Below are 56759 nucleotides of genomic sequence, written 5' to 3'. Positions count from 1 at the left end.
TGCTGCCGACAGCCGCGCCGCGCGCCGAGACGTCCTGAGAGAACGCGAACACGGTCGCCCCGTCGATCTCGCCGTAACCGGTGATGACTCCGCACCCGGCCCCCCCGCATTTCACGAGAGCGTCCAGCTCGGCAAAGGTGTTTTCATCAAACAGCTTTACCAGCCTTTCACGGGCAGAAGAAGCCTTCCCGGCCTCAAGACGAGCGGCTGAAAGCCTTTCGAGTTTCGTTTGTTCACTCATCTTTTTTCCTCCATTTCCATTCCTGTATTTTTTAAGTAATTAAACTGCCTCACGCCGCCCTGCCGCGCCTGCCGGCCCGGCAAGACGGGAAATCGCGTAATCAAGGTTTATTATACACCTTCGTCTAATAAATAACAAGCTGTTTTCCGGCAGAAATTCATGTTTTTTGAGTGCGCTTTGCGTCCTCCCGCCCTGCCAAAAATGTCCTAGCAGCCGCAATGCCTTGGCAGGTCCTCCTGCCGCAGCTTGACGCCCGCTTGTAGTCCCAGCGCTTGCAGCTGCCTCTGGCAGCCCTCCCCCACCGCCTCGCCGATTACGCCGTAGGCGCAGCCGCGCTCATAGCCGTAGAAGAGGGCGGCGCGCAGCAGCCCGTCGAGCAGGAAGCCGTCCCCCTCCAGGGTCTCGGCCCGGGTGATGGTGAGGGTGTCCCCCTCGACGGCGAAGCGGCAGCTTCCGAGCTCCTTCCCGCCCTCCTTGGCGGTATAGGTGTCCGGCGCGGTCAGTTTGATGGTCAGCATGGTTTCAACATCCTTTCATAAAAGGCGGGCGAAGGTTTCCCCCCGCCCGCCGGTCCATTTATCATCACACAGGCGCCTCAGGCGGTGATCTCCACCTGAACGCCCTCGAAGCCGGCCACGCAGCTTTCATAGTATCCGTCGCCCGTCGTCCTGGGGCCGCTGAGCAGCTGGAAGCCGTCCGCGCGCAGCCGTTCGGTCAGCGCCCGGACCTCCTCCTCGCTCCCCACCTGGAAGGCGATATGGGAAAGCCCTGTTTGCAGCGGGTCCTTCTCCCCCTCTTTCAGCGCGGGCCGGGTCATGATCTCCAGCCGGGCGCCCCCGTCGAAGGAGAGAAAGTAGGAGCGGAACCCCGTCTTGACGTTGTAGTACCCGCCGTTTGCCCGCGCCTCGAAATAGCGGACGAAGAACTCCTTCGCCCCCTCCAGGTCGTTTACATACATGGCCGCATGTTCAATCTGCATAGCTTCTCCCCCGGCGTTATTGCCTTCGCCCCGCTGCGGGCCCCGGCTGCGGTTTTTCCCGCCGGGGCTTTTCGGCCTGCAGCGCGGCACTGCGGATCGCCCCGACCTCCTGCGCGGTCAGCTCGCGCCATCTGCCCTGCCCGAGCATGCCGAGGCGCAGCGGGCCGATGGCGGTGCGCTTGAGCCGCGCGACGGTGAGGTTCACCGCCTCGCACATCCGCCTGATCTGGCGGTTGCGCCCCTCGTAGATGGTGATCTGCAGCACGGTGCGCCCCGGTTCCTCCTCGAGCACCGAAACCTGCGCGGGGGCGGTCTTGCCGTCCTCGAGCTGCACCCCCACCGAGAGGGCGACCAGCGCATCCTCGCTCACCTTCTCGCGCACCGTGACCCGGTAGGTCTTGGCCACATGGTGGCTGGGATGCATGATCAGGTTGGCGAAATCCCCGTCGTTGGTCAGCAGCAGCAGCCCCTCGCTGTTCTTGTCCAGCCGCCCGATGGGGTAGACCTTGGCCGGCGCGTTCTTCACAAGCTCGGCCACGCACTTGCGCCCCATCTCGTCCGAGAGGGTGGTCACAAAGCCCCGCGGCTTATACAGCGCCAGGTAGACCTTGCGCACCTTGCCGCTGGTGGCGACCTTTTTCCCGTCGATGGCGATCAAATCCTTGCCGGGGTCGATCTTCTGTCCCAGGGATGCCGGACGGCCGTTTACCGTCACCCGCCCGGCGCTGATCGCCTCCTCGGCCTTGCGCCTTGAGAGGATGCCATTGTCCGACAGGACCTTTTGTATCCGTATCTGCTCCACATTGTCCTCCAATTTTTACGTCTTCCATTGTCTATTTGCGAAATAAATCCTGAAACCAGCCGATCACGCCCCGGCGCTCGCGGTAGGGGTGCAGCGCCGCGACCTCGTCCTCATAGACCAGGGGCAGGCTCAATAGGGTTTCTTCCCCGAGGCAGAGCTCGGCCCGGCCCGCCTGCTGCCCGGCGCGTACCGGCGCGTATTCGAAGGGCGGCACGCTGATTTTGACCTCCAGCCGCTCGTACTCCCCGTCCCGCAGCGGCAGGGTGGTATCCCCCACCACGGCGGCGAGGGCGAGCCCCTCCCCGCCGGCCACCGGCATCTCGATTTTGGGGAAGAGGGCGCTGACGTCCCGCCCGCTCAGCTCGGCAAAGCACATCTCGTACAGGTTCTCATGGTCCCGCCAGTCGTCCGGATCGTCCATGGTCACGCAGACGAGCTCCACCCCGTCCTTCTGCGCGGCCGAGACCAGCACCCGGCCCGCGTTGTCGGTAAACCCGGTCTTGACGCCGATACAGTTCTCGTACATCTCGAGCAGCTTATTGTGGTTCTTGAGCCACCGCTCGAAGGGCGGGTTGCCGAACTTGGTCTGCGCCCGGTATTGGCAGCAGATCTCCCGGAAGGTCTCATCCCCCATCGCGTACCGCGTCAGCTCGGCGAGGTCGCGCGCGGTGGTGTAGTGCCCGTCGGCGTCCAGCCCCGAGGGGGTGACGAAGGCGGTGTCCGCAAGGCCCAGCTGCTTTGCCCGCTCGTTCATCAGCTTGGCGAAATTGGGGATGCTCCCCGCGAGGCGCACCGCCGTGACGTTGGCCGCATCGTTGCCCGAGGGCAGGATCATCCCGTAGCACAGCGCCCGCAGCGAGACCTGGTCCCCCTCGAGCAGCCCCATCGAGGAGCCCTCGACGTGCACCGCGCCGGAGTCAACCGTGAAATAGGTGTCGATGTCCGGCTCCTCGAGCGCCAGAAGGGTGGTCATGATCTTGGTGGTGCTCGCCTGGGGAAGGCGTTCCTCCCCGTTCTGATCGTAGAGCAGCCGCCCGGTCTTCATCTCCATCACCACCGCCGCCTTGGCGGAGGTGAGCGCCTCCTCCCCTTCCCCGGCCGCGGCGGCCGGGGCGCAGAGGAGGCAGAACATCAATAAGCCAGATAAAACGCGTTTTAACACAAAACCCACCTGCCCGCAAATGATTCTCTCTGGTAATCATATGCAGGCAAGGAGGGTTCTAGTATGCTCAGATTCCGGCGCCGTCCTGATTTTTGGGCGCGGCCTTCTCGGCCGCCTTCTTCTCCTTCGCGTGCTCGCACAGCTCGCTGACCTTGTCGAAGATCTGCGGGATGAGGTTCACGATCCTATCGGCGGTGTTGTCCGCCTGGTCGACCTGGAGCAGCTTGACCGTGCCGCTCTGGATGGTGAGGAAGGCGATCGGCTCGATGGTGACCCCGCCGCCGGTGCCGCCGCCGAAGTGCTCGCCCGGGTTCTTCGAGGGGATGTCGCTGCCCCCCGTGCCGTAGCCGAAGGAGACCTTGGAGATCGGGATGATCGTGGTGCCGTCCGGCAGCTGGATGGTGTCGCCGATGATGGTGTTGACGTCCACCAGGTTCTTTAAATTTTGCAGCGTCGCGTCCACCAGGCCCGCCGACGGATGCTGATTGGGATTTGCCACTAAAATACACCGCCTTTAAATTTCAACATCTATTTATCCCCGGCCGCGGCCGGTGCTTGCTCTTCCCTTGGCTGTGCGTCGGCCGCGCCGTTTTTGCGGCGCAGGTACCGAAACAGCGCCGGGATGCTTTCTATCAGCAGCACGCCCGCCGCCATCAGCGCCCGCACCGGACGCAGCGAGAGCTTCCCCTCGAAGGCAATCGTCTCCTCCTGCTGCCAAAAGGCGGGATAGACGTTGAGGTAGAGCTCTCTCACACGAACGAAGTTTTGCAGCAGCGCCGCCGCCGTGTGCAGGTATGCGTTGTAGTTTCCGCTCTTGATCCCGGTGTCGGCGGCGTTCTCCCCGACCACCGCGATCTCGAGCTTCAGCTGCCGCACGCGTACCCCGCGCAGCAGGGTTTTCAGCGCCTTCCCGGCGCCGGCGAGCAGCTCTTTCCCGAGCTCGATCGCGTTTTTAACCGCCTCGAAGTCCCACTTCTTTTCTTCGGGCTCCTTCTCCTTTTGCTCCTGCGGGGCCTCCTGCTTCTTCTGTTTTTTCTTCCTGCGGCGCTTTGGAGGCTTGTCCTCTTTTGGCTCTTCGCCCCTTTCCGAAGGGAAGCGAAAGCGCAAAAAGAGGTAGCGCACCGTCGTTTGCAGCTCCCCGTCGAAGAGGGTCACATGCAGCGTGACGGGCAGGAGCAAAAGCAGGAGCAGTATGGCGAGGACTGATAACATGATTGCCACTGGCGGCCCTCCTTATTCCTCTTCCCCTTCTCCCAAAGGGAGGGGCTCCTCGGCGGGGAGGGTTTCCTCAAAGCCGAGCTGCCCGTCCAGCTGGCGTTCCTCCCCGCCCTCGTCTTCGCCGGCGCTCTCCAGCGAGGGGAGCTCGTCGAGGGAACCCAGCGAGAAGCAACGCAGGAAGTTGGAGGTCGTTTTATAGGAGATCGGCCGCCCGGGCAGCTCGAGCCGCCCAGCCTCCTCGATGAGGCCCTTTTCAACCAGGGAATTGACCGTCGAGGAGCTGTCCACCCCACGCACCTGCTCGACAAAGGCCTTGGTCACCGGCTGGTTGTAGGCGACGATCGCCAGCACCTCCAGCGCCGCCTGGGAGAGCGGGGTATTGCGCCGCAGGGTGAGCGCCCGCCGGATCAGCGGGGCATACTGCGAACGGGTGCAGAGCTGCACGCTCTCCTGCAGCCTCACCAGCTCGAAGGGGATCTCCTGCTCGCGGTAGAGGTCGTTGATGTTCGCAATCAGCCCGAGCGTCTCCTTCTCGTCCAGCTCCACCGCCTGGGAAAGGCGGGAAAGCTCGATCGGCTCGCCGCTGGCAAAGACGATCGCCTGTATTTCATTTTGCTTTTCTCGTAGCTGCATAGTCACCCTTCCTGCTTCGTGGTTTCGGGAACCGGGCCGCTTCTTAACATCACCAGCTCCTTGCCGTCCGGTGTGGCGCGCACCCGCTTGTCCTTGATCAGCTCGAGCACCGCCATGAAGGTGGCCACCATCTCGGGCCGGTCGCTCTGCTCGAAGAGCCCGAGGAAGTTTACCCGCGCGCGGCGGTAGAGCTTACTCAGCACAAAGGCGATCCGCGAGGCCACCGAGACCACCCGCCGGGAAACGATCCCCGAGAAGGCGGTCTTGGGCGGCGGCAGATGCCGCCTGCCCCGTCCGAGCGCCCCGAAGTAAGCGCCCAGCAGCTCCCCCGGCCGGTGGATAAGGGTATAGGTCATGTCCGCCTCGTGCTCCTCGGGCGGGCGCACAAAGCGGTCCACCCCGCGGTTTTTCTCCCCGAGCAGGGCGGCCGCCCGCTGGCAGGCCTGGTACTCGAGCAGCGCGCCGGTCAGCTCTTTTCGCGGGTCCTCGCCCTCCTCCTCGTGGCGGGGCAGCAGCATGACCGTCTTGATATAAACGAGGTGGGAGGCCATCTCGAGAAATTCACTCGCAATGTCCAGCTGGTTTTCCCGCCACTCGTCGATCGCCGCCATGTACTGCTCGAGCAAGGCGGAAATCTCGATGTCGTAGATGTCCAGCTTGTGCTTTTGAATCAGCTGCAGGATCAGGTCCAGCGGGCCCTCATACTCCTGCACCCTAAACTTGAGCTCCTCCATCAGCGCAGCAGCACCCCCGCCAGAACGTCGATAAAGGAGGTCAGGAAGTTGAGCCCCTTGAAGACATAGCCCGCCACAAAGCTGATCGGCCGGTCCAGAACCCCGGTGAAGAGCAGCAGGATGACCGCAAAATAGATGTACCGCTCGTATTCGATGAGCTTATAATAAATCTTGTCGGGCAGGAACACCCCGATGATCCGCGAGCCGTCCAGGGGATTGACCGGCAGGAGGTTGAAGACCGCCAGAGAAATGTTGGTGGTCACCATGATCCCGAGAATCTGGGTGAGGATCACCGCCAGGTCCGCCGTCCAGAGGTGGAACACCCCGCAGATGATGTAAAAAATCTTATAGATGATCAGGATGACAAAGGCCAGCACCACGTTGGCCGCCGGGCCCGCCGCGGCGGTCAGGGCCATGCCGCGCTTGCGGTTCCCCCGGAAATTGAAGGGGTTGACCGGCACCGGCTTCGCCCAGCCGATCCCGAAGAGCACCAGGGATAGGGTGCCGATCAGGTCGAGGTGGGTAAAGGGGTTTAAATTGAGGCGTCCCTGATTCTTGGCCGTGTCGTCACCCAGGCGGTGCGCCATCCACCCGTGCGCGCACTCGTGCACCGGGATACAGGTGAAAAGCACCAGGATACGCGCCAAGATGCTGAACATGTACCCGGAGGTCAGGAAGCTCAGAATATTCAAAGTCAAAAATCCTCCTCTGGAGTAATCAGATCGTCCCTAGCATTATACCGCCTGGCGCTCCAAAACACAAGCGAAGGGGGCTGCGCATCAAACTGTTTTGGGAAACTTTACATTTTCCTCATTTTTGAAGGCCAAAGGACGAAGTCCTTTGTGGGTTGAAGGACAAAGTCCTTCAACCTATACAGTGCAGCCGCGCCTGCTCGCAGTCCCGCGCGATCTGACCTTTCAGCTCCTCCAGGGAATCATAGCGCTCCTCGGGCCGCAGAAAGGCGCACAGCTCAACGCGCACCCGCTGCCCGTAGAGGTCCCGGTTAAAGTCGAGGATATAGGTCTCCGCCCCCGGGGCGAAGTGCTCGCCCACCGTGGGCTTGACCCCGATGTTGGCCACCGCGGGCAGCCGCTTGCCGTCGACGACGGCAAAGGCGGCGTACACCCCGAAGCGGGGCAGGGCGGCATTGTAGAAGAAGGGCTGGTTGATGGTCGGGAAGCCCAGCGTCCTCCCGATCTGGCGCCCGGTGCGCACCACCGTGTCGATGAAGTAGCACCCGCCGAGCAGCCGGGCCGCCTTTTCGACCTCGCCCGCGGCCAGCGCCTGGCGGATCAGGGTGGTGCTCACCCGCTCGCCGCCGAGGGTCACCGGCTTCACGATTTCCAAGTGTGCGCCATATTCCCCGCAGAGCTCCTCGAGCTCCCGCACTCCCGCGGCACCGCCCTTCGCGAAGCGGTAGTCCGCCCCGCAGCAGACTACTTTAGCCTGCAAACGGCCGCACAGCAGCCCGGCGAATTCCCGGGGCTCCATCGAGGCGATCGCCTCGAAGGGCGGCAGCACCACCAGCCGCGCGCCCGCCTCGCCCAGCAGCAGCGCGCGCTGCTCATCCGGGTAGATCCGCCCGCCCGCCTTCTTTTGCGGCGCGTGGCGGGCGGTGGAAAAAGAAAAGGCGACCGGCAACAGCCCGTCCGCCCCCTTTGCATATGCCGCGGCGGCGCCCACCACCGCGCGGTGCCCGAGATGGACGCCGTCGAAAAAGCCCAGCGCGACCGCCGTCGGCCGGGGAGGATGGATTTCCTGCAGCGATTGTATCAGCTTCACGCCTTTGATGGCTCCTTTATTTCGTATTCCCGTCCGCCTTCTGGGCGGGCCCCGGGGCGGGGCAGAAGAGCTTGATGGAGCGAAGCTCCTGTCTTTCCCGGTCCGCTGCCGCATGCGCCAAGAACTCGCCCGACGGCCCGAAGACCGCCACCGCGCCCGCGGCCTGCCCCCCGCGCACCCGGCGCAGGTCGAGCTTGACCCCGTTTTTGATCATCCGCGCCTGCGCCTCGCTCAGCTCGATCCGCGGCAGGCCCTCGAAGGCCCGCTCGATGGGCAGCAGCGCGCGCTCGGCCCGGCCCTCGCCCGCCAGCAGCTGCAGCTGCTCCAGCGTCACGCACTGGGAAAGGGTGAACCCGGCGGACATGGTGCGCCGCAGCGCCGTGAGGCAGGCAAGCGAGCCCGCCTGCGCCGCGATGTCGCAGCAGAGGGTGCGCACATAGGTCCCCTTCGAGCACTCCGCCTCGAAGGTAAATATCTGCGCATCCTCGTCAAAGTCCAGCAGCTCCAGCTCATAGACAGTCACCCGGCGGCTCGGGCGCTCCACCTCGATCCCCTTGCGGGCCAGGTCGTAGAGCCGCCGCCCGCCCACCTGCACCGCCGAATACATCGGCGGCACCTGCTCAAAGCTGCCGCGAAAACGCTCCATCGCCGCCTCGAGCTGCGCGCGGGTGACGTGGGAAGTCTCTTCCCGCAGCACCCGCCCGGTGATGTCCTGGGTGTCGGTTTCGATCCCCAGGCGCGCCGTGGCCCGGTAGCGCTTGCGCTGCACCGGCAGCAGGTCGCAGCACCTTGTCGCCCGGCCGAGGAAGACCGGCAGCACGCCGGTCGCCATCGGGTCGAGGGTGCCCCCGTGCCCCACCTTGCGGATATGAAGGATCCCGCGTATCCGGGCGATCACGTCGAACGAGGTGTGGTCCCCCGGCTTGTCCACACAGAGTATACCGTCCATCCTGCCTCCCGCCTAAGCCGGCAAAAAGCCGGCGAGCGCCTGGCGCATCGCCGCCTTGGCCGAATTGAGATCCCCGCTGATGAAGCAGCCGGCCGCGCGGGCGTGGCCGCCGCCGCCGAGCAGGGCGCAGACCTCGGCCGCGTCGATCTGCTCGCTGGTGCGCAGCGAAACCTTATACCCGTCCTCCCGCTCGCTGAGCGTGACCCCGGCCATCACGCCCTCAATCTGGCGCGGCATGGCCGAGACGCCCTCGAGCTCATCCTCCGAGGCGCCCGAACGCGTGAGGATGTCCTTGGAGATGCAGATCATGGCGCAGCGCCCGCTAAAGTCATATTCCAGCGACTCCATCACCATGCGCTCCACCGCGATCCGGCTCTTCGATTTGGTCTCGAACATGATCCGGTTGATCTCCCCCGCCTGTGCGCCCAGCCCGATCAGCCGGGCCGCGACCTCGTGGGTCTCGGCGGTGACGTTGGTGTACCGGAAGCATCCCGTGTCGGTGGTGATCCCGGTAAAGAGGCAGTCGGCGATCAGGGGGGTGACCGCCGCCCCCATCTCCCGGAAGATAAAGTACATCAGCTGCGCGGTGGCCGCCTTGCCATAGTCCAGGCACCGGCAGCGCGCGTAGTCGGTGTTGGTCTGGTGGTGGTCGATGCACAGATCGGCCTTTCCGGCATAGTGCCCGGTGCCCGGCCCGAAGAGCTTTTCATCGGCCACGTCCACCGAGACGACGAAGCGCTCCTCAAAGCCTTCGGGCTGATACCCCTTTAAAAAATACTCGTACTTCTTCGGGAAGGGGTCGGAGCACTCCACCCGCGCGCGCTTTCCCAGCGCCTGCAGCGCGTAGAGCAGCGCGAAGCTGCTGCCCAACGTGTCCCCGTCCGGGGACTTGTGCGCGACGATCACCACGTCCTGCGCCCGCTCCAGCTGCCGCGCCGTCTCCTTTACCGAAATGTCCATGCTGTCCCCTCTCCCTTTTGCCTCATTTGGATTCCTGTTCTTCTGTGTCCTGCCGCGCATAGCGCTCGTGCAGCTGCCCGAGCTTCTGCGCGATCCCGGCGCTGTACTCGATCGAGTCGTCCGCCACGAAGGTAAATTCGGGACTGCGGCGCATCTCGACCCGGTGGCCGATCTCCCGGCGGATGTACCCGGCCGCGCTGCGCAGACCCTCGACCGCCTTTTTTGCCCCCTCGATCCCCTCGAGCGAGCTGACGTACACCTTGCAGTGGGACAGGTCGTTGGTCAAATCCACCCTGACGATGGTGATCAGCCCGCCGATGCGCGGGTCCTTGAGGGTATGCAGAATGTCGGTCAGCTCCCGCCGCACATCCTCGGTGAGGCGGTCCAGCTTAAAGGCCATGAAAAGCCCTCCTTCCTGCGGAGGTAAACTCCGTCAGGTTTAATCTTCTCTGTATTCCTCGAGAATATACGCCTCGAAGACGTCACCCTCCTTGATGTCGTTGAACTTCTGCAGCGTAATGCCGCACTCGTAGGACTGGGCGACCTCTTTGACATCGTCCTTAAAGCGCTTGAGGGAGGCCAGCTCGTCGTCCGCAATGATGATGTTGTCCCGCACCACCCGGATTTTGGCGTTTCGCTCGATCTTGCCCTCGAGCACATAGCAGCCCGAAACGGTGCCGACGCTGGAGATCTTGTAGACCTGGCGCACCTCGGCGCGCCCGAGGTCGACCTCGCGGATCTTGGGGGCGAGCAGCCCCTTCATGGCGTTCTTGACGTCCTCGATCGCGTCGTAGATGATCCGGTAGAGCCGGATTTCCACCCCTTCGCGCTCGGCGTCGTCCCGCGCCACGCTGTCCGGGCGCACGTTGAACCCGACGATGATCGCGCCGCTCGCCTGGGCGAGCATGACGTCCGACTTGGAGACGCCGCCCACCGCGCCGTGGATGACCCGCACGCGCACCTCGTCGCTGGAGAGCTTCTCGAGCGACTGGCGCACCGCCTCGACCGAGCCCTGCACATCCGCCTTGACGATGACGGGCAGCTCCTTGACCTCGCCCTCGGCGATCTGGGAGAAGAGGTTGTCGAGCGTGACCTTGTGGTAGCTCTTGAAGACCTCCTCCTTCTCCTCGTACTTTCTCTTTTCGACCAGCTCGCGGGCGAGCTTCTCGTCCGCGACGGCGTTGAAGACGTCGCCCGCGCTGGGCACCTCGCCGAGGCCGGTGATCTCGACCGGCATGGAGGGCCCCGCCTCGTCAACTTTGCGCCCCTGGTCGTCGGTCATCACCCGCACGCGGCCCATGGCCGTGCCCGCGATGACGGTGTCCCCGGTGCGCAGGGTGCCGTTTTGCACCAGGATGGTGGCCACCGGGCCGCGCCCGGTGTCGAGGCGCGCCTCGATGACGGTGCCCTTGGCCGGACGGCCCGGGTTCGCCTTGAGCTCCTTCATGTCCGCGACCAGCAGCACCATCTCCAGCAGGGTGTCGATCCCCTCCTTGGTGACGGCCGAAACCGGCACGCAGATCACGTCGCCCCCCCACTCCTCGGGGATGAGCTCGTATTCGGTCAGCTCCTGCTTGACCCGCTCGGGGTTGGCGGCGGGCTTATCCATCTTGTTGATCGCCACGATGATCGAAATCCCGGCGGCCTTGGCATGGTTGATCGCCTCGACCGTCTGGGGCATGATCCCGTCGTCGGCCGCGACCACCAGGATCGCCACATCGGTGACCTGGGCGCCTCTGGCGCGCATGGCGGTGAAGGCCTCATGGCCCGGGGTGTCCAGGAAGGTGATCGGCCGCTCGCCCACCTTGACCTGGTAAGCGCCGATGTGCTGGGTGATCCCGCCCGCCTCTGAGGCGGTGACGTGCTCATTGCGGATCGCGTCGAGGATCGAGGTCTTGCCGTGATCGACGTGCCCCATGACCACCACGATCGGGCAGCGCTCCTGCAGGTCCTTCTCGTCGTCCTCCTCGTCGCTGAAGAGCCGCTCCTCGATGGTGACGACCACTTCTCTTTCGACCTTGGCGCCGAGCTCCATGGCGACCAGGGCGGCGGTGTCGTAGTCGATGATCTCGCCGGCGCCGGCCATCACGCCGTTTTGCATCAGCTTCTTGATGACCTCGGTCACCTGGATCTTCATCTTGAGCGCGAGGTCCCCGACCGAAATCTCCTCGGGGATGGTGATCTCCAGCTTCTGGCGGCGCTGACGCTCGACTTCGAGCTTGCGCATCTTCTCCGCCTCGATCTCCTTGCGGGACATCTGCTGGCGGCGGCGCTGCGCGCTGCGCTGGTTGAGCTTCTGCTTGCGCACCCCGTTGTCCTTCTTCTGCAGGTTGGTCGGGGCGATCTGCTCGTAACGCTCGTTGTATTTGTCGAGGTTGACCTGCGCCGAGCGCATGTCGACCGTTTTGGTGTCGCTCTTCTTCTCGATCTTGCGCGCGGCGGGATCGAGCGGCGCGGCGGGCGCGGCCGGGGCCTTCGGCGCGAAGGGCATCTGCGAGCGCTCACGCTGTGCGCCGCCGTTTCTCTGCTGCTGCGGGCGCTGTCCGCCCTGCTGTCCCTGACGCTGGCCGGGGCGCTGCTGCGCGGCGGGACGGGGCTGCGCATGCGCGGCAGGAGCAGCCGCCTTCCCGGCCGGGGCCTGCGGTGCGGCGGGAGCCGCGGGCGCGGGCGTAGCCGGCGCAGGAGCCGCAGGCTCGGGGGCCTTGGCCATCGCGAAGTAGGCGTCGAAATTCTCCGCCATATTCTTCTGGGTGTAGTGCTCGAAGATCAGATCAAGCTGCTGCTCGCTCAGCGCGGTCATGTGCTTGATCGTCTCCCCCTTAAAATGCTCCGAAAGCAAGGTGAGCACATCCTTGCTGGGTACCTCGAGATCCTTTGCGACCTCGTGTACTCTATATTTTTCCATCATAGTATCAAATCCTCCTCATCCTATCGGGCCGGTCAGCTTGCCTGCGAACCCCGCGTCTGTCACGGCGGCCACGCCCACTCGTTTGCCGATCAGGTACCACAGCTCATCCATTGTGACGGGCAGCTTTTGGCAGGGCACGTTTTTTTGCTCAGCCAGGAAGCGGATATCCTGCTCGGTTTTGGGTGAAAGATCCTCTGTAAAAAGGATCAGCTGCGCATTCTTTTTGTGCAACGACTCCTTTACCATGTCAAATCCGATTACGAGTTTTCCCGCACGCTTGCACATCGACAGCGTGCCCGCCAGCTTATTGCCCTCCATCGAGCAGTTCCTCTTCGAGCCTTTGATAAATCTCCTTTGGGATCTGGCAGGCCAGCGCGCGTTCGAAGCGTCTGGCCTTCAGCGCCTTGCGCAGGCACTCGATGTCCGGACAGACATAGGCTCCCCTGCCCGAGCATTTGGAGGTGTGATCCACCTTGATCTCCCCCTCTGGGGTGCGCACCACCCGGATCAGCTCCTTCTTGGGCTTATGCTCCATACAGCCGGAGCACATGCGCATGGGAATTTTCCTCTGTTGTGCCATCTTGGGGTCCCACCTCCGTTTCTATTAAAATCCCCTTAGTTTTCCTTGGAATCCGCCTTGGGGTCGTCCTCGCCGTAAAATCCGCTCTCGGGGCGGATGTCGATCTTCCAGCCGGTCAAGCGTGCTGCCAGCCGGGCGTTCTGGCCCTTGTTGCCGATGGCCAGCGAGAGCTGGTGGTCGGGCACCGTGGCCTTGCAGCTCTTGGCCCCCTCGGGGTCCACCTCGACCGAGATCACGTCCGCCGGGGAGAGGGCCGCGGTGATGAACTGCTGGGGATCGTCGGAGTACTTGACCACGTCGATCTTCTCTCCCCCGAGCTCCTCCACAATGGCCGAGACCCGGCTGCCCTTGGGGCCGATACAGGCGCCGACCGCGTCCACGTCCTCGTCACGGCTCCAAACGGCCATTTTGGTACGGCTGCCCGCCTCGCGGGCGATGGCCTTGATCTCGACGGTGCCGTCCTTGATCTCGGGGGTCTGCATCTCAAAGAGGCGCTTGACCAGCCCCGGATGGGTGCGGGAGATCATGATCCGCGGGCCCTTCTCGGCCGCGACCACATCCACCACATAGACCATCACCCGTTCGCCCTCGCGCAGCACCTCGCCGGCGATCTGCTCGCTTTTGGGGAGGATGGTCTCGCTCTTCTCGATCTCCAGCGTGACGTTCCCCTTGACGGGGTCCACCTTGAGCACCGGGGCCGAGATGATCTCGAATTTCTTATCCTCATATTTTTGCAGCAGCTGCCCGCGCTCCGCCTCGCGGATGCCCTGGCGGATGACGTGCTTGGCCGCCTGCGCCGCGATCCGGCCGAAATCCTTGGTCTCCAGCGGGATTTCGATCTGGCCGCCCTCCTGCACCGAGGAGTCGTATTGGTAGGCGTCCTGCAGCAGGATTTCGGTGTCGGGGTCCTCGACCTCCTTGACCGCGTTCTTGCGCACCGCGACGTAGAAGCGCCCGCTGTCCGGGTCGATCTCGACCACGTTCTCGTCGGTGCCGCCCACGTCCCGCTTGATTGCAATGGCGATAGCCCCCTTGATCTTCTCGATGAGCGCGTCGCGGGAAATCCCCTTCTCCTTCTCCAGAAGGCTCAATGCCTCAAAAAATTCGGTGTTCATTCTTCCCTTGCCCCTCCTGCTTCATAATCCTCATACAGCCTGACAAATGCCGCCTCTTTCTTTTCAAACGACATCTGAATATCCTTTTCCAGCTCGATGGTGACCTGCCCGTTTTCATAGCCGCACAGCGTCCCCACAAAGTCGCGCACCCCGTCCACCGGGCGGATCAGCCGTACCGCGACCGGATGGCCGAGATAGCGCTCGAAATGCCGGGGTTTTATCAGTTCCCGCTCGATCCCCGGCGAGGAGACCTCGAGGTAATAGCTCCCCGCGATCGGGTCGCGCTCGTCGATCAGCTTATCCACCGTGCGCGAGAAGGCCTCGCAGTCGTCGATGGTGACCCCGCCCTCCTTGTCGATAAAGATGCGCAGGTACCAGGAGCTGCCCTCCTTCTCATAGCGCACGTCCCACAGCTCGACCCCGAGCCCTTCGGCGACAGGCTGCGCGATCTCAGTCACGATCTGCACGGTCCCCTGTTTCTTTTCGCTGGCCATCCTTCGTCTCCTTTTTATGGCGCCCCGAGCAGCGGCGCCCGGGTTTTGCCCTTACATAAACGAAAGAGTGGGAATTCCCACTCTTTCATCCTTCGTACTATTCACCTTAATTAATATAACACATTCCAAGGCGCTTTGCAAGAGGGTTTTGCCCATATTTTCCCTATCGCGCCTTTATTCCTCCATCTGGCGGCCGAGGAACTGGCTGGCGGTGGCAATCAGCTTGATTTCGGTCTCGCCCGCCATGGTGCCGGTGTCCCCCATCAGGATCATGATGCTCCCGCACACATCCCCCGCCGAGATGATTGGGCTGCAGACCAGGCAGAAGCGGTCCACCCCTTCGACCGGCTGCAGCTTCTGCTTCTCCTCGTCGGTATAGGCATAGTTCTTGCGGTGCTCCATCAGTTCCTCGAGCGCGGCGGTGGCGCGCCGCTCGAGGAGCTCCTTCTTGGGCAGCCCGGCCACGGCGATCACATGGTCCCGGTCGCACACCACCACCGGGAAGCCGGAGACCTTGTAGAGCACCTCGGCATACTGGGTGGCAAAGCCGCTGAGCTCCCCGATCGGGGAATACTTTTTAAAAATGACCTCGCCGTCGTTGTCGGTATATATCTCAAGCGGGTCGCCCTCCCGGATCCGCATGGTCCTGCGGATCTCCTTCGGAATGACCACCCGCCCCAAGTCGTCGATTCTTCTCACAATACCCGTAGCTTTCATCGTCGTTTGTTTCCTCCCTGTATCGTAAATATAACAAAAATCGTAAGGTTACTACCTCTATTATTTACTCGGCAGGGAATTTTATGCCGCGCTCCCGGCAGATTTCTTAAATTTTGACGAAGCGCTCAAAATAAAAAATGCGGGGCTCTGGGAAAAGCATTCCCGGGGCCCCGCAGGGACATTCGTCAGGCATTTTCGGTTTTGATCTCGCCGGCCTTCACGAGGCAGAGCTTTGCCACGGCGGGCCCTATGATCTCGTAGATGAAGGTCGCGCAGAGCACCACCGCGCGGATCACCTGCGCATGCTCGGGCACCACCTGCTGCGCCACCAGCGTCAGGCCGATGGCCACGCCCGCCTGGGGGATCAGGGTCGGGCCGAGGTACTTCTTGATGGCGCTGTCCGCCTTCATCAAAACGCCGCCGAGCGTCGCGCCCAGCCACTTGCCCGCGACCCGCAGCACCACATAGACGACCCCCACCAGCCCGATGGTCGGAATGACGGTCAGATTGAGCTCCGCCCCCGAGACCACGAAGAACATCACGAAGATCGGCTGGGTTATACTGTCCGCCAGCTTCATGATGTCGTCCGGGGACTTATAGACGTTGACAAAGACCGCGCTCATCGCCATGGTGGTCAGCAGCGCCGACACGCCCAGGAGGTTGGCCAGCGCCGTCGCCAGAAAGACAAAGGCCGCGATAATGCACAGCCGGTTTCCGCTCTTTTTGAAAAAGCGCAGCGGCACGGTGAAAAGGATCGCCAAAATCGCGCCCAGCGCCAGCGCCGTGAGAATTTCCAAAAAGGGCTTGAGGATCGAAACGAGGAGCGAGCCGCCGACCCCGGCGGTCATCCCCTTGGCCAGGGTCACCGCAAAGCCGAAGGCGATCAGCGCCACCGCATCGTCGAGCGCGACCACGCTGAGCAGGGTCTCGGTGAGGGGGCCCTTCGCCCTGTACTGCTTGATGACCATGATGGTCGCCGCCGGGGCGGTGGCCGCCGCGATGGCGCCCAGCACGATCGAAAAGGGGACCGACTGGCCCGCGGCGATCAGCCCGACGGTCACCAGCACCACGGCGCCCAGCGCCTCGGTGATGGCGATCACCACCGGGGTGAAGCCGACCCGCTTAAAGTAGCTGGTCTTAAACTGGCTGCCGACCGAAAAGGCGATAAAGCCCAGCGCGACGTCCGAGACGAGGTCCAGCTTCGACACCACGTCCGCCGGCAGGATGCGCAGCACATAGGGGCCGAGGATCAGCCCCGCGAGCAGGTAGCCCGTGACATTGGGCAGCTTACAGAATTTGACCAGCCTGCCGAAGAGCAGGCCGGCCAGCAGAATGATCCCGAGATAAAACAGTATGTCCATCTCCATTACCGACCGATCCCCTTTATGAAGTCCACCGGGACTGTGAATACAATGGCCGAGTCGGGCTTGCTCAGATCGCCCACCACCCGCTCGATAATCTTGACGGCGGCCTCGACCTGTTCGTCCTTGACCACGGTGAGGATCGTGTTGTTCTCCTCCCGGTCCGGGTCGAGGATCGCCCGCAGGCTGCCTAAGAACATATCGTCCTCATGCCCGGACTGGTAGAGCTCCCTCGCCATGCCGCGGCTCTGGATGATGGTCGCGCCGCCGATCCCGGCGTCCGCGAAGCCCTCGAGGATTTCGTCGAGGTACTCAACCTTGTTGAGCACCAGCACCAATAATTTCATCGTTTCGTCCTCCCTTTCTCAAAACCAGTGCCCGGACGCTGGTTTTCATGCGTTTGAAAGGCTTCCCATTCAAGCCCGCCCTCCCCGGACACTTCCTTCTCAAAAATCCGTACCTTTTCATTTTATCACCATCGCGGGGGGCTGTAAACCGTTATTTTCCTGTACGGGAGCGGTTGAGAAACCGGCGCTGGCATCGTATAATGGAAGCAGGCCCCGCCCGGCCGCGGGGAAATATACAGAATCGTTAACGCGTCTTAACAGTTTCTTCGTACCTTTTTCGTATCCTTGTCTTATTGATTATCCCGGCGCGCCGCCCGCCGAAAAGGCGGCCGCCGCTTCACTTTGAGCGGCGCGGGAGCTGACAATGAACCGTTTTTATAAGCTCATGCCCCTGCTGCTCGGCGCGGCGCTCCTGCTTAGCGCCTGCGCGAGCCACCGGCAGGACGATTACCGCCTCCCCGAGCAGTCCGAGCCAAGCGTCGGCAGCGGGGCAGCGCCCACCCTCGCAGAGCGCTTCTCGCCGCTGCCCACCCCCGAGGCCTATGCCGGCATGGGCCAAGTTCGCAGCGCCCCCCCGCCCGAAGAGAAGCCAGCGGACGAAGAACCCGCCTCTTCGGCGGCGGCGCCCGTCCAGAGCGAGCCCGCGCCGTCCACCGGCGCGCCGTCGGCAGGGGCGGCCGCCCCGTCCGAGCCCGACGTCCCCTCCCAGGCCGAGCCCCCCAAGGAGGAGCCCGGCACCGGGAACAGCGTGAGCGGCGAGCCGCAGGTGCGGCTCAAGGATTCCTCCTCCGACGCTTCCTCCGAAGAAGCCGGCTCCAGCCTCGAGAGCGCCTCCTACAACCTCAATTCCGCCCACTTTTTGAGCGGTGACGAGCAGGAGGTGATCGACATCATCAACAACGAGCGCCTCAAGGCGGGCCTGAACGAGCTGATGGTGGACGAAAGCCTCTCGAAGGCTGCGCGCATCCGCTCCTATGAGCTGGTCAAAAACGACATGTTCGACCACGTGCGCCCGGACGGGCGCGCCTGGAACACGGTGCTCACCGAGGACGTGCCGACCGACTTCCGGATCAGGGGGGAGAACCTGGCGACCGCCTATTATACCGGCTACGACAAGGTCGTGCACCAGACCCCGCAGCAGTGGTACGACCAGTGGGAGGCAAGCCCCGGGCATTATGAAAACATGATGCGCGATTCCTACGACTTCATCGGGGTGGGGATCTACTACACCTATCACGACGGGGATTACACCGCCGTGGCCACCACCCTCTTCGGCGCCTACTAAACCAAACGAAACGGCCGGCTGAGCAGCACCTGCTTCAGCCGGCCGTTATCCGTTTACCGGTTCATCGACCGCTTTCATAGCAGTCTTCCCCGTAAAAAATAAAATCATCGATGTCTCCTTCAACCGAAAACCACTCGCCGCTGCGCGTATCGAGGTCCCGGCGGAAGCCGTCGTAGCCGACGTCGTCATATCCGTCCATGCTGGTTCCTCCCTTTCCCCAAAAATTGCGGATACCAACAGTATATGCAGGGAAAGGTGAAAAATTGCATCATCTCCCGTCGATGAGCACCGAGACCCGGTTGGGCATACAGACCGCCGTCTGGGTGGGCAGGCTGATGAAGCCGAAGCCCTCGCACAGGTGGTCGGGACAGGTGACGTTTACAAAGCGGATTTTGTGGTCTTTAAGTTCAAAGCTCACCGGCAGGTCCACGCCCAGCTGCGACAGCGGGATGATCCGGGACTGCTGATAATCCGCGAGGTCGAGAGAGGCCACCAGCGTCCCGTCGCAATAGATTTGCGCGATCCCATAGCCGCCGCGGTCCATGCGCAGCAGCCCGAGCAGCAGTGTCGCCGCCACGGCCGCCGCCAGCAGCCAGAACAGGATCTTGCGCTCCACACGGGACAAACCCTTTTTATTCGGCGAGATCATCAAAGCCCCCCTTTCCGCTTTTTAGTATGTGTCCATTATAGCCGAAAATGAGCGGGATGCAAGAATCCCTGCGCGAAAGCTCCCGGGATGAAGCGGTTTGTCTCATTTTTACATTCGTGCTATAATCAAAAGCAAGAAATACAGGGGAGGTGTGTGGGCGTGCCCCAATGGATACGGCGGTTCTTTGACTGCCAAAGCATGATCCGGGAAGCCCAGAAAATTGATGTGATCCCGCCCTCGCGCGAGGTTTACGGCAACACCTTTAACATTGCCTGGCCCTCGGCGGTGGAGAGCGTGCTGGTGGGGCTGGTCGGGGTGATCGACACCATGATGGTGGGCACCATCGGCCCCGAGGCGATCGCCGCGGTGGGGATCACCAACCAGCCAAAGCTGATCTTCCTGGCGGTGATCATGTCCCTCAACGTCGGGGTCACCGCCGTGGTCGCCCGCAAGCGGGGCGAGGAGGACGCCCAGGGCGCAAACGGCGTGCTGCGCCAGTCGATCCTGCTTTCGGCCGCCTTCTCGATCGTCTCCACCATTGTGGGGGTGCTCTTCGCCCAAGAAATCATGGAGTTCGCGGGCGCGGGCGCGGACATCCTCGACGATGCGACCGCCTACTTTAAAATCATCATGCTCGGGATGTTCTTCAACTCCCTCTCCATGACCATCAACGCCGCCCAGCGCGGGGTGGGCAGGACCAAGATCGCCATGCGCACCAACCTGGTGGCGAACGGGCTCAACGTGGTCTTCAACTACCTGCTCATCGGCGGCAACCTCGGCTTCCCCCGCCTCGGGGTGCGCGGGGCGGCCATCGCCACCGTGATCGGGCTGTCGGTTGCCTTTTTGATGTCGGTGATCTCGGTGCTGCACCACGGCCAGTTCCTCTCCCTGCGCGCGCACGGGAGCTGGCGCTTCCAGGGGCAGACCATGCGCTCGCTGTGCAAGGTGGGCTCCAGCGCCCTGATCGAGCAGCTCTGCCTGCGCTTCGGCTTCTTCACCTACGCCAAGATCGTGGCTTCCTTGGGCACGGTGGCCTTTGCCACCCACCAGATCTGTATGAATATTTTGAGCATCTCCTTCAGCTTCGGCGACGGGCTGAGCGTGGCGGCCTCCTCCCTGGTCGGCCAGAGCCTGGGGGCCAAGCGCGCGGACATGGCGATCGTCTACGGCAAGGTCTGCCAGCGCATGGCGCTGATCATCGCCTCGGTGCTGATGGTCTGCTTCCTCTTCGGGCGCCGAGTGATCATGATGGCCTTCACCAACGACGAGGCGGTCATCTCCCAGGGCGCCGTCATCATCATCCTCATCGGGCTGATCTGCATGATCCAGATGTCGCAGGTGGTCATCATGGGCTGTCTGCGCGGGGCGGGGGACACCCGCTTCACCGCCGCCGTGTCGCTGATCAGCGTGGCGGTAATCCGCCCCGGGTCGGCCTGGCTGTTCTGCTATCCGCTGGCGCTCGGGCTGATGGGCGCGTGGTATTCGCTGTGCTTCGACCAGATCATCCGCATGGTGCTGAGCATGGTCCGCTTCAGCGGCGGGAACTGGACCGAAATCAAGCTGTAAAACCGGCCCCCAACAACGGGTTCCCCAAGGGGACATGTCCCCTTGGGTGGGAGTTTGAGGGTGAAACCCTCAAGGTCTACCCGCCAAAAGGCGCAGGAGAGGGGAATCAAAGCGTCCAGTGGACGGTTTGAGGGGAGAACCCCCAAGAGGGGTTCTCCCGCCTTTTTTGCCTGTTTCCGGTTGAATGGACAGGCCGAGGCCCGCTCCGTTTTTCGGAGCGGGCCTCGGCCTGCGAAAAGTGGGCGGGGAAAACCCATCTCGGGGTGCCCCCCTCGCGCTGCGCGCGGTTTCCCCTTTTATGAAAGATACAGACCTTGGAGGCGTTGCCTCCAAGCCTCCACTTGAAGGGCATTAGCCCCTTAAGAATCCCGATTGCAGGGGCGGTTTTTCCTGGAGCACGCCCGGTGGGGTTTTCGGGCGCTTTTCCCGTCAAGGGGTTCCCCGCGGGACGGGGGCCACTCCCCGTCCCGCACGGCTTCCCCCCTCGCGGTGCACGCCCTTCAGACAAAAAGGCGGGCGCCGGTATTGCAAGGGAGACCGCTGCAAAAATAACAAAGCGCATGCCGGGCGTGCCCCGAAAAGGGCAAGTCTACCCAAACATGCGCAAAATCTGCGCTTTTCCGACCAAAATTCCTATAACTCTTCTCAAGAAGGAGAAGATGTGTTATAATTACACTTAGCCGTGGTGCCGGAATTCCGGTAGGTCGTTGGGTGGTCTGTTCACCTGGCGGGCTGGCTGTCCGTGTTGGCCCACGGGCAACTGCCGCGGCTTTTCTTTTTGCAAGAAAACCCCATAGCCTCAGTATAGCACAGCGCCCAGTAAAAGGCAAGAAAAAAGGCGAATATTGGGGAAAATAGTTTTGAAATAAAAGCGCCGCCCCCGCAAGTTGGGGGCGGCGCTTTGCGTAACGGCCGCGAACAAAAAACTGACGACAACCGGCAAAATGTGCAAACGGCGGGAGCACCCCTCTTGGGGTTCTCCCCTGAAACCGTCCACTGGACGGTTTCATTCCCCTCTCCTGAGCCTTTTTCGATTTATGACCTTGAGGGTTTCACCCTCAAACTCCCACCAAAGGGGACATGTCCCCTTTGGAAACCCAGTTTTTTTACGGGGGCTTTGTAGGGCTTTTGGGGGGCAGGAGTTTTTTGACACACTGAGTTAGGGGCAGCAGATAGAATCTGCTGCCCCTAACTTTCTTATGCATGCTCCCGGACAAGCCGGAGGCCTTTCGTGACAAAGCTAAATTACTTCGCGACGGCGTCTTTGAGCGCCTTACCAGCCTTGAAAGCCGGCAGCTTGGAAGCGGCAATGGTGATGGGCTCTTTGGTTCTCGGGTTCACGCCGGTGCGGGAAGCGCGGGATTTCACCTCAAAGGTGCCGAAGCCGATCAGGGAAACCTTCTCGCCGGCGACCAGCGCGTCGGTGATGGCGTCGAGCACGGCGGTCAGCGCGGTGTCGCTGTCCTTCTTGGTGAAACCGGATTTCTCGGCGATCGCATTAATTAACTCTGCTTTTGTCATTTTTTAACCCTCCGAAATATATTTCATTTTTATACTTAAAGCTTATTGAAGCCTTAAAGCAAACTGATTTGCCGTTTTACTATTCTTCCCGTTTTGCCTGCGCCCATAACCCGTTGAGGCAGTCAATCCCGCAAGAATTCATCTCAAGCTCCCGCTCGGCGGCCAGCTCCTCGACCCTGGTAAAGCGCCGGGTGAACTTGTCGCTCGCACGGCTCAGCGCCTCCTCGGGATCGGCTCCCATGAAGCGGGCCACGTTGACCGCGGCAAAGAGCAGGTCCCCCAGCTCCTCGTGCATCTGGGGCTTGTCCCCCTTGGCGATCGCTTCCTTGACCTCGCGCAGTTCGCTTTCGAGGTCTTCTGCCGCCCACTGCAGGTCGGGGTAGTCGAAGCCGGTCTTGGCCGCGCGCTTTTGCAGCTTTTCGGCGCGCATGAGGGCGGGCAGGGTCTTGGGCACGCTCTCGAGCGTCTGGGCGGCGGTGGTCTGGCCCTTGGTGCGCTGCTTGATGGCCTCCCAGTTCTTGAGCACCTCGTCGGTGTCCTTGGCGCTCACCTGTCCGAAGACATGGGGATGGCGCACGATCAGCTTCTGGCAGATGTCGTTGCAGACCCCGGAAAAGTCAAAGGTTCCCGCCTCGGCTTCCATCTGTGCGTGGAGCACCACCTGCAGCAGCAGGTCGCCCAGCTCCTCGCGCAGCAGCGCCCTGTCCTCGAGGTCGATCGCCTCGGCCACCTCATAGGTTTCCTCGATGAGGTTCTTGCGGATCGTGTGGTGGTCCTGCTCCCGGTCCCACGGGCAGCCGCCCGGGGCGCGCAAGAGCCGTACGATTTCGACAAGATCGGCGATGCCGTATGCATCCTTTGGGGTGAAGTCAACCATTCTTTAGCCGCCATTTCCTGAATTCATCAGCTTTTCGCGTCAGCTGACAAGTACTATATTAACCTATCAGGCCATGTTTTTCAAGTATTTTTGCAATTTTTTCCCCACCCGGCAGCATCAGGACGTCTTCCCGGTAAATCCCCTTACATAAAAGCAGCACGGCGGCATAGAAAAGCATACCGATCCCGATCGCCAGCAGGGTGACCAGGCGGCTTTCAAAGGCGCGCAGCAGCAGCCCGTACGAGGCGTTGGCCGCGAAGGCGCAGGCGATCCCCGCGAGCAGGGGCTTGCCGAAGACCCGCAGGTAGCTTATCTGCACCGAGGTGGCGCGCCGCAGCACCCACAGGCTGAGCAGCACGATCAGCAGATAGCACGCGGCGGTGCCCACCGGCGCGCCCTGGATGTTGACCCCGGGGATCCCGACGAGCACAAAGTTGACCGCGAGCTTGAGCGCGCCGCCGAGCACCATCAGCTTGACCGGCACCGACACCCGGCCCACCGCCTGCAGCACCGCGTTGATCGGGGTGGTCAGCGAGACGAAGATGACCGACAGCCCCAGCGAGCGCAGCAGCGGGGCGGCGATCATCGCCTCCATCGGCTTGGAGCCGTAGAGCAGCATGGTGATCGGCTCGCTCAGCGCCATGAAGCCGAGCCCCGCGGGGATGGCCACCATCGCCGTGACCCGCAGCACCGACTCGACGTTGCGCTTGACCTCGGGCAGGTTGCGCGTGGCGAAGGCGCCCGCCACCGCCGGCAGTATGCTCACCCCGAGCGTGGTGGTCAGCGAGGGGACGAGGTTGAAGATGTTCACCGCGATCCCCGAATAGGAGCCGTAGAGGTACTTGGACACGTCGGTCACCGAATACCCCTGCGGGATCAGCCCCTGGTACATCGAGAGCAGGGCCTGCGCGTTCCCCGTCATGGCGTGGTCCAGCCGGTTCATGATGGACATCAAATCGATCAGGGTGGTCAGGTGGGTGGCCACCGACCCGAGGCAGACCGGCACCGCGATCAGGACCATCCTTTTCAGGAGGACGCGCGAGGAGGCGGGCGGCGGGCAGGCCGCCAGCTCCTCGCGGGTGAGGCCGTCGCCGCCCAGGTGGTGGCGCAAAAAGAGGAAGACGGTCCCCGCCAGGGTGGAGAGCGCGACCCCCAGCACCGCGCCCACCGCGCCGAACTGGTAGACCATGACCTCGTCCTGCGAGGCACCGGGGTAGAGGGTGTGCAGCACGCTCTCCCCCGACGCGAGGCTCCCGCGCGCAAAGGCCATGAAAAGCACCGAGAGCGCGATCCCGCACAACAGCTTAACGGCCGCCTCCACCATCTGGGAGAGGGCGGTGGGGTACATGTTCTTGAGCCCCTGGTAGTAGCCGCGGTAGGCGCTCATCATGCAGCAGAAGAAGACCGCCGGGGAGAGCGCGGCGATGGTGAGATAGCTGTCCGGACTCTTTAAAAAGCCGGCGAAGAGCCGGGCGCCGAAGAACATGACGACAAAGCCCGCCGCCCCGGTGACGAGGAACAGCAGGGTTGAGAGATGGAGGATCTTGCGCGCATCCCGCAGCCGGCCGGTGGCCGCCTGCTCGCTGACCAGCTTGGAGACCGCGACCGGCAGCCCGGCGATGGCCAGGGAATTGAGGGGCCTGAAAATATCGTAGGCGATGGTGAAGTCCCCCATCCCCACCCCGCCGATCAGGTTGGTCAGCGGTATCTTGAACATGGCGCCGATCAGCTTGACGACCACCGTCGCCACGCCGAGGATCACGGCCCCGTGCAGAAAGCTCTGTCTTCTTCTCCCGCGCAACAAGCAGCACTCCCACCTTGACGAAATTGGTCCCGGTCAAAATAAGGCTAAACAGGGAGCGCACTTCCTGTTTAGCCTTATCTTTTCTCTTCCGTTTGGGTATTACGCATCCACGCCCGGATTTTCGAGCTCCTGCGGCGGCTGTGGTTCTTCCGGCGCCGCTTCCTCCTGCGGGGCGGCCTCGGCCTCGGGCTGGCTCTTGATCAGGTTGCCGCACATCGGGCAGAACTGGGCGGAAAGCTCGACCGCCGCGCCGCAGCTGTCGCACCGGCGCACGTTTTTAAGCTCATCCACCTTGGCGTTGATCTCGCCGAGCTTGCCCTTGAGCGCGTCGATCTCGGCCACGCACCCGTCGATCAGCCCGCGGTTCTCGCTGCCGGCCTTGACCATCTCATAGACCATCAGCCCCAGCTTGGCGTAGATCTTTTCGATGTCGCTCTCGAGCGAGACCACCGAAAGTTTTAATTTCGAGACCTCCACCACGTCGCCCGCCTTCTTGCCCATATCGTTGGCGACGTCCCGCGCTTTATTGAAAATGCTGTCCAAAGTTCCCATATCGCTTTCACCTTTACTCTTTCTGTTCGGTCGATTCCTCCGGTTTTCCCCATTATACCACCGCCCGCGCTCTTTTACAACCGGGCGGCGGCACGCAGCATCCGCTAATTTTTTTCCATGCCGGCAAAGAAGGGGACGACCGCCTCCTTGCGCGCGCAGAGCTGCTCAAAGCGGCTGATATATTCATATGGGTATTTGTAGTTAAATATCCGCGTTATTTCCTGTCCGCCCGTCCCCTTCGGGCGGCAGAGCTTGGTCACCCCGCCCGCCCCGCAGGCCAGGATGGTCTGGCTCTCGTCCATGATGTGGATGTTATAGGCGCTCTCATACCCCGGCAGGCACCAGCCGGTGTTTTCGAGGTTTTCCACCGTGTCCTTCTGCCGGTAGAGGTAGTAGGGGTGATACCCCGCCCCGATAAGCAGCCGCGCCGAAAGGGCGACCATCTCCGCGGCCGGAGAAGCTATGAGCACCTCGCCGGCGTGCCCGCCGAGCGCGGCGCTGCGCTTTACCGAGAGGGCGTGCACCGTAATGTTCTGCGGGCGCAGCGCGATCACCCGCTCCAGGGTGTCCGCGAAGCCCTGCGGCGTGTCCCCCTGCAGCCCGGCGATCAGATCCATGTTGATGCATGGGAAGCCCGCCTGCCGCGCCAGCCCAAAAGCGTCCAGGGTCTGCTGCGCGGTATGGTTTCGCCCGGCGGCCGCCAGCACCTCGTCCTGCAAGGTCTGGGGGTTGACGCTGATCCGGTCCACCCCGGCCTTTCGCAGCACCGCCAGCTTCTCCGCCGTGATGGTGTCCGGGCGTCCCGCCTCGACGGTATACTCCTTCACCCCGCCCAGGTCAAAGTTTTCCGCCACCGCCGCGCAGAGTCGGTCAAGCTGCGCGGCGCTCAGCGTCGTCGGGGTGCCACCCCCGAAGTAGACCGAGTGGAGGCGCAGGGAGCTCTCCCGCGCCTTTTGCGCCGTCAGGGCGAGCTCGCGCTCGAGCAGCTCGAGATAGGGTTCGATCAGCCCGGCCGCCTGCTCGATCGAATGGGAGACGAAGGAGCAGTACCGGCAGCGGCTGGGGCAGAAGGGGATCGAAACATAGAGCGAAAAGAGGTCGGGGGCGCTCCCACGAAGAATCGGCCGCTGGACCTGAGCGGTTTGCAGCGCCAGGCGGGCCTTCTCTTCGCTGAGATACAGCCCGTCGCAAAAATAGCGCAGGACCTCCTGCCCGCTCTCCCCCGCGTCCAGCCGGGCGCGAAAGAGCTTGACCGGGCGGATCCCGGTCAGAATGCCCCAGGGAGGGCGAATCCCGGTCATCGGCACGAGCAGCTCATAGATCATCTGCCCGAAGGCGCGCTCACATTCCTGCTTGCCGCTGGGGAGCGGCAGCTCTCTTTGCCTGTGCACCTCGCTGCCGCCGAGGCGCGCGCGCACCGTCAGGAGGGCCTTCCCGTCCCGCTCGGCGCGCCCGGTGTAGAGGAAGCGCTCCTCCCCCTCCCCCGGCGCGCCGAAGGCCAGCGGCGCGCGTTCCCCGCGCAGGAACATGGTGCACAGGCGCTGCACCTCGTAGTGGCAGTCGTGCGCGTCAATATAGATCGTCATAGTCGGCCTTCCCGAGATAGGGGTTATATTGTTTTTCATATTCCATGGTGCTCTGCTCCCCGTGCCCGGGGTAGACCCTGAGCGAATCGTCGAGCGCTGAGAGCTTTTGCAGCGAGAGGCGAAGCGTGGGATAATCCCCGCCGTAGAGGTCGGTGCGCCCCACGTCCCCGCGAAAGAGGGTGTCCCCGCTAAAGAGCATATCCCCACAGAGATAGCACACCCCGCCCCGGGTGTGCCCGGGGGTGTCGATCACCAGGAAGAGCAGCTCACCGCATTCGATCGTGTCCCCCTCCCGCACCTCGCGGTCGGGGGTGATATAGAAGCGCGGATCGCCCGGGCGGCCGAGGGATTTGCTCGCGTCGCCCAGCTGCTCGCTGTCGTTTTGGCCGATGACGACCTCGGCCCCGGTGGCCGCGCGCACGGCCTGCACCGCCCCGATGTGGTCGTAGTGCCCGTGGGTGAGCAGGATATATTTCGGGGTGATCCCCTGTTCGCGCAGGACGTCGAGGATTTTCTCGGCCTCGTCCCCCGGGTCGATCACCACGCCGGTGTCGCCCGAGCCGAGGATATAACAGTTGGTGCCGATCATGCCGACCGGCAGGATAACCGGTTCTTTCATACGCTGCCTCCTAATATGGGTCACTGCACCGAGCGGGTCACCGAGACGACCCCCTCGATCTGGCGCAGGCTGGACAGGACCAGGTTGAGCTGCGCGATGTCGGTGGTCTCGAAGGTGATCTGGATACTCGAATGCCGGTCCTTTAATTCCTTGGCGTTGAGGGAGTGCACCTGCAGGTGCATGTTGGCGATGGCGATACTGATGTCCGCCAGCAGGCTCTCCCGGTCGTTGGCATAGATGTCGATGGTGGTCTTGAACTTCTCCCGCACCGTGTTGGCCCAGCGCGCGCGCACCCAGCGCTCGGACTGGGACTGGTCGGCCATGGCGTTTATGACGTTCTGGCAGTCCGCCTTGTGGATGGACACCCCGTAGCCTCTGGTGATGAAGCCGACGATGTCGTCCCCGGGCAGGGGGTTGCAGCAGCGCGCGTATTTGACCAGGCACCCCTCGAGCTCCTCGACGATGACCCCGCTGGTCGCCTTGCGCTCCTTTTTGGGCTTCATCGCCATCAGGCTTTCGAGCTTCTGGTCATCGCTCTGGCGGTAGTTTTTGGTGTAGTCCTCCTTGACCCGCGGCATGATCCGCGAGAGGGAAATGCCCCCGTAGCCGATGGCGGCGCAGAACTCCTCGATCGAGTGGAAGTGCTGCCGCTGGGCGATCGCGAGCAGGAACTCCTTCATCTGCTCGTCCGGAAGGTTGATCCCATTGCGGCGGAATTCCCGCTCGAGCTCGGCGCGCCCCTCCTGGGTATTCTCCTCCTTGCGCTCCTTTTTGAACCAGGTGCGTATCTTGTTGCGCGCCTCGGCGGTGCGCACGATCGAAAGCCAGTCCCGGCTCGGGCCGTGGCCCGGCACGTTGGTGGTCAGAATCTCCACGATGTTCCCGGTGTGCACCACCGTGTCCAGGCTGACGATCCGCCCGTCCACCTTGGCGCCCACCATCCGGTTGCCCACCGCGCTGTGGATGGCGTAGGCAAAGTCGATCACCGTCGCGCCCGAGGGCAGGCTGATGACGTCCCCCTTCGGGGTGAAGACGAAGACCTCCTCGGGGGCCAGGTCGGTCTTGATGGTGGAGATGATCTCCCTGGCGTCCTCCGACTCCTTCTGGTTTTCCAGCAGCTGCCGGATCCAGGAAAGGCGCTCCTCGAGCTTGTCGTGACCCTGGATCCCCTCTTTGTATTTCCAGTGCGCCGCGATCCCGTATTCGGCGGTGTAGTGCATGTCGAAGGTGCGGATCTGCACCTCGAAGGGGATCCCCTCCTTGTCCAGCACGGTGGTGTGCAGCGACTGGTAAAGGTTCTGCTTCGGGGTGGAGATATAGTCCTTGAAGCGGTTGGGGAGGGGCCTGAACATGTCGTGGATGATCCCCAGGATGTTGTAGCACTCGTTGACCGTCTCCACGATGACCCGCACGGCGTAGATGTCGTAAATCTCCTCGAAGGAGCGCCCCTGCATATAGACCTTGCGGTAGATCCCGTAGATGCTCTTGACCCGGCCGTAAATCTGGATGCTCTGGTGCTCCTCCTGCAGCCGCAGGCGGATCTTGTCCTCGATCTTTTTGAGGAAGGCCAGCCGCTCATCCCGCTTTAGGTCGAGCATATGCTCGATCTCGCTGTAGCCGATCGGGTCCAGAAAGCGCAGCGAGAGGTCCTCGAGCTCCTCCTTGATGGCGGTGATCCCCAGCCGGTGGGCGATGGGGGCGTAGACCTCCATCGTCTCGAGTGAGGTGTCCCGGCGCTTCTGCTCGGGCTTGACGCCGAGGGTGCGCATGTTGTGCAGCCGGTCGGCCAATTTTACGATGATCACCCGCACGTCCTTGGCCATGGCCAGCAGCATCTTGCGCACGTTCTCGGCCTGCTGCTCCTCGCGGGAGGAAAAGGGGATTTTCCCGAGCTTGGTCACCCCGTCCACCAGCCCGGCCACCTCGGCGCCGAAGCGCTTGCGGATGTCGCCGAGGGTATAGTCTGTGTCCTCCACCACGTCGTGCAGCAGCGCCGCGCAGATGCTGTCGGTGTCCATCCCGAGCTGCACCAAAATCTCAGCCACATTGAGCGGGTGGCTGATGTACGGCTCGCCGGACATTCTCTTCTGGCCCTCATGGGCGCGCTGCGCCAGCTCGTAGGCCGCGCCGATCCGCTCCATGTCGTAGGCGATACTCTGCCCGCCGATAATATTTTTAAGCTCCTCAAACGATTGAATCATATCTATTCCCCCTTGGCCCTCTTTCTGCCGCATGAAAACCGGGCCAGGCTACTGGATACCAACAGCATTCCCCGAAAGGACGCTATGTAAGCGGGACAGGATTTTCGTGCTCATCAGATCCTTCTTCCCCTCGGCGGGCAGGATTTGCAGCTGCCCGTCCCTGCTTGCGATCAGCCCCGCCTCGAGCAGCACGTCCAGCGCCACCCTCGTCTTTCCGCAGCCGAGACGCCCCCGGCAGCACGAAAGATAGAACTGGTCCCCGTCGGCGGGCAGGCCGCTGCGCTTTTGCACCGCGCGGTAGACGAGCGCCAGCTCCTCTCTGACGGGGGTGATCCGGCGCGCCTGCTCGGGCGTGAGCGCCTCGCCGCGCGAAAGGCGCTCGCAACAGCAGTAATCCGCAAAATATTCCTCCTGGTCGAACCCCTGGGGCCGTAGGTCCCGGATCTTGATCGACAGCCGCTTTTGCCCGAGATACTCCGATACCGACAGGTTGGCGGCCACGTCCACCGCCTCCCCCACCCGGTAAGGGAAGCGGCCCACGGTCATCCCGAAATAGACGGCGTAGTGGCTGCGCTCGCCGAAGCGCAGGCGCAGCTTCAAGTGCTTGCCCTCCCCGATGGCGTTGATTTCCTCGATTCTCGCCCCCGGCAGCAGGAAGAGCGGCAGCTCGTTGCCCGCGCCGAAGGGCTCGAGCGCGCTCAGCTGCTCGATGGTCGCAATGTCCAGCTCCCGCGGATGCAGCGCCGCATCGAGCGGCAGCTGCGGGATCGGCATATCGGGGGCCATCCCGGCCGCCGCGCGCTCGAGCGCCGCGCGCAGCCTGCCGACGTCGGAGGTCTTCAGGGAAAAACCGGCGGCCAGGGGATGCCCGCCGAATTTGATCAGGCAGTCCTTGCAGCGGGTGATCGCGTCGATCACCGAAAAGCCGGGGACGCTGCGCGCGCTCCCGCGCGCCTCCTCCCCCTGCGTGCCGATCAGCAGGCAGGGCTTCCCGTAGCGCTCGACCATGCGCGAGGCGGCGATCCCCACGATCCCGTGGTGCCACCCTTCGCCCGCGAGGACCAGCACCCGATAGCGCAGCAGCGAAGGGTCCTCTTCGACCTGGCGGGCGATATCCGCCATGATCGCCCCCTCGAGCTGCTTGCGCTCCCGGTTGGCCGCGTCCACCCGCTCGGCGAGGACGGCCGCCTGCTGCGGGTCGTCGCAGAGCATGAGGGCCACCGAATCGTCGCAGTTGCCCATGCGGGAGGCGGCGTTGAGGCGGGGGGCCAGCCCGAAGGAGACGCTCTCGGCCCCGAGCGCTTTCTCGGCGAGCCCGGCCGCCGCCAGCAGCGCGCAGATCCCCGGATTCTCGCTCTCCTCCATCTTTTGCAATCCCGCGCGCGCGATGATGCGGTTTTCCCCGCACAGCGGCACCACGTCCGCGATGGTCCCAATGGCCGCCAGGTCGGCGTACCGCGCGAGGGTGTCCACCCCCTCGATGTCCCCCTCCAGCGCGCAGACCAGCTTGAAGGCGACCCCCACCCCGCAAAGCTCCCGGAAGGGATAGCCGCTGTCCTCACAGTGCGGGTCGATCAGCGCGTCGGCCGCCGGAAGGATTTCGGGCGGCTGGTGGTGGTCGGTCACGACCACCTTGATCCCGAGCTCATGCAGACGGTCGATCTCGGCGGCGGCGCTGATCCCGTTGTCCACCGTGATCACCAGCTCGGCCCCGTTTTGGTGGAGCGTCTCGCAGGCCTCCATGTTGAGCCCGTATCCCTCGTCCTCCCGGTCGGGGATATAGTATCCGACATTGGCCCCCTGCTCCTCGAGGTAGCGGTAGAGCAGCACGGTGGAGGTGATCCCGTCGCAGTCGTAGTCGCCGTAGATGACGATCAGCTTCCCCTCCTGCAGCGCCCCCTCGATGAGGGCGACCGCCTGCTCCATCCCCTTCATCAAAAATGGGTCGTGGAGCTCCCCCTCGGTCGAGAGGAAGCGGCGCGCCTCGTTTGGGGAGCCGATCCCGCGGGAGGCGAGCACCCGCGCGGTCAGGGGCTGTATCCCCGCCGCGGCCAGCTCGTCCGCCTGCTTCGTCTCCCCGGGCCATATCCAGCGCTTGAGCGGCATGGCGCCACCTCCTCTCTGCTCATATACCGGCAGGGCCGTGGGGCGCCGCCCCAGGACCGTCCCGGTGAAAGATTCACAGTTGGTATTTTATCACGTTGCGCCCCGGGTTGCAAATCAACACGGGCGGTAGGTCCCGATGATCTCACCGGCAACCCGCAGCCCGTCCACCGCCGCGCTCATGATCCCGCCGGCATAGCCCGCCCCCTCGCCGCAGGGGTAGACCCCTGCCACCTGGGACTGCAGGGACTCGTCCCGCAGCACCCGCACCGGCGAGGAGGTGCGGCTCTCCACCCCGGTGAGCACCGCGTCCGGGCAGGCGAAGCCGCGCAGCCGCCCGTCGAAGGCGCGCAGCCCAAGGCGCAGCATCTTTAAGATGCCGGGATCAAAGAGCTCCCGGAAATCGGCGGGTTCCACCCCGATGGCATAGGAGGGCGCCACCCGCCCGAAATCCGCCCCCGGCCTCTCTTCGAGAAAGCGGCCCACCGTCTGCACCGGAGCCTTGTAGCCTCCCTCTCCCAAGCGGAAGGCCGCCTGCTCCAGCCGCTGCTGGAAGGCCACGCCGCCAAGCGGCCCGCCGCCGAAGTCGGCGGGCTCCACCCCGACAACCAGGGCGCTGTTCGAGTTTTCGGCGTCCCGCGCAAACTCGCTCATCCCGTTGACCACCACGCCTCCCGCCTCGCTGCTGGCGGGGACCACCAGGCCCCCCGGACACATGCAAAAGGTGTAGACCCCGCGGCCGTCGACCCGCTGCGAGAGCTGGTATTCCCCCTCGGGGAGCTTCGGGTGCCCGGCAAAGCCGCCGTAGAGGGCGCGGTTGACGTCCTCCCGCCGGTGCTCGATCCGCACCCCGACCGAAAAGGCCTTGGGTTGCAGGGTAAGGCCGCTGTCCAGAAGCATTTGAAAGCTGTCCCGGGCGCTGTGGCCCAGCGCCGTGACCAGCACCTCGGCGGGCAGCTCCCCGCCGCTGGTGCGCACCGCGTGCAGCCGCCCGCTCTGGATACAGAGCCCCTCGAGCGCGGTGCAAAAATGCACCTCGCCCCCAAGGCTGATGATCTCCCGGCGCAGGTTTTTGACCACCTGCCGCAGCCGGTCGGTCCCAATGTGGGGCTTCGCCTGCCGCGTGATGATCCCCGGGGCGCCCAGGCGCCGGAGCTCGTGCAGCACCCACTCGCAGCGCATGTCCCCGATCCGGGTGGTGAGCTTCCCGTCCGAAAAGGTACCGGCTCCCCCCTCGCCAAACTGCACGTTGGCCGAGGGGTCCAGCGCCCCGCCGGACCAGAAGCGCTCGAGGGCCGCCACCCGCTCGTCGAGCGCGGCGCCCCGCTCGAGCACGATCGGGCGAAAGCCGTGCTGCGCCAGCAACAGCGCGCAAAACATCCCCGCCGGGCCGAAGCCCGCGATCAAGGGCCGGTGGGAGAGCGGTCTGTCCCCCACCGCGAGCGTGAGGGAGGGGGTTTCCTCGCGCACCGCGGCGCCGCCGAGATGCAGCCGCTCGAGGTAATGCGCCTCATTGCGCAGCGAGGTGCACAACCCCACCGTATAGACATAGCGGATGTCCTCCCGCTTGCGCGCGTCGAGCGAGCGCTTGACGACGAAGCCGTCCCGCAGCAGGGCCGGGGAGAGCCGCGCTTTTTTGCGCGCCTGCTCGATCGCCGCGCTCTCGTCCTCGTCAAAGGGGAGGCTGATCCCGCTGATACAAATCATAAAGCCGGGCTCCTTTCATCCTGCCGCCAGGATTTTCGGATAACCGCAAAATCGTATGGACGCAAAGCGCCCATACGATTTTTGGCTACCGCTCTGTTTATTGCTTCTCGGAGATGGTGACCAGCGTGCTGTAGTTGCCCACCGCCCAGACCGTGCCCTTGTTGGGCACATAGACCTGCACCGGCACCTTGATCTGGCCGGTGACCACCTCGCGGTCGGAAACGTCCACCTCGGCCACGATGTCCCCGGCGGTCAGCTCGGAGACCACCTCGCTTGGGCCGACGATCTTGACGTTGTTGAGATAGGGGTTGTTGATGGTCACGTCGTAGTTCTGCGGCTCGTTGACCAGGGTGATCTCGGAGAGGTTGAAGTTCTGCGCGACGTAGTCGTCAGTGTCGAAGGTGACCTCGACCGAGAGGATGTTGTCCACATTTTCAAACCCGCTGGGCAGGGTGACGTCGAACTGCTCCTTGCTGCCCAGATCCAGGGTTTTGAGGTCCACCCGCCCGAGCAGGATCTCCTGGTAGCTGTCCACCAGGGTCTGCGGCCCGGCGATGGTGATCGAGTCGTTCGAGAGGGTATAGTGCAGCTCCTCGATCGGGAAGCCCTGCGGGACGTTGAGGAAGTCGATCCTCAGCGGAACCTCTTTCTTTTTGAGCACCGGGATGGTCACCTCGGCGGTCTCGTAGTCCATGGTGATGTGCTCGTTTTCGATCACGTTGCCGTCCGAATCCTTGAGCACGATCTCACCCGCGGCGTTGGCCGTCGAGGTCAGCGACTGGTCGAGGTCCACGCTCACGATGGCGTGGGCGACCTTTTGCAGATCGTTGGTCGGCCCGCGGATGGTGATCTTGTCCGGGGTGATGATCTCGCTCTCCTTGATGTACCCGTCGGGCACCGAGACGCCGGTCACGTCCGCCTGGATGTCCAGGGTCTTCGAGTCGATCCGGTCGAACCGCGCCACGATCGCCGCGGGGGTGATCGACTCGACGGTGTACTCCTCGCTGCCGTCCGGGCTCCACTCCAGGCGCAGGGTCTGGGTGCCCGCCGAGGTGGCCGAGGTGAGCTTCGGCACGATCTTGATATCATCCGCCGTCAGCCTGCCGACCACATAGCGCTTGCCGTGCACCGTCACCCGCACGGTGTCCGGGTCGATGGTGATGACGCTCAGTCCCTGCCGCTGCAGCGCGGCGCTCTGCGCGTCGACGTTGACCGGGATGTCCACGATCTCATGGCGGATATACGGGTCGACGGTGGTGGCCACGATCAGCCAGATGATGAAGGCCACCACCAGGGAAAAGACCTTTAAAAAGCGGTTGGAATCAAAACAGCGTTTGAAAAACGCGCCTATTTTTTTCATTTCTTCGCCCTCCTGAAGGGGAGCCTGTGCTCGCTTTGAGCATTCTCCTGCGGCAGGAGGTTGGCGCGCAGGTAGTCTCCCAGGGTTTCGGGGGTGTAGTTGCGGGTGAGCACGCCGTTGCGCGCCACCGAGATGACGCCGGTCTCCTCCGAGACCACCAGCACGATGGCGTCCGAATTCTCGCTCATCCCGATCGAGGCGCGGTGCCGGGTGCCCAGCTCCTTGGACAGGTCGTTGTTCTCGGTCAGCGGCAGGAAGCAGCCGGCCGCATAGAGCCGCGCGCCGCGGATGACCATCGCCCCGTCGTGGAGCGGCGAGCCGACATAGAAGATGTTGCCGATCATCTCGGCGCTGGGATAGGCGTCAATCACGGTGCCGGTGCGGATGATCTCGCCGAGCTTGGTCTGCATCTCGAAGACCATCAGCGCGCCGGTGCGGTGGCGGGAGAGCGACTCGCAGGCCTGGGCCACCTCGTCGATCATCCGGCGCACCTCAAGCTGCTGGCGTTCGTCCTGCCCGCCCGCGGAAAAGAGCCCGAAGGGGAGCTTGGTGCGCCCCACCTTTTCGAGCATGCGCCGCAGCTCGGGCTGGAAGACCACCACCAGCGCGAAGGCCCCCACCTGCAGCAGCGCCTTCATGATGAAGCCCATCGCCTTGAAGGGCATAGTGGTGACCACCGCGTAGAGCACGAGCAGCAGCAGGATCCCTTTGACCAGCTGATTGGCCCGGGTGTCCCGCACGAGCTTGATGATATAATAAAGCAGAAAGGCGACCATCAAAATATCCAGGATGTCCCAGACATTCACCGACTCGACGGTGGTGATAAGGTCGCCCAGGGTATTCTTCAAGGAGATCCAGACCTGATCCATTCGCGCACACTTCCTTTCACCGCGCCCCTCGGGCGGTGAATTTGACAATACAGACTTCTATTCTTTATTCTACCAAACCGCACCCCCGTTTGCAATGTTTTTTTGCCGCTGCGGCGCTCCCATTTTCCGGCATGTCAAACGGCGGGGAAGGTTTCCTTCCCCGCCGTTTGACAGTCAATAAGAGATCGGGCGGCTGATTCTTTGCGAGAAGAACAGGGGAACCCCCTCTTGGGGGTTCCCCGTCAAACCTTCCACTGGAAGGTTTTCCTCCCCTCCCCGCGCCTTGTTATCAAAAGACCTTGAGGGCTCCTCGCCCTCAATCTCCCCGCCAAGGAGGCGTCGCCCCCTTGGAACCCTCTTAATTCAGAACGCGGGCTGAGCATAACCGCTTTGCACGCGAGTCCTTTCACGGATCGGCTACAGCGCCCCGCTGTCGGCAGCTTGCCGCTGCCACGGCGCGCAGCAGCGCGGCGGCCTGCTCCCTGGTGTTGAACGCGCCGATCCCAATGCGGGCGGTCCCGCTCTCATAGGTGCCCATCGTCTGGTGCGCCAGCGGGCTGCAATGGAAGCCCCCGCGCAACGCGAACCCCTTTTGGGCCAACGCCTCGGTGACCGCCTCGCCGCTCATCCCCTCGATCCCGAAGGAGAGCACAGGCAGCTGCGGACGGTTGTAGAGGATCACCCCGTCGATCTTTTCAAGCCCCTCGTAAAGGTAGTCCGTCAGCGCCATCTCGCTGCGGTGGATCCCCGCAACGGTGCGCCGGCGCAGAAAGCGCAGCCCGCCGCGCAGCCCGGCGATCCCCATGGTGTTCACCGTCCCCGCCTCCAGCCTATCCGGCAGGAAGGGGGGCATGGCCGGCTCCTTGGAAAGGCTGCCGCTGCCGCCCTCAAGCAGGGTGCCAAGCGGCTCGTCACAGTTTACGATCAGCGCGCCCAGCGCGGTGGGGGCATAAAGCCCCTTGTGCGCCGCGATACAGATGAAGTCCGCCGGCAGCTCCCGAAGGTCGATCGGCAGGACCCCGGCCGTTTGGGCCGCGTCGAGCAGGAATAGGATTCCTTCCCCGTGCGCCATGGCACAAATCTCCTCAACCGGCTGCAGGGTGCCGAAGACGTTCGAGCCGTGCACGCAGCAGATCAGCCGGGTATTGCTGCGCAGCAGGCGCCTGAAATTTTCCACCGTGGCCGCCGGGTCGTCCGGCACCACCGTTGCGATGTCGTAGCGGATCACCCCCGCGCGCGCAAGGGCGTCCACCGGCCGCCAGACGGCGTTATGTTCCATGCTGGAGATGATCACATGGTCCCCCGCGCGCAATATCCCCTTGATGGCCAGGTTGGTCGCCCCGGTACAGTTCTGGGTGAAAACCACCCGCTCGGGGTCCTCCCCGCCGAGCAGGGTAATGAGCTCCTGACGGGCCTTAAAAACCATTTCCGAGGTCTCGATCGCCATCTTATGGCCGCCCCGCCCGGGATTGGCGCCGTAACGCCGGAAGGCCTCGCCGACCGCATCGAGGGTGAAGCGGGGCTTGGGGTAGGAGGTGGCGGCGTTGTCGAAATAAATCATATTCCTTCTCCTTATGTGTTTAACATTTTCCATATATTGCGCGGCGCGCGGACGGGGGCATGCCCCGCTGTCCGGTGCCGGCATAAGCGGGAGCTAGCCCACGGCCGGGGGTGCGAGCTTGATATTTTCGCGTCTGAGCACCTCCATGACCGCAGCCATGTTGGTGCCCGGCCGGAAGGTCAGGGTGTAGCCGCAGCCCTGCCCGGTATAATACCGCTCATCGCGCCCGATCTCGCAGCGGATCCCCATTGCGCGCAGAGCGTTCTGCGCCTTGATGGCATAGGTAATGGAGGAGACCGATACGCTGGTTGTATTCAATAGGCTCACCTTCTCTGTCATATTTGTGCTTTCTCTCCCTTGTATTTTATGACGGCGAGCGCAATCCGGTTCGCGGCGGCAGCGGGGCGCTGCGGCCGATTCGCGAAAGAGCTCGTTTACAAGGCGGTCATGCTCAGCCCGCGTTCTGAACGGGAGGGTTTCCAAAGGGACCAAGTCCCTTTGGCGGGTGTCCAGCGGGCGGAGCCTGCTGGGGTGGCGAGCCGCCACCCCCGATTCACGAAAGGAAGCACATATGAGGCCAGAAGCGCTCAGCCCGCGTCCTGCAAGACTTCTAAGCGCGGGGAGGGAAGGCCGAGCTTCCAGTGGCCATGTCCCAAGCGGAGCTTGGGACAGCGGGGAACCCCCAAGAGGGGGTTCCCTGCACAAAGCAGAAAGCGCAGGCTATAAACGCCCGCGCCACTTTTTTCTAAATATTTCGACATATTTTTACTTTTTGTCTTGACTTTTGGCTGCATATATTTTATCATATATTTGCGGCCAAATGTCAGGAGGTGAACCACTTGGTCGAAAAAAAGAAGATGGGGCGACCGACTGACGAACAAAAACCGCACCGCCTGTCTACCCGCGTTTCGGACAGGACGATGAAAATTCTGGACGATTACTGCCGCAAAAGGAAGATCAATCATCCGGAAGGGGTTCGTCAGGCGATCGACCGTCTGAAGGACGAAAAATAAGGAAGCGGCGCCCACCCCCGAAAGGCAACGCCGCTTCCCACACAAACACACAACCGCCCAAAGGCGGAGCGCATAAATATTATACACTGTGCGCCCCTTCCTTTCAAGCGGTTGTGTGGGAAAGGATGGTCGAAAAGAAATTTTTCCTTCAAAACTATTGACCATTTGGAACTCAAGATATATAGTTAACTTGCGTTCCAAGACAGGAGGTGGTTACTTGAAGGAACGTCGTAAGCCTGGGCCTCATCCGGAGAAGCCCTTGGAGCACGATCTCAAGGTCAGGGTGGACAACGAAACTTTGGCAAAAGTAGAGTTTTGCATGAAAGAACTTGGCCTGACCCGCTCACAGGTCCTGCGAAAAGGCGTCAACACTCTGTATGATTTGCTCCAGAAAAAGTAAGGAAGCGGCGCCCTCCCACGACAGGCAACGCCGCTTCCCACACAAACACACAACCGCCCAGAGGGCGGAGCGCATAAATATTATACACTGTGCGCTCTTTTCTTGCAAGCGGTTGTGTAAGAAAGGACATGCTATATGAAAACAGAAAGTGGATACGCTTCCTTTGCCGAATGCTGGAAGGACTGCTGCAACCGCGCCTGCTACCGTCTCTCTTATGAAGCGGGCAAAACCGACCCCGCGCTCATCGCCGCCCTCGAGCAGGCCGATGCGCTCTACCACACGATCGAGGAAAAGCTCGGACAGGACGGCCGCCTGGTTGACGAATTCGACGCGGCCAAGAACTTCTCCCTCGGCCTGTCGGACGAATACATCTACCAGCAGGGCTTCCAGGACTGCGTCTATCTCCTGCGCTGGATCAATTTGATTTAATATCAGAAGAGGCGCTGAGCTTTCGCTCAGCGCCTCTTTTCGTTCGCGCCGCATTCCACCGAGGCGCGGTTCCACTCTCCAGATAATGGCATCTACAAAGAGTAATCAACACTTTCCACCTAGTTTTCCACCGGGTTTTGGGGAAATCCCGGACGGTTTTCTGCCATCCGGCCCCGGTTTTCCACCGGCGTTTTCACTGGTTGGGGGAAAACAGGGGCCGGTTTCCACCGGGTCTATGGAAAAAGTATACCCAAAGTTGTTAAACCGTTTCGGGCGGCAGGTTGACTGTGAAGTCCACCTGCCCGGCGGACACGTCGGCGCGCACCGCCATCACCCGCAGGCGCTGGCCCACCCGGTAGCGCTTGCCGCCGAACGACCCGACGAGGGTGATCGCCCCGTCGAACTCGTAGGTGTCGTCCTCCAGGGAGCTGATGTGCACCAGCCCCTCCACCCCGCTCTCCAGCGCGACGTAGAAGCCGTAGGAGGCCACCGCGCTGATCACCCCGTCGAAGACCTCTCCGATGTGGCGCTGCATATACTGCGCCTTGAAGCAGTCGTCGCAGGAGCGCTCCAGCCCCGAGGCGCGCAGCTCCCGCTCGCTGGAGAGCTCGGCGGCCCGCCCCGCAAAGGGCCCGAAGCGCTTTTGCAGCCGGTCCTTGTCCTCCCCCGCCAGCGCGGCGCTGATGATCCGGTGGACCGCAAGGTCCGGGTAGCGCCGGATCGGCGAGGTGAAGTGCGCATACTGCGAGAGCACCAGCCCGTAGTGGCCGATGTTTTTCTCACTGTAGCGCGCCTTGGCCATGCTGCGCAGGATCTGGTTGTTGACCACGATCTCCAGCTCCTGCCCGCGCACCGACTCGAGGATGTCCCGCAGCACCCCCGGACGCAGCCGGTCGGTCACCTGGGGCGTCTTGATCCCCAGCCGGCCCAGCAGCTCGAAGAGGGCGGCCACCTTTTTTTCGGGCGGGTACTCGTGTATCCGGTAGACGAAGGGCAGCCCCTCGCGTTCGGCGAAGGCGGCGGCCGCCTGGTTGGCCAGGAGCATGAACTCCTCGATCAGCTTTTCGCTGCGTCCCTGCACCCGGGGGCGGATGTCCGCGACCTCCCCGTGCCCGTCGAAGAGGAACTCGCTCTCCACCGAGCTCAGATCGATCGCCCCGCGCGCCTTGCGGCTCTGAAAGAGCTTGCCCGCCAGCCGGTCCATCTGCCGCAGGGTGGGCAGCAGCGCGCCGTATTTTTTCATCAGCTCGGGCGGCTCCTCCCCGCACAGCAGCCGGTTGATCTCCTCATAGACCCCCTTGACCCGCGAGCGGATCACGCTCTTCCCAAAACGAAAGCCTTGCAGCTCCCCGTCCTCGCCCAGCTCCAGCAGCGCCGAAAGCGTCAGCCGGTCCTCCCCCTCGTTTAAAGAGCAAATCCCGTTGGAGAGGGAGGGCGGCAGCATGGGGATCACCTGGTCGGCGTAGTAGATCGAGGTGCCGCGCTCCAGCGCCTCCTCATCCAGCGGGGAGCCGGGCGCGACGTAGCGGCTCACGTCGGCGATGTGCACCCCCAGCAGCCAGCCGCCGTCCTCCCGCTTTTTGAGGGATACCGCGTCGTCGAGGTCCTTGCTGTGCGCCGAGTCGATGGTAAAAATCTCCTCGCCCCGCAGGTCCAGCCGCCCGGAAAGCTCCTCCCCCGCGATTCCCGCGCGCTCGATCGAGGCGGCCTGCTCTAAAATTTCATCTGAAAAACCGGGACGGATGTCGTTAGCACGCAGTAGGGCGGCCGCGCAGGCGCGCGCGCTTTGGGCCGGGCCGGTCACGGCCAGGACCCTTGCGCGGTGATCGCAGTGGCGCTGTGCGCGCTTGTGGATGAGCGCGACCACCTTGTCGCCGTCCCGCGCGCCGCCGGTGTGGTTGGGGGCGACGGTTACCTCGCCCTTCATGCCGCTGTCCGGGCGCACCCAGCAGCTGCCCTCGCCCCGGCAAAAGACCCCGGTGAAAACGTAGCGCGCCGGCTCGAGGATTTTGACCACCTCTCCCTCGCGCAGCTCGCCCCGTCCCGGGCGCTCGCGCAGCTGGACCCGGTCCCCGGGCAGCGCGCCGAGCAGAAGCCTGCCAGGGATGAAGAGCTCCTCCCCCGTTGCCTCCTCGGTGACGAAGGCAAATTTCTCATGCACCGTGCCAACCTTGGCCTCGATCAGCTTATCGGCCCGCTTTGCCTTCGCCGGGCGGCCCTGCAGGACGAACCCCGCTTCGGTGCGCCGGGCTATCCCTTCCTTGTTTAGGCGGTTCAAATGCTTATAGAGCCTGCCGCGCATGGCCCCCCGCAGCCCCAGGCGCTTTTGCAGCTGGGTCGCCGAGACGGGCTCATTCTGGTCCAGCAGGCCGATTATTTTTTCTTTCAGTTCTTTCTCTGTCATAGTTCTCCTTTTTTGCATTTCTCTTTTGTCTTAGTATGCCCGCAGCAGGCCCATGATACAAAGGCGCCCCGCTTTCAAATGGAAAGCGGGGCGCCTGTCTTCATTTCGGTTTAGAAATAAACGACGACAACGTTGAGCAAAATAAGCAGCACCATAAATGCAATGGTACCGATCTTGGTCACGTTTTTAAGGGTGGTGCTCAGGGTCTTACCGGCGTTGCGGCCGAAATTCTCATTCTGCTCCTGCCCGGTGAGCGCGCCCATGCCGCCCTTGCCTTCCTGCATCAAGATCGCGATGGTCAGCCCGATGGCGATCAAGATCAGCAGCACGCCGACGACGATTTCAAAAGCTCCCATTGTGTTTCCTCCCGGTTTTCCTGTTATCCTAAGGCCGCATATGCGGACACCATGATTCTTGTGCTAAACAATGATAGCACAAGTTTTGCCAATATGCAAGCGGTATTTTTAAGATTTTAGACGAGCACCACGATCACATTGTAGAGCAGCACCACCGTCAGGATGGTCGAGAAGCCCGCGCACATCCAGAGATATCCCCGGCGCGCGCGCTTGGTCGGGTAGTTGCCGCAGAGCATCCCGAACAGCACGCAGGCGATCACCAGACCGATCACCGTGATCCCCACCGCGATGGCGAAGCGGGGGATGGCGGGCAGCAGCGGATCGATCACCTTGGAAAGGGGGGCGCTGAGCAGGTAAAACCCCGGAACGATCAGCAGCGGCAGCATGGACAGGGCCATCTCCCGGCGCCCGCTGCGCGCGGTCATAAAAATCAGGATGGCAATCACCGCGATAATCGCCACACACTCCATAAACATCATTTTTCGCTCACACCCTTCTCCCTTGCCGCCAAAGGAAATTTACAGCTTTTCGAGCAGCTCGCGCACCGCGTCGCTCCCGGGGCAGATGGCCAGCATGACGGTGCGGCCCTTCTGCACGATCACCGCGCTCTCAATCTTGGGCATCTCCTCGGGATGGTAATCCTGGAAGTTGAATTTCAGGTCATCCACCCGCCGATCAATCGCCGCGCGCACCGACTCCACATCCGAGTCGCTCTTGGCGGTGACGATCGCCACCTCCTCGGGGGTCGCGCCGCTGCCGCTGACATAGACGGCGTAGCTCTCCACCTGTGTGAGATCCAGCAGCGGATAGCTCGCGCCGATCACCGAATCCTCCTGCTTCACCAGTTCCTCGGTATAGCCGCCCTTCTCCATCACCGACTGGGCGGTGGCGTCCGCGTCGATCGCGGACTCCCCACCCTTCTCGCCGCATCCGGCCAGGATCGTCACCGAAAGCGCCGAGGCAAGCAGCAGCGCGCCGAAACGTTTTAACGTCATTTTTTTCGTTCTCCTTCCTTTTCCCCTTTGAGGGTGTGGCTGCGAAGATAATCGAACCACTTTTCATAGTAGCTGGGGCCGAAGTGCATCCCGTCGCTCGAGGCGTCGGCCGGCAGCGCGCCGTCCGCGCCCTTGAGCGCCTCGGCCACATTGACGAAGGGCAGCCCCTTCTTTTTGCAGTATTCCATCAGGGCGCGGTTATAACGGTCGATCTTCCCGTTGGCGTAGATCCCGTTTTCCGAGAGCGATTTTTCCATCGTCACCGGCAGGATCGACTGGATGAAGATCTGCGCCTTCGGGTGCTGGGCGGCCACCGCGTCCACAAAGCCGCCGTAGTAGCTCAAAAACTGCTCCTGCGAGAGCCACCCGACCCCGTTGGCCCCCAGCATGATGTAAATCTTGGCGGGCGAGTAGGCGGACATCGTCTCGAGGATGGTGTGCAGCTCCCCCTCCTTGTCCCGGATGGCGGGCTTTGTGAGGATGGTGGTCGGGTTGATCCCGGTGCTGGCCACCACCGTCGCGCCGGACATCACGCTGTAGAGGGAAATCCCGCTGGTGATCGAGTCGCCCACGAACATGGCGTCGTCAAAGTAGCTGTCGTCCACCGCCTCGCTTGCCGCCACCTGGTAGGGCAGCGAGAAGTCCGGCCGCTCGTCCGGCGCGCCGGACGAGGACGGCTTCCCCACTTCTCCTCCGGCCGGGACCACGATCGCTCCGGCGCTCTCCTCTGATGAGGACGAAGCGCTCTCCTGCCCGCTCTGAGCCCCGCCCTTCGAGGCGCTGACCACGATCGGCGCCGAGGACGCCGGGGCCGAAGAGGAAGACGCCGTGGAGGGCTCCCCGCTGGAGGACTGGCTACTTGCGGCCTTCCCGCTGGCCCCCGCCGTCAGCGAGGCGCCCAGGGTTTCGACGCTGCGGGCCGCTTCCTGCTGGTTTTGCAGCGCCCAGGCGATGATCAGCGCCAGGATGCAGACCCCCGCCGCGCCCAGCAGAAGCAGCAGCCAGTTCTTTTTATGGATATGAAACCCGCCCCGTTTGATGCGGTATCCGCTTTCCTTGTTTGCCATTTGCGCTCAGTTCCTCCCGCAGCGATCATGCCCGCTATAGGAAGTGCGCGGGAGAATCGATCCTGTGTATTGAAACATCGTATTCGGATAAATTATACTACACAAATCTTCACGCGGCAAACATTATCTATGAAAGTTCAGAATTCCTTTACATCCCGTGTGTGTTGGCAACCATTGACAATCGCCCGAAAATAACGTTTAATAAAGGGTGGGGCAATCCTATGATTGCCCCTGTATGTTGGTTTATTCAGTCTTCGGGGGCGGCGCGCCCCCACTTAAAATACAGGCTCAAATCCGTTTTGTGGAGGCAAGGGAATGTCGAAACGCACGCAAAAACAATATGACAACCAGAGCATCTCGTCCCTCAAGGGGGCGGACCGGGTGCGCAAGCGCCCGGCGGTTATCTTCGGCTCGGATGGGATCGAGGGGTGCGAGCACTCGATGTTCGAGATCCTCTCCAACTCGATCGACGAGGCGCGCGAGGGGCACGGGGAGCGGATCATTGTCACCCGCTTCGCCGACGGGTCGATCGAGGTCGAGGACTTCGGGCGGGGGATCCCGGTCGATTATAACGAAAACGAGCAGCGCTACAACTGGGAGCTGGTCTTCTGCGAGCTCTACGCCGGCGGCAAATATGACAACCAGAGCGCGGACAGCTACGAGTTTTCCCTCGGGCTCAACGGGCTGGGGCTTTGCGCCACCCAATACGCGTCGGAATATATGGACGTTGAAATCTACCGCGACGCGCTCAAATACACCCTGCACTTCGAGCACGGCGAAAACGTGGGTGGGCTGCAAAAGGAGGAGGTGCGCCGTCAGAAGACCGGCACCAAGATCCGCTGGCGGCCCGATCTCAAGGTCTTTACCGACATCGACATCCCGCTCGAGTACTATGCGGACACCATCAAGCGCCAGGCGGTGGTCAACCCCGGCGTGACCTTCGTGCTCAAAAACCAGACGGCCGAGGGGATGGACACCCAGGAGTTTTTCTACGAACATGGGATCACCGACTACCTGGGCGAGCTGGTGGAGGGCGAGGCGCTCACCCCAGTGCAGTATTTCGAGGCCAAGCGCCAGGGCCGGGACCGGGAGGACAAGGACGAATACCGGGTCAAGCTGTCGGTGGCGTTCTGCTTCTCCAACCGCCACAGCCACATCGAATACTATCACAACTCCTCCTGGCTGGAGCACGGCGGTTCCCCCGAGCGGGCGGTGCGCGTCGCCTTTGTGGGGGCGATCGACGGCTACCTGCGCCAGGGCGGGAAGTACCTCAAAAACGAGAGCAAGATCACCTTCGCCGACGTGGAGGACTGCCTGGTGCTGGTCTCCAGCTCCTTTTCCACCCAGACCTCCTACGAAAACCAGACCAAGAAGGCCATCACCAACAAATTCATCTATGAGGCGATGACCGACTTCCTAAAGCAGAACCTGCAAATCTACTTCATCGAAAACCCGGACGACGCGCAGAAAATCGCCGAGCAGGTGCTCATCAACAAGCGCAGCCGGGAGAACGCCGAAAAGACCCGGCTCAACCTCAAGAAGAAGCTGGCCGGGTCGATCGACCTCTCGAACCGGGTGCAGAAGTTTGTGGACTGCCGCTCGCGGGACGTAAACGAGCGCGAAATCTACATCGTGGAGGGCGACTCGGCGCTGGGCGCCTGCAAGCTCGGGCGGGATGCCCAGTTCCAGGCGATCATCCCGGTGCGGGGCAAGATCTTAAACTGCCTCAAGGCGGACATCGACCGCATCTTCAAAAGCGACATCATCACCGACATCTTCAAGGTGCTCGGCTGCGGGGTCGAGCTCAAGGCCAAGGCGAACAAGGAGCTCAGCTCCTTCGACCTCTCGGGCCTGCGCTGGAACAAGATCGTCATCTGCACCGATGCGGACGTGGACGGCTTCCAGATCCGCACCCTGATTTTGACCATGCTCTACACCCTCGCCCCCACCCTGATCGAGCGGGGCTTCGTCTACATCGCGGAATCCCCGCTCTATGAGATCAACACCAAGGACAAGGTCTATTTCGCCTACAACGAGGCCGAGAAGGCGGATGCGCTGCAGAAGATCGGGGAACAGAAGTACACCATCCAGCGCTCGAAGGGGCTGGGCGAGAACGAGCCGGATATGATGTGGCTAACCACCATGAACCCGCAGACACGGCGGCTGATCAAGGTCTCGCCCTCCGAGGCGAAGGCCACCGCCGAGATGTTCGAGCTGCTGCTGGGGGACAACCTCGAGGGGCGCAAGCAATTCATCGCCGACTACGGGGCGCAGTACCTCGATGCGGCGGACCTGAGCTAAGGGAGGAGGCGATCCAATATGGCGAAAAGCAAAAAGGAGCGGCCGGTAAAACACGCGGCCGCCAATGAAAACGCGGTGATCGAAAATGCCGGCGTGCAGATCGACCAGCCGATCACCGAAACGCTGGAAAAGAACTACATGCCCTACGCGATGAGCGTTATCGTCTCCCGCGCCATCCCCGAGATCGACGGGTTCAAGCCCTCCCACCGCAAGCTGCTCTACACCATGTACAAGATGGGGCTGCTCTCCGGCGCGCGCACCAAGTCGGCCAACGTGGTGGGCTCCACCATGAAGCTCAACCCCCACGGCGACCAGGCCATCTACGACACCATGGTGCGCCTCTCGCGCGGCTACGAGGCGCTGCTGCACCCCTATGTGGACAGCAAGGGGAACTTCGGCAAGGCCTTTTCCCGGGACATGGTCTGCGCCGCGCCGCGTTACACCGAGGTCAAGCTCGCGCCGATCGCGGCCGAGCTCTTCAATGAGATCGACCGGGACACGGTGGACATGGTGGACAACTACGACGGCACCCTAAAGGAGCCGGTGCTGCTGCCGGTGCGCTTCCCGACGATTCTGGTCAACTCCAACATCGGGATCGCGGTGGGCATGGCCAGCTCGATCTGCCCGTTCAACCTCCAGGAGGTCTGCAACACCACCATCGAGCTGATGAAAAACCCCGAGCACGACATCTCGCTGACCTTAAACGGGCCCGACTTCCCCGGCGGCGGCTTCATCCTCTACGACCGGGAAACCATGCAAAAAATCTATGCCACCGGGCGCGGCGGGGTGCGGGTGCGCGCGCGCTACCACTATGACAAGCAGAACAACTGCGTCGAGGTCACCGAGATCCCGCCCTCCACCACCGTCGAGGCGATCATGGACAAGGTGGTCGACCTCATCAAGCAGGGCAAAATCCGCGAGATTTCCGACATGCGCGACGAGACCGACCTCAAAGGCCTCAAGCTCGCCATCGACCTCAAACGGGGCGTGGACCCGGACAAGCTCATGCAGAAGTTATTTCGCTTCACCCCGCTCGAGGACAGCTTCTCCTGCAACTTCAACGTCCTGATCGCCGGCGTCCCGCGGGTAATGGGGGTGCGCGAAATCCTGAACGAATGGATCGCCTTCCGGCTGGAGTGCCTAAGGCGCCGGGTCTACTTCGACCTGCAAAAGAGCAAGTCGAAGCTCCACCTGCTGCTGGGCCTGCGCAAAATCCTGCTGGACATCGACAAGGCGGTCAGGATCGTGCGGGAGACCGAAATTGAAAAAGAGGTCGTCCCAAACCTGATGATCGGCTTTGGGATCGACGAAATCCAGGCCGAATATGTCGCGGAGATCAAGCTGCGCCACCTCAACCGGGAATATATCCTCAAGCGCACCGAGGAGGTGGACGCGCTGAAGGCCGAGATCGCGGACATGGAGGAGACGCTCGCCTCCCCCAAAAAGATCAAGGCCCTCATCTCCGACGAGCTGCGCGAGGTCAGCAAAAAGTACGGCAAGCCCCGGCGCAGCCTGATTATCGAGCCGGATGAAAACGAGGAGGACCCCTCGATCGAGGAGGTCCCGGATTACCCGGTCAACCTCTTCTTCACCGCGCACGGGTATTTCAAGAAGATCACTCCCCTCTCGCTGCGCATGAGCTCGGAGCAGATGCTCAAGGAGGGCGACTCGATCCTGCAGCAGTGCGAGGCCAGGAACGGGGACGAGCTGCTCTTCTTTACCAACAAGCAGCAAGTTTATAAATCCCGCGCCTGCGAGTTCGACGACACCAAGGCAAGCGTCCTGGGGGACTACCTGCCCGCCAAGCTCGGGTTCGACGAGGGCGAGGTCCCGCTCGCCATGGCGGTGACGCGGGATTATAAGGGCTATATGCTCTTCTTCTTCCAGAATGGCAAGGCCGCCAAGGTGGATCTTTCGGCCTATCAGACCAAGACGCGGCGCAAAAAGCTGCTGAGCGCCTTCTCGGACAAGAGCGAAACCGCGGCCATCTTCCAGCTGGGCGAGGAGCGGGAGTTTTTGATGAAGGCCTCCATGGGCCGTATGCTGATCGTAGACAGCGGGGCCATCTCCTCCAAGACCACCAAGAACACCCAAGGCGTGGCGGTGATGACCCTGAGAAAGAACGCCTTCGTCGAACGGGTGGTACCCTTCAGCCCCGAGATGGTGGCAAACGAACATCGCTTCCGCACCAAGAACCTGCCCGCCGCGGGGGCACTGCCCAGGGCGGAGGACGTCGGAGAGCAGCTGACGTTATAGGGCGTTGAGCCTGCTTTCAGTTTAATTTCTTTCAAGTATCGGGATTCTCAAGGGTTTGACAAACCCTTGAGCGGGTGCGGGCAGCGCCCGCGGCCTTTTCCGGGTTGCTGTCACTCGCCTTGACAAAATCCCCCCTCGGATCAGGAAGGGGAGCAAAAAGCTCCCAGTGGGAGGTTTTTGCGTGGGGAAACCCTATCAAGGGGTTTCCCCATGGCGGCGAGGCCGCCATCTTCTCGCGGGAGCTTCTGGGCGGCCGGCGCCCCGGCTTTTCCTCAGCTGCGAGCTGGGCGTACCGTTGCAGATCGAACAGCCCGTAACAAAAAATAGAGCCGGACGGCATATCCTGCCGCCCGGCTTTGTTTTACGAACAAAACAAAACTGCAAACGCAAATAGTCCGTAAAACTAAATCTAGTATGTGCGCGGCGCGCCGGAATATTCTCCGGCGCGCCGACAATTTTTTCTAAAAATCATTCCACGGAAACAATGAAGTAATAGACCGGCTGCCCGCCGCTGATAAATGAAAGCTCCACGTCGTCCGGCAGCTTTTCACGCAGCGCACTTTCCAGCTGCGCCGCGCGGTCCTCCTCGATGTCCTCGCCATAGAGCACCGTCACAAAACCGGTGTCCTTGTCCATCAGCGAGCGGGTCAGCTTGATCAGCGTCTTTTCGATGTTGGTATCGGTAAAGAGGAGCTTTCCGCCGTCCAAAGCCAGCAGCTCGCCCTTTTTGATCGAATGTCCGTCAAAGTCGCTGTCCCGCGCGGCAAAGGTGATCAGTCCCGTCTCCACCTTCTCCATCGCCTGGGTCATCAGCGTGCTGTTGCGCTCCGGGCTCTCCTCCTGCTCGAAGGCGAGCATCGCCGCCATCCCCTGCGGGATGGTGCGCGACTGCAGCACGCAGACCTCGCGGTCGGCGAGCCTGCCCGCCTGCTCGGCGGCCATGATGATATTCTTGTTGTTGGGCAGCACAAAGACATATTTGGCCGGCACCGACTGCACCGCGCAGAGGATGTCGTCGGTCGAGGGGTTCATCGTCTGCCCCCCGCTGACCACCCGGTCCACGCCGAGGTCCAAAAACAGCTCCCTGACCCCGTCGCCCGCGGCGACCGCCACAAAGCCGATCTCCCGCCCCGCGTCCACCGGCGCGTAGGGGAACTCCTCCCCCATCTTTGGCGGCTGGTTCATCGCTTTGCGGTTTTCGTGCTGCTCGCGCATATTCTCGATCTTGATCTTGGTGAGGCTCCCGAATTTGAGCCCCTCCTGCAGCGCGTCGCCCGGGTTGCCGGTATGCACGTGCACCTTGATGATGTCCTCGTCGTCCACCACCACGACACTGTCCCCGCGCGACTCCAAAAAGGCGCGCAGCAGAAGCGGGTCGCGCTCATTTTCCTTCATGACGATAAATTCGGTGCAGTAGGGATAGGTGATCTCGGTCTCATATTCACCCGAGGCGTTGTACTCCTGCTCGACGGCCGGCTCGGGGTCGCCCCCCTCGCTCTCGCCCTGCACCATTACCCCGTGCAGGAAGACGCTGGCCATCCCCTCGAGGATGACCACGAAGCCGCGCCCGCCCGCGTCGACCACCCCGGCCTTTTTAAGCACCGGAAGCTGCTCGGGCGTCTTTTCGAGCGCGTCCCTTGCCGCGTCGAGCACGCCCTGCCAGAACTCCTCCATCGCACAGCCGCTGTCCGCGAGCTGCCGCGCTTTCACCGAAGCCATGCGCGCCACGGTGAGGATGGTCCCCTCGGTCGGCTTCATCACCGCCTTGTAGGCGGAATGGACCCCCGACTCGAGCGCGAGGGCAAAGTCGGCGGGCCCGGCCTCGGCCTTGTCCTTCAGCCCCTTGGCGAAGCCCCGGAACAGCAGGGAAAGGATCACCCCGGAATTCCCCCTGGCCCCGCGCAGCAGGGCGGAGGCGGCAACCTGCGCGACCTGGCCGATGGGGGCGTCGTCCTGCAGCCCCTGCAGCTCGCGCACGCTGTTTCCGATGGTCATCGACATGTTGGTGCCGGTGTCGCCGTCCGGGACCGGAAAGACGTTGAGCGCGTCCACCGCCTGCCGCTGGGCCTGTATGTTGTTGGCCGCGGACAGCATGGCGTCCCGCAGCGTTTTGCCTCTCATCAAATCTTGGACACTCCTTCAAGCAGCGGGAGCACGGCTACCTTGGCCCCCGCCCGTAAAATGATCGGCGTCACTGCGCCTTCATGTCATCCACGAACACGTTGACCTTGGCGACCTCGAAGCCGGTCGCTTCCTCCACGGTGTAGCGCACCTTGTTGACGATGCTCTTGACGATCGCCGAAATGTTCACCCCATAGGTGACCGCAATGTGCAAATCAATCGCCAGACAGTTATTCCCCGAGCGCACCCGCACGCCCTTGTCGGCGACATCCTTGCGGGAGAGCACCGAGCGGATCCCCTGCGAGGGGTTGCTGAACACCATCCCCGCCACGCCGAAGCACTCCTGCGCGGCGTAGCCCACCAGCTTCGCAAAGTATTCCTGCGAAATCTCGATCGTACCGAGATGATTTTCAATTTTAATCATGAATTTCACTCCTTTGGTCAAGCACTTGGGCTACCACTTGCTTATATTATAGAAAATATCCTGATCGGTTGCAACCACCGCAGGATAAAAATTCCTGGAGTGGGAAATCACCGACTGGGTGTAGAGCAGCGGCACAAAGGGACATTGCTGCCAAAACCGGTTGTAAAAGTCCTCCATCGAAAGCGCACCCTCACGCGAGAGCAGATAGCTCTGATAGAGCTCGGCGGTATCCGGCAGATGGTGATGCAGCGCCCCCTGGGGGGAGAGCAGGGCCGAGAGGTCCATGTCCTCGGGCAGGCGCACCTCGCCCAGATACAGGTTGTAGCCCCCGGCCGCGATCTGCGCGGTAAACTGCTCGAAGGAATATTCGTTGATCGTGAGGTGCAGCCCGTGCGCGGCGAACTGCTGCCTCAGGAGCGCGGCCGCGTCCCGCTTGGAGGTGCTTTCGACATTGATCGCCAGCTGCACTTCAAAAGCGGCACCGCCCCGGGTGCGGTACCCTTCGGCGTCCCGCTGGTCAAGCCCCATCGAATCGAGCAGCGCATCCGGGTCGGGCAGCTCGCGCGGCTCCCCCCGCGCGTCGTAAAAGGTCGGGTTGACCGGCTCGGGCGCCGCCGCGGCCCGCCCGGAAAAGGACTGGCTCACAATCGCCGAACGGTCCAGTATGGCGTCCACCGCCCGGCGAAAGTCCCCGTTGTCCGACGGGTAGATCGACCCGTTGAAGCCCAGATACACCAGCGTGTTTTCCTGCACCGGGACACTGCCCGAGGCCTCGGGCTGGGCGCTGCCCTTGGGGCGGCGGGCATAGTCGATCCGGTCGGTGATCAAATCGTAGCCGATCTCATCGGCGTCCCCGACCGGTACCAGAATGATATTTTCCACCCGCGAGCCGCCCTCGAAGTGCCCGCTGTTTTGGATCAAGGACCCGTCCTCCCCCACGCGGTAGCGCCCGGTGCCAAGCGGGACATCCTCGGCGCCCGAGCCCGACTTAATGATGGGGAAGGTCAGAAGATTTAAAAAGTACCGGTCCGCCCGCTTCAATGTGAACACCAGGGTGCTCTCATCCTGCGCCTTGCAGGATTCCACATTGGAAAAGCGCCCGGCCGTGTCCTTGGCCGCCGCTAGGGTATAGGAATAGGCCGCGTCCTGCGCCGTCAGGGGGCTGCCGTCGCCGAAGGTTACCCCATCGCGCAGGCGCAGGGTGCACACCGTCCCCTCGAGCAGCGGCTCCTGCACGAGATACCCCCGCGGCGCAAAGGAAGCGTCCAGCTTGATGAGGGGATCGTACAGCAGGGCCGACACGTCGGCGTTCAGCTGGCTCGTCATGCGGTAGGGGTTGAGTACATCCCCCTCGCTGACTGCCAGGCGCAGCCGCCAAGGGGAGCTCTCCTGCTCCCCCATGGAGGAGCTTTCGCTCTGCGGCGCCGGAGGCTGCTGCAGGGGCGTGCCGCGGTCGGCGCTGCAGCCAAAAAGCAAAAGGAGGGCCGAGAGCGCACACAGAAATCCGATCCGTTTCAAGCCGGCAATCCCACCCATCCTTCACATCTGCTTAATGAAATTATTATATCAAGTTTAGCCCCCGTTTACAACCGCGATTTTGCTCGATTCATGCGGAAAGCCCGCCGCGGGGTTTTCCCGCGGCGGGCTTTGCAATCATCCCAGCTCCAATTCTGCGAGCGTCTTCCCGCTCACAGGATCGACTGCCGCCATCCGGCGCGCCGACGCGGTGTACAGGGTGTCCCCGGCCAGCGTCCCGCGCAGGATATGCACCGTGCTGTAGTCGCTCTCGGCCGCGCTTCGCTGCAAGGAGGTACGCGAGAGCTCCCTCAGCTTCCCGTCCCGCAGCTCAAAGAGGAAGTAGCCCGAAAATTTCGTCTGCTCCAGGCCGTCTCCGTCCGCCTCGCGCAGCTCGGCCGGGAAGCCGATCCTGCCCTCCTCCAGCAACAGGGCGCGCGGCTCGTAGAGCGCCTCGCTCGAAGCGCGCCCGCCCAGCACGACCTGGTCCGCCAGTGCCGGACGGTCGGGGTCACGAACATCGTAAAGGCAGAGGCGCACCCCGCCCGAATAGAGCACGCCGTCCTCTCCGGTGCGGGTATCCAGCCCGAACCCGAGCAGGGTGTGCGCATTCACCGCAAACAGCTGCTGCGAAAACCCATTGAGGGCTATCTTGCCGCGCGTCCCCGCGCTTTGCGGGTCCGAAAGGTCGAGCACCCAGAGCTCCTCGCTGTCCCGCACCGCGGTGACATAGGCGGTGTCGCCCCGGTAGAGCACTCCGCCGAGTTCGGCCTCTTGGGCAAAGCCCCGCACCGACGAGCACTCTTCCAGCTGCATATCCAGCACATAGAGCCTGATTTCCCCATCGGCCGTGGCCGCCAGGCGCAGATAGCCGCCATATTCGTCCATCGGCGACGACGCCCCCAGGATCCCCTCCACCTGCCCTTCGGCTGCACAGCTCAGGGAGTCGAGCGCGAAGCGCAGCAGGTTGGTCCTGTCCGGCTCTTCGCCCTCGCCGTACCGGGTGCCGGCGATATAGAGGTTCTCTTTTGAGAGGTGGACCGCCGTCGCGCCGCCGAGCACCGCCTGGGTCACCGCCGCTGTCTCTCCATCGAGCGCCAGGGCGGAAACAACCGCAAAGGAAGCGTTCTGCGCTGCGCCGGGCAGCAGCACCTCATCGGGAGCCAAGCGGCGCTTAGCCGCACCGTCATAGGTGCTGGGAACCGCCTTTAGCGGGTCGCCCGGCACGGTCATCGGAACCCATTCGCTGACCAGGTAGGCCACGCCGTCCCGCACCTGGCAGGAGACGAAGCTGCCCTCCTGGGTAAAATCACTCTCCAGCACCGGCCGCGCCGGGTCGGCAACATTGTAGATTTTCGCGCTGGTCACCGGGGTGTAGGACGTCTCCTCCGTGCTGTCCTCGCCGGGGAAGACGCCGTCCTCGCCGACGAGCAGCAGCCGGTCCCCCTCGAGATAGAGCTCGCCCGTCCCCTCCACTTCGGTCGCGGAGGCGATGGAAAGGTCCGCGGCTTTCACAATATAGAGGGTGGAGGAGAAGCCCCCCACCGCCGAGGAAAGCAAACTCTCCTGATTTTCGGTGAGGTAGTATAGATACTCCCCGTCGCTTTGCAGGATGTCCCCCTCGCCGGGCTGTACGGCGGCAAGGGGCGCGCTCCCCATCATGCTGCGGGGCGCGCCCGCGTCGGCGAGCATGGCTTCCTGCTTGTTTTGCTCCCCTTCGATCTGTAGAATCCGGTCCATGATTTCCTGGTAGCTCTGCGCGTGCGGCACCGCTTCCTCCGCGGTGGGGGCCGCCATATCATAGGCGGCCGATGCGGCCGCCTGGCCCGCGCCGGCCTCTCCCTCGACCGGGGCCTCCTCCATGAGCATGGCCGTCTCGGGGGCGGCTTCGCCCGAAGCGGTCTCAATCCCTCCCGGGTGAAACGCCAGCAGGGCCCCGAAGACGACCACCACCCCGGCGGCCACCGCACAGAGTGGCGCCAGCCAGCGCCGGGCTTCCGCCCGCCCCGGGCGCGCATCGCCGTCCAGGCGGCCTTTCAGCAGCTCCCCCTGCAGCGCCAAAGGGCGCTGCACCGGGTCGGTCAGCCGCCGAAGCTGAGGACCCAGCGCCTCGCCATGCTGTTTAATTTCTTCTTCCCGCTTCATGCGCCGGTCCTCCTTTCCCCTGTTCATCGCTCGATCAGACCTCGCAGCTTCTTCATCGCCCGGCAGAGCTTGGAGCTCACCGTCCCCTGCGGCGCGCGCATCACCTGCGCGATCTCCCGCAGGGTATAGCCCTGCACCGCCGAGAGCAGGACGATCTGCCGCTCCTGGGCGCTGAGCTTTGAGAGGGCGGTCAGGAGGTCGGCGCGCGAAAGGCTCTGCTCCACCGTGTCCTCCCCGTCCGAGAGGGAGACGAGCTCGTCGACATCCATCTGGCCGCGCTCCTTGACGTATTGCCCCATCTTGCGCTTGCAGCGGATGGTCAGGATCCTCATGATCCACGCGCGGAAGGCGGCGTTGTCACGCAGGGAACCAAGGCCCCGGTACGCCTCGACAAAGGTTTCCGACACCGCGTCCTGCGCGTCGTGCACATTGCCGAGGGTGTACAGAGCCACCCGGTAAAGCTCATCCGCCACCTGTTCATACAGGTCGGCGAAGCTATCCTTGTCCCCCCGTTTTGCCTGCTCGATCAAAACAACATCTACGTTCATCTTCCACCTGCGTTTGGGCCAGGAGCCCTCTGAGGTTCCATTTCCTTAGTGCGCGCAATGGCCGGATTTGCTGCATAAGCTGTTCATTTTGCCTTGTGAAATGAACGGCTCTCCATGTTTTTACCATGTAAAAACATATTGGATTCCGCTTGCGTTCTCTTGTCCTTTATGGTAGCATGTCTGACGAAAAAACACAACTTTTGGGAAAGGGGAAAGTTTTATGTCTTTTTTCTCGGCAGTCTACGCCGCCGTACAATCCATCCCCCGCGGAAAGGTGGCGACCTATGGGCAGATCGCACTGCTCGCGGGCAATCCCCGCATGGCGCGGCAGGTGGGCTGGGCGCTGCACAAAAACCCCGATCCGGCAAATATTCCCTGCCACCGGGTGGTCAACCGTTTCGGCGCGCTCACCCCCTCCTTCGCCTTCGGCGACGGGATCGGGGAGCAGCGCCGCCGGCTCGAGCGGGAAGGGGTCGAGGTGTCGCAGGACTTTAAAGTGGACCTGTCGCGCTTCGGCTGGGATGGGAAATAGCCTTCCATCAAGAAGGCGGCTGCGGAAGGAGTCCAGGCTTAATCCTTCCACAGCCGCCTTTTTACACTGTTTTTGCCGTTATCCAAACACCGCCAAAACCGGATGGGTATACCCGCCGCGCCAGGTTTTCCAGGCGCTTCCGGTCGCGCCCATGCTCAAATCCGCAAAATTCGTAGGGTCGGCAAACTGCGCGACAGTCAACGGGGTCACACCCGCAACGCTGGCGGGCATGCTGCCTCCAATCCCGCTGGTTGCATCGTACCACCGCACGGCTGCCGGGTAGCCCCCATCACTCGCGTAATAGCATGCGGTGCAGCCCGTCGCATCAGCCAGCGGCACGCATCCGGTGAGCGCACTCTGTCCGTTTCCACTGAGGGTACCCGGCATGGCAAAGCAGCGCGTAATGCGGCAATTCACTGTGGAAAAGCCCACCAAACCCGCCGCATCGCAGTAGTCGACGGTGCTCACCGGCACCGTTACGTTGACATTGACCGCATAGCAGTCCCGCACTTCACAGTCGTTGTACTGCTGTCCGACCAGTCCTCCGGCGTGCCAGTACCCGTCGGACAGGCCGTTCTCGGCGTAGCACTGCTCGATCAATACACCGTCGTTGCAAAATGAAACAAGGCTCCCGGAAACGCCGCTGCCGCTGTCATACACCGTAAAATTGGTTACCCCAATCCCGCGGATGGTGGACGAATTTGCCTTGCCAAACAGTCCCGCATCAGAATATCCCGCGCTTCTGGGGATCGAAAGATTCTTCACCAGATGGCCCCCGCCGTCGTAAATCCCGGTGAAGGCGGCATAGTTGTTTCCTCCGATGGGGGTCCAGTCGCCCGTGAGGCTCAGGTCCTGCGTCTGGATGAAGCTCGCCGCCAGATGGCTGTTCACATGCGCCAGCTGCGCCTGCGACGAGACCTTCCAGGGCTTGGCGGCGGTGCCCGCACCGCCCCCGTAGCCGCCGGCGGCGAGCGCATGCTCGCACCCCTCGATCGTCACCGTCTTGCTCGC

56 protein-coding genes (1 of these 56 running past the window's edge) are annotated in these 56759 nt (G+C 62.7%); 8 read left to right on the top strand and 48 right to left on the bottom strand.

Features of this window, described 5'->3' with window-relative positions; all coding sequences use genetic code 11:
- The 22 genes from EDD78_RS08730 to EDD78_RS08625 all read right to left on the bottom strand — a co-directional run.
- Positions 1–241, bottom strand: partial view of a carboxyl transferase domain-containing protein gene (locus tag EDD78_RS08730; protein WP_132084696.1) — the start only. Its footprint begins 1160 nt before the window's first position; the window shows 241 of its 1401 coding nt (coding positions 1–241); the start codon lies at positions 239–241; its stop codon lies off the left edge, out of view.
- A 206-nt stretch (positions 242–447) separates the two neighbouring features.
- Positions 448–759 (bottom strand): hypothetical protein, encoded by a 312-nt coding sequence (locus tag EDD78_RS08725; RefSeq protein ID WP_132084695.1) that lies wholly within the window; start codon positions 757–759, stop codon positions 448–450.
- A 77-nt stretch (positions 760–836) separates the two neighbouring features.
- Complete coding sequence (locus EDD78_RS08720) at positions 837–1220, bottom strand: VOC family protein (protein ID WP_079700055.1); 384 nt, start codon at positions 1218–1220, stop codon at positions 837–839.
- Between the two features lie 16 nt (positions 1221–1236).
- A complete protein-coding gene (locus EDD78_RS08715) occupies positions 1237–2022 on the bottom strand; it encodes a pseudouridine synthase (protein WP_079700494.1) in 786 nt (261 codons plus the stop codon).
- A gap of 31 nt (positions 2023–2053) precedes the next feature.
- A complete protein-coding gene (locus EDD78_RS08710; RefSeq protein ID WP_143533599.1) occupies positions 2054–3184 on the bottom strand; it encodes a D-alanyl-D-alanine carboxypeptidase family protein in 1131 nt (376 codons plus the stop codon).
- Positions 3185–3251: 67 nt separating this feature from the next.
- Positions 3252–3683, bottom strand: coding sequence for a GerW family sporulation protein (gene ytfJ / locus EDD78_RS08705; protein WP_079700057.1), 432 nt, complete (start codon positions 3681–3683; stop codon positions 3252–3254).
- Between the two features lie 29 nt (positions 3684–3712).
- Positions 3713–4405, bottom strand: coding sequence for a DUF2953 domain-containing protein (locus EDD78_RS08700; protein ID WP_132084694.1), 693 nt, complete (start codon positions 4403–4405; stop codon positions 3713–3715).
- A gap of 12 nt (positions 4406–4417) precedes the next feature.
- Positions 4418–5035: an SMC-Scp complex subunit ScpB gene (scpB, locus tag EDD78_RS08695; protein WP_132084693.1), complete on the bottom strand. Its 618-nt coding sequence runs from the start codon at positions 5033–5035 to the stop codon at positions 4418–4420.
- Positions 5036–5037: 2 nt separating this feature from the next.
- On the bottom strand, positions 5038–5769 hold the full coding sequence (locus EDD78_RS08690) for a segregation and condensation protein A (RefSeq protein WP_132084692.1): 732 nt from the start codon (positions 5767–5769) through the stop codon (positions 5038–5040).
- Positions 5769–6461: a site-2 protease family protein gene (locus EDD78_RS08685; RefSeq protein WP_242942202.1), complete on the bottom strand. Its 693-nt coding sequence runs from the start codon at positions 6459–6461 to the stop codon at positions 5769–5771. The genes EDD78_RS08690 and EDD78_RS08685 overlap by 1 nt, the downstream gene beginning before the upstream one ends.
- 172 nt (positions 6462–6633) lie before the next feature.
- A complete protein-coding gene (gene ribF / locus EDD78_RS08680) occupies positions 6634–7551 on the bottom strand; it encodes a riboflavin biosynthesis protein RibF (RefSeq protein WP_165873170.1) in 918 nt (305 codons plus the stop codon).
- Between the two features lie 16 nt (positions 7552–7567).
- Complete coding sequence (gene truB / locus EDD78_RS08675) at positions 7568–8500, bottom strand: tRNA pseudouridine(55) synthase TruB (RefSeq protein WP_079700062.1); 933 nt, start codon at positions 8498–8500, stop codon at positions 7568–7570.
- A gap of 12 nt (positions 8501–8512) precedes the next feature.
- Complete coding sequence (locus EDD78_RS08670; RefSeq protein WP_165873169.1) at positions 8513–9460, bottom strand: DHH family phosphoesterase; 948 nt, start codon at positions 9458–9460, stop codon at positions 8513–8515.
- A gap of 22 nt (positions 9461–9482) precedes the next feature.
- Positions 9483–9860 (bottom strand): 30S ribosome-binding factor RbfA, encoded by a 378-nt coding sequence (rbfA, locus tag EDD78_RS08665; RefSeq protein ID WP_079700064.1) that lies wholly within the window; start codon positions 9858–9860, stop codon positions 9483–9485.
- 39 nt (positions 9861–9899) lie between these two features.
- A complete protein-coding gene (infB, locus tag EDD78_RS08660; protein ID WP_132084689.1) occupies positions 9900–12368 on the bottom strand; it encodes a translation initiation factor IF-2 in 2469 nt (822 codons plus the stop codon).
- 15 nt (positions 12369–12383) lie between these two features.
- Positions 12384–12686 carry a L7Ae/L30e/S12e/Gadd45 family ribosomal protein gene (locus EDD78_RS08655; protein ID WP_079700066.1) on the bottom strand — a complete coding sequence of 101 codons (303 nt, stop codon included), beginning with the start codon at positions 12684–12686 and terminating at the stop codon, positions 12384–12386.
- Entirely contained in the window at positions 12673–12948 is a 276-nt protein-coding gene (gene rnpM, locus EDD78_RS08650) for an RNase P modulator RnpM (RefSeq protein ID WP_079700067.1), read from the bottom strand. Before rnpM ends, EDD78_RS08655 begins: the two co-directional genes overlap by 14 nt.
- Positions 12949–12983: 35 nt before the next feature.
- Positions 12984–14063, bottom strand: a complete 1080-nt coding sequence (gene nusA / locus EDD78_RS08645; protein ID WP_079700068.1) for a transcription termination factor NusA — start codon at positions 14061–14063, stop codon at positions 12984–12986.
- Positions 14060–14557 carry a ribosome maturation factor RimP gene (gene rimP / locus EDD78_RS08640; protein WP_132084688.1) on the bottom strand — a complete coding sequence of 166 codons (498 nt, stop codon included), beginning with the start codon at positions 14555–14557 and terminating at the stop codon, positions 14060–14062. The genes nusA and rimP overlap by 4 nt, the downstream gene beginning before the upstream one ends.
- A gap of 174 nt (positions 14558–14731) precedes the next feature.
- Positions 14732–15274 carry a stage V sporulation T C-terminal domain-containing protein gene (locus EDD78_RS08635; RefSeq protein ID WP_079700070.1) on the bottom strand — a complete coding sequence of 181 codons (543 nt, stop codon included), beginning with the start codon at positions 15272–15274 and terminating at the stop codon, positions 14732–14734.
- Between the two features lie 185 nt (positions 15275–15459).
- On the bottom strand, positions 15460–16641 hold the full coding sequence (locus EDD78_RS08630; protein WP_079700071.1) for a cation:proton antiporter: 1182 nt from the start codon (positions 16639–16641) through the stop codon (positions 15460–15462).
- Positions 16641–16982, bottom strand: a complete 342-nt coding sequence (locus tag EDD78_RS08625; RefSeq protein WP_079700072.1) for a P-II family nitrogen regulator — start codon at positions 16980–16982, stop codon at positions 16641–16643. The genes EDD78_RS08630 and EDD78_RS08625 overlap by 1 nt, the downstream gene beginning before the upstream one ends.
- Before the next feature lie 364 nt (positions 16983–17346).
- On the opposite strand from EDD78_RS08625, the gene EDD78_RS08620 reads away from it, so the two are divergent.
- Positions 17347–18267: a CAP domain-containing protein gene (locus tag EDD78_RS08620; RefSeq protein ID WP_132084687.1), complete on the top strand. Its 921-nt coding sequence runs from the start codon at positions 17347–17349 to the stop codon at positions 18265–18267.
- Positions 18268–18328: 61 nt separating this feature from the next.
- Here EDD78_RS08620 and EDD78_RS13990 read toward each other — a convergent pair whose 3' ends face one another.
- Together EDD78_RS13990 and EDD78_RS08615 are read right to left on the bottom strand one after the other, a co-directional pair.
- Complete coding sequence (locus EDD78_RS13990) at positions 18329–18466, bottom strand: hypothetical protein (RefSeq protein WP_159449050.1); 138 nt, start codon at positions 18464–18466, stop codon at positions 18329–18331.
- Between the two features lie 69 nt (positions 18467–18535).
- A complete protein-coding gene (locus EDD78_RS08615) occupies positions 18536–18883 on the bottom strand; it encodes a NusG domain II-containing protein (protein ID WP_159449051.1) in 348 nt (115 codons plus the stop codon).
- 192 nt (positions 18884–19075) lie between these two features.
- On the opposite strand from EDD78_RS08615, the gene EDD78_RS08610 reads away from it, so the two are divergent.
- Positions 19076–20482, top strand: a complete 1407-nt coding sequence (locus EDD78_RS08610) for an MATE family efflux transporter (RefSeq protein WP_079700075.1) — start codon at positions 19076–19078, stop codon at positions 20480–20482.
- Positions 20483–21727: 1245 nt separating this feature from the next.
- On the opposite strand, the gene EDD78_RS08605 is transcribed toward EDD78_RS08610, so the two are convergent.
- From EDD78_RS08605 to EDD78_RS08545, 13 genes are all read right to left on the bottom strand, one after another.
- Entirely contained in the window at positions 21728–22003 is a 276-nt protein-coding gene (locus tag EDD78_RS08605; RefSeq protein WP_079700076.1) for an HU family DNA-binding protein, read from the bottom strand.
- 79 nt (positions 22004–22082) lie between these two features.
- The gene (gene mazG, locus EDD78_RS08600; protein WP_132084686.1) at positions 22083–22880 is read right to left on the bottom strand and encodes a nucleoside triphosphate pyrophosphohydrolase; all 798 of its coding nucleotides are present in this window, start codon (positions 22878–22880) and stop codon (positions 22083–22085) included.
- Between the two features lie 58 nt (positions 22881–22938).
- Positions 22939–24681, bottom strand: coding sequence for a putative polysaccharide biosynthesis protein (locus tag EDD78_RS08595; RefSeq protein WP_132084685.1), 1743 nt, complete (start codon positions 24679–24681; stop codon positions 22939–22941).
- Between the two features lie 102 nt (positions 24682–24783).
- On the bottom strand, positions 24784–25236 hold the full coding sequence (locus EDD78_RS08590) for a zinc ribbon domain-containing protein (RefSeq protein ID WP_132084684.1): 453 nt from the start codon (positions 25234–25236) through the stop codon (positions 24784–24786).
- A gap of 104 nt (positions 25237–25340) precedes the next feature.
- A complete protein-coding gene (hemZ, locus tag EDD78_RS08585; protein WP_165873168.1) occupies positions 25341–26822 on the bottom strand; it encodes a coproporphyrinogen dehydrogenase HemZ in 1482 nt (493 codons plus the stop codon).
- Positions 26806–27441: an MBL fold metallo-hydrolase gene (locus tag EDD78_RS08580; RefSeq protein WP_132084682.1), complete on the bottom strand. Its 636-nt coding sequence runs from the start codon at positions 27439–27441 to the stop codon at positions 26806–26808. Before EDD78_RS08580 ends, hemZ begins: the two co-directional genes overlap by 17 nt.
- Positions 27442–27461: 20 nt before the next feature.
- Positions 27462–29642 carry a RelA/SpoT family protein gene (locus tag EDD78_RS08575; RefSeq protein WP_079700082.1) on the bottom strand — a complete coding sequence of 727 codons (2181 nt, stop codon included), beginning with the start codon at positions 29640–29642 and terminating at the stop codon, positions 27462–27464.
- A gap of 48 nt (positions 29643–29690) precedes the next feature.
- Positions 29691–31748 (bottom strand): single-stranded-DNA-specific exonuclease RecJ, encoded by a 2058-nt coding sequence (gene recJ, locus EDD78_RS08570; protein WP_132084681.1) that lies wholly within the window; start codon positions 31746–31748, stop codon positions 29691–29693.
- Positions 31749–31862: 114 nt separating this feature from the next.
- Entirely contained in the window at positions 31863–33452 is a 1590-nt protein-coding gene (locus EDD78_RS08565; protein WP_132084680.1) for an NAD(P)/FAD-dependent oxidoreductase, read from the bottom strand.
- Between the two features lie 97 nt (positions 33453–33549).
- Positions 33550–34812 carry a CdaR family protein gene (locus EDD78_RS08560; RefSeq protein WP_079700085.1) on the bottom strand — a complete coding sequence of 421 codons (1263 nt, stop codon included), beginning with the start codon at positions 34810–34812 and terminating at the stop codon, positions 33550–33552.
- Positions 34809–35681: a diadenylate cyclase CdaA gene (gene cdaA, locus EDD78_RS08555; RefSeq protein WP_079700086.1), complete on the bottom strand. Its 873-nt coding sequence runs from the start codon at positions 35679–35681 to the stop codon at positions 34809–34811. The genes EDD78_RS08560 and cdaA overlap by 4 nt, the downstream gene beginning before the upstream one ends.
- A 406-nt stretch (positions 35682–36087) precedes the next feature.
- On the bottom strand, positions 36088–37242 hold the full coding sequence (locus tag EDD78_RS08550) for an aminotransferase class V-fold PLP-dependent enzyme (protein WP_132084679.1): 1155 nt from the start codon (positions 37240–37242) through the stop codon (positions 36088–36090).
- A gap of 93 nt (positions 37243–37335) precedes the next feature.
- Positions 37336–37560 (bottom strand): putative Se/S carrier-like protein, encoded by a 225-nt coding sequence (locus EDD78_RS08545; RefSeq protein ID WP_079700088.1) that lies wholly within the window; start codon positions 37558–37560, stop codon positions 37336–37338.
- Between the two features lie 521 nt (positions 37561–38081).
- Between EDD78_RS08545 and EDD78_RS13985 the strand changes: the two genes are divergently transcribed.
- From EDD78_RS13985 to EDD78_RS08535, 3 genes are all read left to right on the top strand, one after another.
- The gene (locus EDD78_RS13985; protein WP_159449053.1) at positions 38082–38255 is read left to right on the top strand and encodes a hypothetical protein; all 174 of its coding nucleotides are present in this window, start codon (positions 38082–38084) and stop codon (positions 38253–38255) included.
- 217 nt (positions 38256–38472) lie between these two features.
- Entirely contained in the window at positions 38473–38655 is a 183-nt protein-coding gene (locus EDD78_RS08540) for a hypothetical protein (protein ID WP_132084678.1), read from the top strand.
- 135 nt (positions 38656–38790) lie between these two features.
- Positions 38791–39084, top strand: coding sequence for a hypothetical protein (locus tag EDD78_RS08535; RefSeq protein WP_132084677.1), 294 nt, complete (start codon positions 38791–38793; stop codon positions 39082–39084).
- A gap of 259 nt (positions 39085–39343) precedes the next feature.
- On the opposite strand, the gene rnr is transcribed toward EDD78_RS08535, so the two are convergent.
- The 5 genes from rnr to EDD78_RS08510 form a co-directional block, all read right to left on the bottom strand.
- Entirely contained in the window at positions 39344–41488 is a 2145-nt protein-coding gene (gene rnr / locus EDD78_RS08530; RefSeq protein ID WP_165873167.1) for a ribonuclease R, read from the bottom strand.
- A gap of 110 nt (positions 41489–41598) precedes the next feature.
- Entirely contained in the window at positions 41599–41844 is a 246-nt protein-coding gene (gene secG / locus EDD78_RS08525) for a preprotein translocase subunit SecG (RefSeq protein WP_079700091.1), read from the bottom strand.
- Positions 41845–41960: 116 nt separating this feature from the next.
- A complete protein-coding gene (locus EDD78_RS08520; RefSeq protein ID WP_079700092.1) occupies positions 41961–42323 on the bottom strand; it encodes a hypothetical protein in 363 nt (120 codons plus the stop codon).
- Between the two features lie 39 nt (positions 42324–42362).
- The gene (locus EDD78_RS08515; RefSeq protein WP_132084675.1) at positions 42363–42839 is read right to left on the bottom strand and encodes a DUF4358 domain-containing protein; all 477 of its coding nucleotides are present in this window, start codon (positions 42837–42839) and stop codon (positions 42363–42365) included.
- On the bottom strand, positions 42836–43906 hold the full coding sequence (locus EDD78_RS08510) for a GDSL-type esterase/lipase family protein (RefSeq protein WP_132084674.1): 1071 nt from the start codon (positions 43904–43906) through the stop codon (positions 42836–42838). Before EDD78_RS08510 ends, EDD78_RS08515 begins: the two co-directional genes overlap by 4 nt.
- 315 nt (positions 43907–44221) lie before the next feature.
- Between EDD78_RS08510 and EDD78_RS08505 the strand changes: the two genes are divergently transcribed.
- Together EDD78_RS08505 and EDD78_RS08500 are read left to right on the top strand one after the other, a co-directional pair.
- The gene (locus tag EDD78_RS08505; protein ID WP_079700095.1) at positions 44222–46207 is read left to right on the top strand and encodes a DNA gyrase/topoisomerase IV subunit B; all 1986 of its coding nucleotides are present in this window, start codon (positions 44222–44224) and stop codon (positions 46205–46207) included.
- 18 nt (positions 46208–46225) lie between these two features.
- On the top strand, positions 46226–48463 hold the full coding sequence (locus EDD78_RS08500; protein WP_132084673.1) for a DNA gyrase subunit A: 2238 nt from the start codon (positions 46226–46228) through the stop codon (positions 48461–48463).
- A gap of 468 nt (positions 48464–48931) precedes the next feature.
- Here the strand turns inward: EDD78_RS08500 and EDD78_RS08495 are convergent, their stop codons facing one another.
- The 5 genes from EDD78_RS08495 to EDD78_RS08475 all read right to left on the bottom strand — a co-directional run bounded on the left by EDD78_RS08495 (position 48932) and on the right by EDD78_RS08475 (position 55216).
- Positions 48932–50587 carry a DAK2 domain-containing protein gene (locus tag EDD78_RS08495; protein WP_132084672.1) on the bottom strand — a complete coding sequence of 552 codons (1656 nt, stop codon included), beginning with the start codon at positions 50585–50587 and terminating at the stop codon, positions 48932–48934.
- A 67-nt stretch (positions 50588–50654) separates the two neighbouring features.
- Positions 50655–51008, bottom strand: a complete 354-nt coding sequence (locus EDD78_RS08490; RefSeq protein WP_079700098.1) for an Asp23/Gls24 family envelope stress response protein — start codon at positions 51006–51008, stop codon at positions 50655–50657.
- Between the two features lie 30 nt (positions 51009–51038).
- Positions 51039–52526, bottom strand: coding sequence for an ABC transporter substrate-binding protein (locus tag EDD78_RS08485; RefSeq protein ID WP_165873166.1), 1488 nt, complete (start codon positions 52524–52526; stop codon positions 51039–51041).
- Positions 52527–52661: 135 nt separating this feature from the next.
- Positions 52662–54668: a beta-propeller domain-containing protein gene (locus EDD78_RS08480; RefSeq protein ID WP_165873165.1), complete on the bottom strand. Its 2007-nt coding sequence runs from the start codon at positions 54666–54668 to the stop codon at positions 52662–52664.
- 23 nt (positions 54669–54691) lie between these two features.
- Positions 54692–55216, bottom strand: coding sequence for an RNA polymerase sigma factor (locus EDD78_RS08475; protein WP_132084669.1), 525 nt, complete (start codon positions 55214–55216; stop codon positions 54692–54694).
- Between the two features lie 220 nt (positions 55217–55436).
- On the opposite strand from EDD78_RS08475, the gene EDD78_RS08470 reads away from it, so the two are divergent.
- A complete protein-coding gene (locus tag EDD78_RS08470; RefSeq protein ID WP_079700102.1) occupies positions 55437–55748 on the top strand; it encodes an MGMT family protein in 312 nt (103 codons plus the stop codon).
- Positions 55749–55826: 78 nt separating this feature from the next.
- Here the strand turns inward: EDD78_RS08470 and EDD78_RS08465 are convergent.
- Positions 55827–56759, bottom strand: a 933-nt coding sequence (locus EDD78_RS08465) for a GLUG motif-containing protein (RefSeq protein WP_132084668.1), incomplete at its 5' end; no start/stop codon positions are given.

The sequence above is a fragment of the Harryflintia acetispora genome (genome assembly GCA_004340125.1).
GTDB lineage: Bacteria > Bacillota > Clostridia > Oscillospirales > Ruminococcaceae > Harryflintia > Harryflintia acetispora.
The sequence above is the reverse complement of the archived record's forward strand: the minus strand, read 5'-3'. Positions and strand labels throughout refer to the sequence as shown.

What these genes read in the sequence shown, in the direction of transcription:
- EDD78_RS08725 (WP_132084695.1), bottom strand. Translation starts at nt 759, where the DNA reads ATGCTGACCATCAAACTGACCGCGCCGGACACCTATACCGCCAAGGAG.
- EDD78_RS08720 (WP_079700055.1), bottom strand. Translation starts at nt 1,220, where the DNA reads ATGCAGATTGAACATGCGGCCATGTATGTAAACGACCTGGAGGGGGCG.
- scpB (WP_132084693.1), bottom strand. Translation starts at nt 5,035, where the DNA reads ATGCAGCTACGAGAAAAGCAAAATGAAATACAGGCGATCGTCTTTGCC.
- EDD78_RS08690 (WP_132084692.1), bottom strand. Translation starts at nt 5,769, where the DNA reads ATGGAGGAGCTCAAGTTTAGGGTGCAGGAGTATGAGGGCCCGCTGGAC.
- truB (WP_079700062.1), bottom strand. Translation starts at nt 8,500, where the DNA reads ATGGACGGTATACTCTGTGTGGACAAGCCGGGGGACCACACCTCGTTC.
- EDD78_RS08670 (WP_165873169.1), bottom strand. Translation starts at nt 9,460, where the DNA reads ATGGACATTTCGGTAAAGGAGACGGCGCGGCAGCTGGAGCGGGCGCAG.
- rbfA (WP_079700064.1), bottom strand. Translation starts at nt 9,860, where the DNA reads ATGGCCTTTAAGCTGGACCGCCTCACCGAGGATGTGCGGCGGGAGCTG.
- infB (WP_132084689.1), bottom strand. Translation starts at nt 12,368, where the DNA reads ATGATGGAAAAATATAGAGTACACGAGGTCGCAAAGGATCTCGAGGTA.
- EDD78_RS08655 (WP_079700066.1), bottom strand. Translation starts at nt 12,686, where the DNA reads ATGGAGGGCAATAAGCTGGCGGGCACGCTGTCGATGTGCAAGCGTGCG.
- rnpM (WP_079700067.1), bottom strand. Translation starts at nt 12,948, where the DNA reads ATGGCACAACAGAGGAAAATTCCCATGCGCATGTGCTCCGGCTGTATG.
- nusA (WP_079700068.1), bottom strand. Translation starts at nt 14,063, where the DNA reads ATGAACACCGAATTTTTTGAGGCATTGAGCCTTCTGGAGAAGGAGAAG.
- rimP (WP_132084688.1), bottom strand. Translation starts at nt 14,557, where the DNA reads ATGGCCAGCGAAAAGAAACAGGGGACCGTGCAGATCGTGACTGAGATC.
- EDD78_RS08635 (WP_079700070.1), bottom strand. Translation starts at nt 15,274, where the DNA reads ATGAAAGCTACGGGTATTGTGAGAAGAATCGACGACTTGGGGCGGGTG.
- EDD78_RS08630 (WP_079700071.1), bottom strand. Translation starts at nt 16,641, where the DNA reads ATGGAGATGGACATACTGTTTTATCTCGGGATCATTCTGCTGGCCGGC.
- EDD78_RS08625 (WP_079700072.1), bottom strand. Translation starts at nt 16,982, where the DNA reads ATGAAATTATTGGTGCTGGTGCTCAACAAGGTTGAGTACCTCGACGAA.
- EDD78_RS08620 (WP_132084687.1), top strand. Translation starts at nt 17,347, where the DNA reads ATGAACCGTTTTTATAAGCTCATGCCCCTGCTGCTCGGCGCGGCGCTC.
- EDD78_RS13990 (WP_159449050.1), bottom strand. Translation starts at nt 18,466, where the DNA reads ATGGACGGATATGACGACGTCGGCTACGACGGCTTCCGCCGGGACCTC.
- EDD78_RS08605 (WP_079700076.1), bottom strand. Translation starts at nt 22,003, where the DNA reads ATGACAAAAGCAGAGTTAATTAATGCGATCGCCGAGAAATCCGGTTTC.
- mazG (WP_132084686.1), bottom strand. Translation starts at nt 22,880, where the DNA reads ATGGTTGACTTCACCCCAAAGGATGCATACGGCATCGCCGATCTTGTC.
- EDD78_RS08590 (WP_132084684.1), bottom strand. Translation starts at nt 25,236, where the DNA reads ATGGGAACTTTGGACAGCATTTTCAATAAAGCGCGGGACGTCGCCAAC.
- hemZ (WP_165873168.1), bottom strand. Translation starts at nt 26,822, where the DNA reads ATGACGATCTATATTGACGCGCACGACTGCCACTACGAGGTGCAGCGC.
- EDD78_RS08580 (WP_132084682.1), bottom strand. Translation starts at nt 27,441, where the DNA reads ATGAAAGAACCGGTTATCCTGCCGGTCGGCATGATCGGCACCAACTGT.
- EDD78_RS08575 (WP_079700082.1), bottom strand. Translation starts at nt 29,642, where the DNA reads ATGATTCAATCGTTTGAGGAGCTTAAAAATATTATCGGCGGGCAGAGT.
- recJ (WP_132084681.1), bottom strand. Translation starts at nt 31,748, where the DNA reads ATGCCGCTCAAGCGCTGGATATGGCCCGGGGAGACGAAGCAGGCGGAC.
- EDD78_RS08565 (WP_132084680.1), bottom strand. Translation starts at nt 33,452, where the DNA reads ATGATTTGTATCAGCGGGATCAGCCTCCCCTTTGACGAGGACGAGAGC.
- EDD78_RS08560 (WP_079700085.1), bottom strand. Translation starts at nt 34,812, where the DNA reads ATGAAAAAAATAGGCGCGTTTTTCAAACGCTGTTTTGATTCCAACCGC.
- cdaA (WP_079700086.1), bottom strand. Translation starts at nt 35,681, where the DNA reads ATGGATCAGGTCTGGATCTCCTTGAAGAATACCCTGGGCGACCTTATC.
- EDD78_RS08550 (WP_132084679.1), bottom strand. Translation starts at nt 37,242, where the DNA reads ATGATTTATTTCGACAACGCCGCCACCTCCTACCCCAAGCCCCGCTTC.
- EDD78_RS08535 (WP_132084677.1), top strand. Translation starts at nt 38,791, where the DNA reads ATGAAAACAGAAAGTGGATACGCTTCCTTTGCCGAATGCTGGAAGGAC.
- rnr (WP_165873167.1), bottom strand. Translation starts at nt 41,488, where the DNA reads ATGACAGAGAAAGAACTGAAAGAAAAAATAATCGGCCTGCTGGACCAG.
- secG (WP_079700091.1), bottom strand. Translation starts at nt 41,844, where the DNA reads ATGGGAGCTTTTGAAATCGTCGTCGGCGTGCTGCTGATCTTGATCGCC.
- EDD78_RS08520 (WP_079700092.1), bottom strand. Translation starts at nt 42,323, where the DNA reads ATGATGTTTATGGAGTGTGTGGCGATTATCGCGGTGATTGCCATCCTG.
- EDD78_RS08515 (WP_132084675.1), bottom strand. Translation starts at nt 42,839, where the DNA reads ATGACGTTAAAACGTTTCGGCGCGCTGCTGCTTGCCTCGGCGCTTTCG.
- EDD78_RS08510 (WP_132084674.1), bottom strand. Translation starts at nt 43,906, where the DNA reads ATGGCAAACAAGGAAAGCGGATACCGCATCAAACGGGGCGGGTTTCAT.
- EDD78_RS08505 (WP_079700095.1), top strand. Translation starts at nt 44,222, where the DNA reads ATGTCGAAACGCACGCAAAAACAATATGACAACCAGAGCATCTCGTCC.
- EDD78_RS08500 (WP_132084673.1), top strand. Translation starts at nt 46,226, where the DNA reads ATGGCGAAAAGCAAAAAGGAGCGGCCGGTAAAACACGCGGCCGCCAAT.
- EDD78_RS08490 (WP_079700098.1), bottom strand. Translation starts at nt 51,008, where the DNA reads ATGATTAAAATTGAAAATCATCTCGGTACGATCGAGATTTCGCAGGAA.
- EDD78_RS08480 (WP_165873165.1), bottom strand. Translation starts at nt 54,668, where the DNA reads ATGAAGCGGGAAGAAGAAATTAAACAGCATGGCGAGGCGCTGGGTCCT.
- EDD78_RS08475 (WP_132084669.1), bottom strand. Translation starts at nt 55,216, where the DNA reads ATGAACGTAGATGTTGTTTTGATCGAGCAGGCAAAACGGGGGGACAAG.
- EDD78_RS08470 (WP_079700102.1), top strand. Translation starts at nt 55,437, where the DNA reads ATGTCTTTTTTCTCGGCAGTCTACGCCGCCGTACAATCCATCCCCCGC.